This window comes from Aquirufa sp. ROCK2-A2 (genome assembly GCF_054558485.1).
In genome coordinates this window covers 115344-165278 of sequence record NZ_JBPXKA010000006.1, presented here as the reverse complement: position 1 = coordinate 165278, position 49935 = coordinate 115344, and the positions used below count along the sequence as shown (strand labels likewise).

At 35.6% G+C, this 49935-nt stretch carries 43 protein-coding genes (1 of these 43 cut by a window edge); 24 read left to right on the top strand and 19 right to left on the bottom strand.

Features of this window, described 5'->3' with window-relative positions; all coding sequences use genetic code 11:
- Positions 1–299: 299 nt before the first annotated feature.
- Together purL and truA are read left to right on the top strand one after the other, a co-directional pair.
- Positions 300–2528 carry a phosphoribosylformylglycinamidine synthase subunit PurL gene (purL, locus tag V7S76_RS09530; protein ID WP_459509867.1) on the top strand — a complete coding sequence of 743 codons (2229 nt, stop codon included), beginning with the start codon at positions 300–302 and terminating at the stop codon, positions 2526–2528.
- Between the two features lie 6 nt (positions 2529–2534).
- The gene (truA, locus tag V7S76_RS09525) at positions 2535–3290 is read left to right on the top strand and encodes a tRNA pseudouridine(38-40) synthase TruA (protein WP_459509866.1); all 756 of its coding nucleotides are present in this window, start codon (positions 2535–2537) and stop codon (positions 3288–3290) included.
- Here truA and radA read toward each other — a convergent pair.
- Positions 3265–4644: a DNA repair protein RadA gene (gene radA, locus V7S76_RS09520; RefSeq protein ID WP_459509865.1), complete on the bottom strand. Its 1380-nt coding sequence runs from the start codon at positions 4642–4644 to the stop codon at positions 3265–3267. The genes truA and radA overlap by 26 nt on opposite strands.
- Positions 4645–4750: 106 nt before the next feature.
- Here radA and V7S76_RS09515 point away from each other — a divergent pair, with 106 nt between their 5' ends.
- The 5 genes from V7S76_RS09515 (at position 4751) to V7S76_RS09495 (ending at position 11946) form a co-directional block, all read left to right on the top strand.
- The gene (locus V7S76_RS09515) at positions 4751–5428 is read left to right on the top strand and encodes an outer membrane beta-barrel protein (protein WP_459509863.1); all 678 of its coding nucleotides are present in this window, start codon (positions 4751–4753) and stop codon (positions 5426–5428) included.
- A gap of 22 nt (positions 5429–5450) precedes the next feature.
- Positions 5451–6476, top strand: a complete 1026-nt coding sequence (pheS, locus tag V7S76_RS09510; protein WP_459509862.1) for a phenylalanine--tRNA ligase subunit alpha — start codon at positions 5451–5453, stop codon at positions 6474–6476.
- 72 nt (positions 6477–6548) lie between these two features.
- Positions 6549–9521, top strand: a complete 2973-nt coding sequence (locus V7S76_RS09505; protein WP_459509860.1) for a glycosyltransferase family 117 protein — start codon at positions 6549–6551, stop codon at positions 9519–9521.
- Between the two features lie 14 nt (positions 9522–9535).
- Positions 9536–10648 carry a DUF6786 family protein gene (locus V7S76_RS09500; protein ID WP_459509859.1) on the top strand — a complete coding sequence of 371 codons (1113 nt, stop codon included), beginning with the start codon at positions 9536–9538 and terminating at the stop codon, positions 10646–10648.
- Positions 10648–11946, top strand: coding sequence for a gluconate:H+ symporter (locus V7S76_RS09495; RefSeq protein WP_459509858.1), 1299 nt, complete (start codon positions 10648–10650; stop codon positions 11944–11946). Before V7S76_RS09500 ends, V7S76_RS09495 begins: the two co-directional genes overlap by 1 nt.
- Before the next feature lie 41 nt (positions 11947–11987).
- Here V7S76_RS09495 and dnaJ read toward each other — a convergent pair whose 3' ends face one another.
- Positions 11988–13151, bottom strand: a complete 1164-nt coding sequence (gene dnaJ / locus V7S76_RS09490) for a molecular chaperone DnaJ (RefSeq protein WP_459509857.1) — start codon at positions 13149–13151, stop codon at positions 11988–11990.
- A 7-nt stretch (positions 13152–13158) separates the two neighbouring features.
- Positions 13159–13686, bottom strand: coding sequence for a nucleotide exchange factor GrpE (locus V7S76_RS09485; RefSeq protein ID WP_459509856.1), 528 nt, complete (start codon positions 13684–13686; stop codon positions 13159–13161).
- A gap of 118 nt (positions 13687–13804) precedes the next feature.
- Between V7S76_RS09485 and queG the strand changes: the two genes are divergently transcribed.
- Positions 13805–14728: a tRNA epoxyqueuosine(34) reductase QueG gene (queG, locus tag V7S76_RS09480; RefSeq protein WP_459509855.1), complete on the top strand. Its 924-nt coding sequence runs from the start codon at positions 13805–13807 to the stop codon at positions 14726–14728.
- Positions 14729–14777: 49 nt separating this feature from the next.
- On the opposite strand, the gene V7S76_RS09475 is transcribed toward queG, so the two are convergent.
- On the bottom strand, positions 14778–15806 hold the full coding sequence (locus tag V7S76_RS09475; RefSeq protein WP_459509854.1) for a GntR family transcriptional regulator: 1029 nt from the start codon (positions 15804–15806) through the stop codon (positions 14778–14780).
- Between the two features lie 176 nt (positions 15807–15982).
- Here V7S76_RS09475 and V7S76_RS09470 point away from each other — a divergent pair, with 176 nt between their 5' ends.
- The 3 genes from V7S76_RS09470 to V7S76_RS09460 are packed head-to-tail and all read left to right on the top strand — an operon-like array spanning position 15983 to position 21604.
- Positions 15983–20080 (top strand): hybrid sensor histidine kinase/response regulator transcription factor, encoded by a 4098-nt coding sequence (locus tag V7S76_RS09470; protein ID WP_459509853.1) that lies wholly within the window; start codon positions 15983–15985, stop codon positions 20078–20080.
- 5 nt (positions 20081–20085) lie between these two features.
- The gene (locus V7S76_RS09465; RefSeq protein ID WP_459509852.1) at positions 20086–21084 is read left to right on the top strand and encodes a zinc dependent phospholipase C family protein; all 999 of its coding nucleotides are present in this window, start codon (positions 20086–20088) and stop codon (positions 21082–21084) included.
- 4 nt (positions 21085–21088) lie between these two features.
- Positions 21089–21604, top strand: coding sequence for a metallophosphoesterase family protein (locus tag V7S76_RS09460; RefSeq protein WP_459509851.1), 516 nt, complete (start codon positions 21089–21091; stop codon positions 21602–21604).
- 503 nt (positions 21605–22107) lie between these two features.
- On the opposite strand, the gene mnmA is transcribed toward V7S76_RS09460, so the two are convergent.
- Positions 22108–23229, bottom strand: a complete 1122-nt coding sequence (mnmA, locus tag V7S76_RS09455; RefSeq protein ID WP_459509850.1) for a tRNA 2-thiouridine(34) synthase MnmA — start codon at positions 23227–23229, stop codon at positions 22108–22110.
- Between the two features lie 130 nt (positions 23230–23359).
- On the opposite strand from mnmA, the gene V7S76_RS09450 reads away from it, so the two are divergent.
- From V7S76_RS09450 to hemF, 3 genes are read left to right on the top strand one after another with little or no spacing between them, the layout of a single operon-like run.
- On the top strand, positions 23360–23950 hold the full coding sequence (locus V7S76_RS09450) for a beta/alpha barrel domain-containing protein (protein ID WP_459509849.1): 591 nt from the start codon (positions 23360–23362) through the stop codon (positions 23948–23950).
- A 22-nt stretch (positions 23951–23972) separates the two neighbouring features.
- Entirely contained in the window at positions 23973–26582 is a 2610-nt protein-coding gene (locus V7S76_RS09445; RefSeq protein ID WP_459509848.1) for a transglycosylase domain-containing protein, read from the top strand.
- An 8-nt stretch (positions 26583–26590) separates the two neighbouring features.
- Positions 26591–27490: an oxygen-dependent coproporphyrinogen oxidase gene (gene hemF, locus V7S76_RS09440; RefSeq protein WP_459509847.1), complete on the top strand. Its 900-nt coding sequence runs from the start codon at positions 26591–26593 to the stop codon at positions 27488–27490.
- A 36-nt stretch (positions 27491–27526) separates the two neighbouring features.
- Here the strand turns inward: hemF and V7S76_RS09435 are convergent, their stop codons facing one another.
- Complete coding sequence (locus V7S76_RS09435; RefSeq protein ID WP_459509846.1) at positions 27527–27928, bottom strand: hypothetical protein; 402 nt, start codon at positions 27926–27928, stop codon at positions 27527–27529.
- Between the two features lie 57 nt (positions 27929–27985).
- Positions 27986–29071, bottom strand: coding sequence for an o-succinylbenzoate synthase (locus tag V7S76_RS09430; RefSeq protein WP_459509845.1), 1086 nt, complete (start codon positions 29069–29071; stop codon positions 27986–27988).
- A 91-nt stretch (positions 29072–29162) separates the two neighbouring features.
- Here V7S76_RS09430 and lpxK point away from each other — a divergent pair, with 91 nt between their 5' ends.
- From lpxK to V7S76_RS09385, 9 genes are all read left to right on the top strand, one after another.
- Positions 29163–30197: a tetraacyldisaccharide 4'-kinase gene (lpxK, locus tag V7S76_RS09425; RefSeq protein WP_459509844.1), complete on the top strand. Its 1035-nt coding sequence runs from the start codon at positions 29163–29165 to the stop codon at positions 30195–30197.
- Between the two features lie 26 nt (positions 30198–30223).
- Positions 30224–32194, top strand: a complete 1971-nt coding sequence (locus V7S76_RS09420) for a putative porin (RefSeq protein WP_459509843.1) — start codon at positions 30224–30226, stop codon at positions 32192–32194.
- A gap of 25 nt (positions 32195–32219) precedes the next feature.
- Entirely contained in the window at positions 32220–32753 is a 534-nt protein-coding gene (locus tag V7S76_RS09415; RefSeq protein ID WP_459509842.1) for a gluconate 2-dehydrogenase subunit 3 family protein, read from the top strand.
- 11 nt (positions 32754–32764) lie between these two features.
- Positions 32765–34471 carry a GMC oxidoreductase gene (locus V7S76_RS09410; RefSeq protein ID WP_459509841.1) on the top strand — a complete coding sequence of 569 codons (1707 nt, stop codon included), beginning with the start codon at positions 32765–32767 and terminating at the stop codon, positions 34469–34471.
- 4 nt (positions 34472–34475) lie between these two features.
- Positions 34476–37397: a PD-(D/E)XK nuclease family protein gene (locus V7S76_RS09405; protein WP_459509840.1), complete on the top strand. Its 2922-nt coding sequence runs from the start codon at positions 34476–34478 to the stop codon at positions 37395–37397.
- 178 nt (positions 37398–37575) lie between these two features.
- Positions 37576–37860, top strand: coding sequence for an SCP2 sterol-binding domain-containing protein (locus V7S76_RS09400; RefSeq protein WP_459509839.1), 285 nt, complete (start codon positions 37576–37578; stop codon positions 37858–37860).
- Positions 37860–39224: a tRNA uridine-5-carboxymethylaminomethyl(34) synthesis GTPase MnmE gene (gene mnmE, locus V7S76_RS09395; RefSeq protein WP_459509838.1), complete on the top strand. Its 1365-nt coding sequence runs from the start codon at positions 37860–37862 to the stop codon at positions 39222–39224. Before V7S76_RS09400 ends, mnmE begins: the two co-directional genes overlap by 1 nt.
- Before the next feature lie 182 nt (positions 39225–39406).
- Positions 39407–40201, top strand: a complete 795-nt coding sequence (locus V7S76_RS09390; protein WP_459509837.1) for a class I SAM-dependent methyltransferase — start codon at positions 39407–39409, stop codon at positions 40199–40201.
- A 10-nt stretch (positions 40202–40211) separates the two neighbouring features.
- The gene (locus tag V7S76_RS09385) at positions 40212–40955 is read left to right on the top strand and encodes a glycosyltransferase family 8 protein (protein ID WP_459509836.1); all 744 of its coding nucleotides are present in this window, start codon (positions 40212–40214) and stop codon (positions 40953–40955) included.
- Positions 40956–41067: 112 nt separating this feature from the next.
- Here the strand turns inward: V7S76_RS09385 and V7S76_RS09380 are convergent, their stop codons facing one another.
- The 9 genes from V7S76_RS09380 to V7S76_RS09340 all read right to left on the bottom strand — a co-directional run bounded on the left by V7S76_RS09380 (position 41068) and on the right by V7S76_RS09340 (position 47581).
- Positions 41068–41520, bottom strand: coding sequence for a DUF1569 domain-containing protein (locus V7S76_RS09380; protein WP_459509835.1), 453 nt, complete (start codon positions 41518–41520; stop codon positions 41068–41070).
- A gap of 9 nt (positions 41521–41529) precedes the next feature.
- Complete coding sequence (locus V7S76_RS09375) at positions 41530–42201, bottom strand: potassium channel family protein (RefSeq protein WP_459509834.1); 672 nt, start codon at positions 42199–42201, stop codon at positions 41530–41532.
- Positions 42202–42206: 5 nt separating this feature from the next.
- A complete protein-coding gene (locus V7S76_RS09370) occupies positions 42207–42638 on the bottom strand; it encodes a VOC family protein (RefSeq protein ID WP_459509833.1) in 432 nt (143 codons plus the stop codon).
- Between the two features lie 143 nt (positions 42639–42781).
- On the bottom strand, positions 42782–43147 hold the full coding sequence (locus V7S76_RS09365; protein ID WP_459509832.1) for a DoxX family protein: 366 nt from the start codon (positions 43145–43147) through the stop codon (positions 42782–42784).
- An 83-nt stretch (positions 43148–43230) separates the two neighbouring features.
- Entirely contained in the window at positions 43231–43977 is a 747-nt protein-coding gene (locus V7S76_RS09360; RefSeq protein WP_459509831.1) for an N-formylglutamate amidohydrolase, read from the bottom strand.
- 29 nt (positions 43978–44006) lie between these two features.
- Positions 44007–45446, bottom strand: coding sequence for an AAA family ATPase (locus V7S76_RS09355; RefSeq protein ID WP_459509830.1), 1440 nt, complete (start codon positions 45444–45446; stop codon positions 44007–44009).
- A gap of 1 nt (position 45447) precedes the next feature.
- Positions 45448–46566: a vWA domain-containing protein gene (locus V7S76_RS09350; RefSeq protein WP_459509829.1), complete on the bottom strand. Its 1119-nt coding sequence runs from the start codon at positions 46564–46566 to the stop codon at positions 45448–45450.
- Between the two features lie 135 nt (positions 46567–46701).
- The gene (locus tag V7S76_RS09345; RefSeq protein WP_459509828.1) at positions 46702–47160 is read right to left on the bottom strand and encodes an RES family NAD+ phosphorylase; all 459 of its coding nucleotides are present in this window, start codon (positions 47158–47160) and stop codon (positions 46702–46704) included.
- The gene (locus V7S76_RS09340) at positions 47153–47581 is read right to left on the bottom strand and encodes an antitoxin Xre/MbcA/ParS toxin-binding domain-containing protein (protein WP_459509827.1); all 429 of its coding nucleotides are present in this window, start codon (positions 47579–47581) and stop codon (positions 47153–47155) included. Before V7S76_RS09340 ends, V7S76_RS09345 begins: the two co-directional genes overlap by 8 nt.
- 109 nt (positions 47582–47690) lie before the next feature.
- Here V7S76_RS09340 and V7S76_RS09335 point away from each other — a divergent pair, with 109 nt between their 5' ends.
- A complete protein-coding gene (locus V7S76_RS09335) occupies positions 47691–48365 on the top strand; it encodes a spheroidene monooxygenase (protein WP_459509826.1) in 675 nt (224 codons plus the stop codon).
- A 263-nt stretch (positions 48366–48628) separates the two neighbouring features.
- Here the strand turns inward: V7S76_RS09335 and V7S76_RS09330 are convergent, their stop codons facing one another.
- The 3 genes from V7S76_RS09330 to V7S76_RS09320 form a co-directional block, all read right to left on the bottom strand.
- Positions 48629–48760: a hypothetical protein gene (locus V7S76_RS09330; protein WP_459509825.1), complete on the bottom strand. Its 132-nt coding sequence runs from the start codon at positions 48758–48760 to the stop codon at positions 48629–48631.
- Between the two features lie 110 nt (positions 48761–48870).
- Entirely contained in the window at positions 48871–49212 is a 342-nt protein-coding gene (locus V7S76_RS09325; RefSeq protein ID WP_459509824.1) for a P-II family nitrogen regulator, read from the bottom strand.
- 18 nt (positions 49213–49230) lie between these two features.
- Positions 49231–49935, bottom strand: the 3' portion of a protein-coding gene (locus V7S76_RS09320) for an ammonium transporter (protein ID WP_459509823.1). The gene runs 549 nt beyond the window's last position; the window shows 705 of its 1254 coding nt (coding positions 550–1254); the start codon falls outside the window, past its right edge; it ends in the stop codon at positions 49231–49233.

Here is a 49935-nt window from a genome sequence, read left to right as displayed (position 1 = left end):
TGCGATTGACAACTTCTTTGCGAAGTTCTTCCGAAAAGATCAGCTGAACTCTAAATGATGTTTTTTTCATGTTTCTTCTTGTTTAAAAAGAAGAAAGATGTGTCAACTTTTTTCAGGCACCGTCAGTAAAAGGTAATAGGTAAAAGGTAAAAGGTAAAAGGCAATAGGTAATAGGTAATAGGATCTTCTTTTTTCTCTTTCCTCTTTTCTCTTAGCGTTCTTCTCTTTTCCCTCTTCTTTTATTACCTTTGTCCTTTCATGCTTTTTGCATTCATTGTCGTTCAAATAAATATTTTTTTGTGGAATCTATCGAAAGTTTACCAACCCTTGACACAGCCAAAAAATTAGGATTATTACCAGAAGAGTATGATAAAATTCAAGAAATTTTAGGTCGTAAGCCTAATTTTACTGAGTTATCTATTTTTTCTGTCATGTGGTCTGAGCATTGTAGTTATAAAAACTCTATAGTTTGGCTGAAAACTCTTCCTAAAGATTCTCCTAGAATGTTGGCGAAAGCCGGTGAGGAAAATGCTGGATTAGTTGATTTAGGGGATGGATTAGGTTGTGCTTTTAAAATTGAATCGCATAATCACCCATCTGCTTTGGAACCTTATCAGGGAGCGTCAACGGGTGTAGGTGGTATCAATCGAGATATTTTTACCATGGGTGCTCGTCCCATTGCACAATTAAATTCCCTTCGTTTTGGAAATATTGAATTGGCCAAAACAAAATGGTTGGTCAAAGGTGTCGTTAAAGGAATTGGCGATTATGGTAATGCTTTTGGTATTCCTACTGTTGGAGGTGAGGTTTTCTTTGACGATTGTTATAATACAAATCCTTTAGTTAACGCATTTTCTGCGGGTATTTTAAAAGTAGGAACACAAGCTTCTGCTATTTCATATGGAGTTGGAAATCCAGTATTTATCGTTGGATCCGCAACGGGCAAGGATGGTATCGGGGGTGCAAGTTTTGCCTCAGAAGATATTACATCCAAATCCTCTGAAAAATTACCGGCAGTTCAAGTAGGAGACCCTTTCCAAGAAAAATTATTGTTGGAAGCTACTTTGGAAATTATTGATACAGGTTGTGTCATTGGTATCCAAGATATGGGTGCTGCTGGAATTATTTGTTCCACTTCCGAAATGTCAGCAAAAGGTGAACACGGAATGATCATCGATCTTTCTAAAGTACCTACTCGTCAAGCCAATATGAAACCTTTTGAGATTTTATTATCCGAATCTCAAGAACGTATGTTAATAGTGGTTGAAAAAGGCAAAGAGGCTATCGCTAAGTCTATTTTTGATAAATGGGATTTGAATTGTGAGCAAATTGGGGTAGTAACGGATTCAAAACGTCTTGAATTTTATCAAGATGGTCAATTAGTGGCTGATGTTCCTGCAGATGATTTAGTGTTAGGTGGTGGTGCTCCAGTTTATCACCGTGAATACAAAGAGCCAGCATATTTTCAAGAGTTTAAGAAATTTGATATTCAATCGGTTACTGATGTTTCTAGTGCTGAATTACCTAAGGTAGTTGATTTCTTAATGCATCACCCTAATATTGTTTCTAAAAAATGGGTGGCAGAACAATATGATTCATCGATTGGTCGTGCCAATCGAAATACCAATGCACCTTCTGATGCCGCTGTGGTGAAGGTACATGGTTCCAATAAATCCATCGTGATTACGGTAGATTGTAATTCAAGATACGTAAATGCTGATCCTGAAGAAGGATGTGCTATGGCAGTGGCTGAGGCGGCTAGAAATATTGTTTGCTCTGGCGGTGTTCCTGTTGCCATTACCAATTGCCTGAATTTTGGAAATCCATATGTACCGGAAGTATATTGGCAGTTTGTAGGTGCGATCAAAGGGATGAAAAAAGCTTGTGAAGCATTTGAAACTCCAGTAACGGGTGGTAACGTAAGTTTTTATAACCAATCTTCCGATGAAGGTCCAGTTTTTCCAACACCAACCATTGGAATGTTAGGAATTTTGGAAAAAGCAGAAAATAAAATGACTCTTGATTTTAAAAACGAAGGTGATTTGATTTATCTAGTGGGTGAAAGTGTGCAAGATATCGCGTCTTCGGAATATTTGTATTCCTATCGTCAAGTGAAAGCATCACCAGCACCTCATTTCGATTTGCCAACTGAACAAAAAGTTCAAAAAGGAATTGCTAGTTTGATTGATCAACATTTAATTCAATCGGCTCATGATTTATCAGATGGGGGATTAATGGTAGCTTTGATCGAATCCGCCTTCCCTAAAAAATTAGGTTTTGATGTTCAGTCGGATTCAGATTTCCGTCAAGATGCGTTTTGGTTCGGTGAAGCACAAAGTAGAGTGCTTGTGTCGGTTAGTCCTTCCGACAAAACAGCATTTGAAGCATTGTTGAATAATCATTCAGTTGCTTATTCTTCTTTGGGTACGGTGAAAGGAACTGATTTTGTAGCGGATGGCCAAGTAATTTCAAGTGTTGATAAGGCATCTAGTTCGTATTTTACAGCTTTGGAAAAAGCTTTAGTATAAATTCTTATGAGCCGTTATCTGTTACAATTTGCATACGATGGCGGCTCATTTCACGGATTTCAAATCCAACCTAATGCGGTTACAGTTCAATCTGAACTGGAACGTTACCTAAGTCTTTTATTACGCCAAAAAATAGAGGTAGTGGGTAGCTCACGTACCGACGCCGGCGTTCATGCCCATGTTCAATTTGCACATTTTGATTTTGACGGTAAAGTGAAATCAGATTTGGTGTATCGCTTGAACCGGATGTTACCAGCTACATTGTCTGTACAAGGTGTTTTTTTGGTTGCGGATGATTTTTATGCCCGTTTTGCAGCACTTTCACGAACATATGAATACCGCATTTATACCAAGAAAAATCCATTTTTATCCCAATCAGCTTATTGGTTTGAAGTAGATTTGGATGTAGAAGCGATGAATGATGCCGCCAAATTATTGTTGAATCACACCGATTTTCAATGTTTCTCCAAGGTAAAAACAGAAGTTTATACGTTTGATTGTACTATTTATAAAGCCATTTGGGAACAAAGAGGGGAGGAATTGATTTTCACCATTCAAGGAAACCGTTTTTTACGTGGGATGGTTAGGGCCATCGTTGGGACTCTATTGGAAATTGGTTTGGGAAAATGGACCCAAGAAAATTTACAAGAAATTTTAAATTCAAAAGATCGTAAAATGGCGGGAAGAGCCGTACCTGCCCATGGATTACATTTGATGGAAGTAGAGTTTCCGGATTCTACTTTCTCCGCCAAATGTTCATAATCACATCCAATAAAGTGGCTGCTGATTGGACTTTAATCTCTTTTGGTTTATAATTCACCCCTTTTAGATTGTATTTACTGATCCATATTTCTTTAAAACCCAACTTTTCTGCTTCCGCTATTCGTTGATCTATTCGTGTAACAGATCGTAATTCACCTCCTAAGCCAACTTCGGCAGCAAAGCAAATGGAACTGTCAATCACTTTGTCTTCATAAGAGGATACAATGGATAGACAAGTAGCTAAATCCAATGCGGGATCATCCACTCGAATACCACCTGTGATATTGACAAAAACATCTTGTGTACCTAATTTATACCCACCCCGTTTTTCCAAAACCGCTAAAAGCATATTTAATCGCTTTGCATCGTAACCTGTTGCGGTTCGTTGCGATGTTCCATAAGTTGAATTGGTTACCAAAGATTGTATTTCAACCAATAAAGGTCTATTTCCTTCCAATAAAGTGCCGATGGCTATTCCCGATGATGCTTCATCTCTTTGAGAAAGTAAAATTTCGGATGGATTGGTTACAGGCCTTAATCCGGTTCCAAGCATTTCATAAATGCCTAATTCGGAAGTACTTCCAAATCTATTTTTGGTTGTACGTAAAATTCGATAAATCAAATGGCGGTCACCTTCAAATTGTAAAACCGTATCTACTAAATGTTCCAACACTTTAGGACCTGCAATGGATCCTTCTTTGGTGATATGTCCCACTAGGAATATGGGAGTTCCGCTTTCTTTGGCAAAACGCATCAATTCCACAGCACATTCTCTCACTTGTGATACACTTCCAGGTCCCGATTCAATTTTGTCTGAAAAAAGTGTTTGAATGGAATCAATGATGACCAAATCAGGTTCTAACTCAACTAAATGCTTGAAAATTTGTTGGGTATTTGTTTCCGTTAATAAATACAAAGATTCGGATTTGGTTCCTAATCGGTCGGCACGTAATTTGATTTGTTGTTCTGATTCTTCACCCGTTACATAAAGAATTTTTGAGCCTCTTAATGCCAATGCGACTTGGAGTAATAAGGTAGACTTTCCAATTCCCGGTTCTCCACCAATAAGTACCAAGCTTCCGGGTACAATTCCACCACCCAAAACACGATTAAATTCAGAATCTTGACAAAGAATTTTAGGATGATTTTCGAAATTGATTTCTTCCAATAATTTTGGTTTGGAACTTGACTTAACACCCGATTTTGTTTTCCAAATTTCAGCTGGATGCGTAGAAACTTCAATTAATTCTTCGACAAATGTATTCCATTCACCACATGAAGGGCATTTTCCTAACCACTTAGGGGCAGAATGTCCACAAGATTGACAAAAAAAGGAAGTTTTAGCTTTAGCCATTAGTAAAATTTAGAGCTCAAAATTACGCTTTGATTTGGTTTTTTCTTTTTTTTCGCTTGAAAAAGGATAATTTTACAAGCTAATTCATAAATGAACAAAAATTTAGATGAAAAATAAATTATTTCATTCCCTTTTCTTACTAATCTTCCTTGGATTTGGATTTAATTTGAAAGCACAATTCAAAGGCGTAAAAGCTGTTACAGATGAATTTTTTAGAGTCGGCATTAAAGGAGGGGTTAATTTATCCAGCTTAAATACTTCTTTATTAATTAATGGTCTAAATCAGTTTTATGTTGAGAATGCTAAAAATCAGATTGGCTACGTGGGAGGAGCCTATGCTCGAATAGGACGAGGATTTTTCATTGAACCTGAGGTTTTGATTTCTGCCAAAGGTGGAAATTTCAATGTGCTCAATTCTATTACGGGAGATAAGAAAATGGTAGATATCAGTTATACCAATATTGATGTACCCTTGTTATTAGGTATAAAAATGGGCCATTTGCATTTTTTAGGTGGCCCTGTAGCATCTTACCAATTATCAGCTGATGAATCGATTGATGCTGGTTTAAGTAATTACTTAGGTGGATCCATTGTTAATGGATTATCAAAATCCCAAATATCTTATCAGGTAGGAGCAGGTTTAGATTTATTGGGTTTGACTTTGGATGTCAAATACGAAGGAAGTTTGACTGATATCGCAAAAGATATTAAAGTGCCAACGGGTGTGACATTGTCGCAAAAACCTAGTTTGGTTCAAGTTACATTAGGAATTAAAATTTTATAATTGGGGATTTTCCCATGAGAGTATGAAGGAACAAATAGTAAACATTCAAGCGGAAGTTGAAGCTTTTGTCATTTCAAATGAAGCTGATTTAGAGTCATTTAGGATTCAATTTGTAGGTCGAAAAGGAAGCTTATCTAGTCTTTTTGATGGTTTAAAAAATGTAGCTGCCGAAGACAGGAGAGATGTAGGTCAGGCTTTAAATGCCTTGAAAAATTTGGCAGAAGCGAAGTTTACTTCTTTTCAAGAGCAGTTCGCTGCCAATCAGATTAATTACCATATTCCTTCTGATTTAACCATCTCAGGGCCTATTTCTCAAGGAACTCTTCATCCTTTAACCATTGTACGAGCGCGTATTTTAGAGATATTCAATCGCATGGGTTTTTCGGTTTCCGATGGACCTGAAATTGAAACGGATTTCTATAATTTTACGGCCTTGAACTTTCCACCCAATCACCCTGCTAGAGAAATGCAGGATACTTTTTTTATTGAAAAAGGACAAGGAGAAATTCAAGATGATGTTTTGTTACGTACACATACTTCCAATGTGCAAATCCGTTTAATGCAACATTCGAAACCCCCTATCCGAAGCATTATGCCAGGCCGTGTTTACCGAAATGAAGCCATTTCAGCGCGTGCGCACTGTTTGTTTCATCAAGTGGAAGGTTTGTATGTGGATAAGAAAGTCAGTTTTAAGGATTTAAAAGACTCTTTGTACCATTTTTCCAAAGAAATGTTTGGCAAAGATACCAAAGTGCGTTTCAGACCTTCTTATTTTCCTTTTACGGAGCCTAGTGCCGAAATGGATATCACTTGCTTGATTTGCAAAGGGGATGGATGTAACGTTTGTAAGCATACGGGTTGGGTAGAAATTGCAGGTTCAGGTATGGTGGATCCCAATGTGTTGGAAAATGTGGGCATTGATTCAAAAGAATACAATGGCTTTGCTTTTGGGATGGGAATTGAACGTATCACCATGCTGAAATACCAAATAAAAGATCTTCGTTTGTTTACGGAAAATGACGTTCGATTTTTAAAACAATTCAATTAACTTTTATTAACACAAAGAAGTCGGCTAATTTATAGCTAATAAATATCTTTGCATCTTATTAAAATAACCTATATGCAGAATTTCAAACAAATGAACAACCTCGTTGGTTGGATTGTTTTTCTTATTTCCTTAGTCACTTATACATTAACGGTTGAACCTACGGCTTCTTTTTGGGATTGTAGCGAATTCATCGCTTGTTCGTATAAATTACAAGTTCCACACCCTCCAGGGGCACCTTTGTTTCTTTTGCTAGGGCGTGTATTTTCACTTTTATCTTTGGGTGATGTGACTAAAGTGGCGTATTGGGTAAATATGCTTTCTGTTGTTACCAGTGCTTTCACCATCTTATTTTTACATTGGACAATTGTTATGATTGGTCGTAAAGTGATCAATAAGCCTTTTGATGAATTATCAAAAGAACAAAGTTTTACCTTGTTATTGTCAGGTGCGATTGGTGCATTGGTTTATGCTTTTTCGGATACTTTCTGGTTTTCTGCTGTTGAGGCAGAGGTATATGCCATGTCATCTTTTTTTACGGCAATTGTAGTTTGGGCTGCTTTCCGTTGGGAATTGGTTGAAAATAGGGCAGAAGCTAATCGTTGGATTTTATTTATTGCTTATTTGATTGGTTTATCGATTGGTGTCCATTTATTGAATTTGGTTACTTTACCAGCTTTGGCATTATTGTATTATTTCAAAAGAGAAAAAAAACCCACTTATAAAGGTGGATTTTTTGCCATGTTCATTGGCTTGGTCATCTTAGCGATTATTAACTCAGGTATTATTCCTGGTTTTCCTTCATTGGCATTTAAATTTGAATTGTTCTTTGTTAATTCAATGGGCTTTAGTTACGGAAGTGGTGCTATATTCTTTTTATTGGTATTAATTGGAGCCATTATTTTTGGAATTCGATATTCGATCAAAAAAGGAAATGAAATTCTTAATGTAGCCATGTTTTCATTGGTATTTTTGTTGATTGGATATTCTACTTATACCGTCGCTTTGGTGCGTTCAGGCTATAATCCACCTATCAATGAAAACGATCCAAGTAATATTTTGAATTTCTTGAAATATTTAAAAAGAGAGCAATATGGTGAGCGTTCATTGCTTTATGGTCCCGTTTATACAGCTGAAATCGAAGAATTCAAACAAGGCGAACCTGTCTATAAAATGAAGGATGGAAAATATGAGGTATATACTCATAAGCCAGAATACGTATATCAAAAGGATCAACAAATGTTGTTTCCTCGTGTTTACAGTAATTCCCCGCAGCACGTAGCTTTGTATCAAGAAATGTTAGGGATTCCTCCTGGACAAAAACCGAGTTTTGGAGATAATTTACGATTCTTGTTTACACATCAAATGGGACACATGTACATGCGCTATTTGTTGTGGAATTTTATCGGTAGAGAAAGTGATTTCCAAGATGCATGGGCCATAAATACTTTTGAAGATACCTCTAATTTACCGGATGCGATTGCCACCAATAAAGCGAGAAATAATTATTTCTTCTTACCTATTTTATTGGTATTGTTAGGCTTCTATTTGTTATACAACAAAAATGAAAAAGATTTCTTAGTAACCATTTTAATGTTTTTATTAACGGGTTTAGCTTTAGTGGTTTACTTGAATTCACCACCTGTTGAACCGCGTGAAAGGGATTATATTTATGTGGGTTCCTTTTACTTTATGGCAATTTGGGCAGGATTGGGAGTTTTCCAATTGGCAGAATGGTTAAGTAAATTTGTGAAAAACGGATCGGTGAAATGGGCTTTATTAGTCGTTTTAGGTTTTTCTGCCCCAGCTATTTTGGCTCAACAAAATTGGGATGATCATGATAGAAGTGGTCGTTATCACCAAATTGACTTCGCTAAAAACTTATTAAATAGTTGTGCTCCCAACGCTATTTTGTTTACTGGCGGAGACAATGATACTTTCCCTTTGTGGTATTTACAAGAAGTAGAAGGTTTTAGAACAGATGTTCGTGTATGTAATTTGTCACTTTTAGGGACCGATTGGTACATTGATCAAATGAAACGTAAAACCTATTTGTCTGAAGCACTTCCAATTAAATTGAATAAAGAGTTGTTTTTAGAAGGAGTGAATGATCAAATCATGTTTAACGGAAATGATGCGATCAAAGCCATGTCTTTACCTGATTATTTGGAATTGGTTCGTGCCAATGATTCTAGAATTCAAGCTCAAACTCAAGCGGGAGAAAGTATTAATACCTTTCCATCGGATTCCTTGGTATTGCCGATTAATCCTTCTCAAATTGCGAGCAGTAAATGGTTTCCACAGGAATTTGTACCTTTTTTATCGGATCGTTTAGGTTGGAAGTTACCAGCCAAAAATATCTTCAAAGGTGAATTGATACAACTGGAAATCATTTCAAACAATGCTTTGGACGGTTGGAAACGTCCGATCTATTTTGCATCTACTTTACCCAATGATCAATATTTGGGTATGAAAGAAAGTATGCAATTGGAAGGTTATGCTTATCGTTTAATGCCTTTCAAAATTGTTGGAGCCAAAGATGGTTTTGTGAATTCTAAAATCATGGCGGATAATTTCTTGAATAAAATGTATTGGAGAGGCTTAGATGATGAAAATATCTATTACCATGGCGATTTCTATTTAGGTATTCCAAGTGTCACCGCGCGTTTAAATACCTATCGTTTAGCAGATCAATTGATCAGAGAAGGAAATGTTCCATTGGCCAAAAAAGTAATGGATCGCATTGATAAAGTTATGCCAAATAAAGTAATTCCTTACGATCAATTCTCTGCAAGTATGGTGGGTCTGTATTTGGCGATTAATGACGAAAAGAAAGCCTTAGAGATGGCCAATATCATGGTCAAAAGGGATTCGAAAGCTTGCGACTATTATTTCTCTGCCGGTATTCGTTCGCATGAAAGAGATATTCAATTGGCTTTATATGAAATGAATGTGATTGTTTCAAGTTTAAAAGAATCGAAAGTTGATCCAAGTAAATACAAAGAATTAGAATCTTTATTTGAAAAGCAAATCAGTAAAACCAATTAGCAAAAGCTAAAAAGATGTTTTCAGAAGACTATCAATTATTGAAAAATAACCCGAGCACCGTTCTATTAGAGGATGGTGCTCGTTTGGTTTTACTTTCTGGCGATTATCAAGGAAGGGTAATGACCAGCTCATCTGATGGGATGAATGGGTTTAGTTATGGTTGGATCAACCATGATTTGATTAAATCGGGTGAAAAAACACCGCACATGAATGCCTATGGGGGAGAGGAACGTTTTTGGTTAGGTCCTGAAGGTGGACAATTCAGCGTGTATTTTGAACCCAATACGACCTTTGATTTTGAAAATTGGCAAACCCCGAGTATCATCGATTCTGAAAATTTCCCTTTAATTCATTCCAATTCAACAAGTGCCAATTTTACGAAAGAGTTTAAAATAACAAATTATTCTGGCACCGTATTTAAGGCTAAAATCGACCGGAAAATATCTTTATTGTCCACTTCAGAAGTTCATCAACATCTGAGTTTATTTTCTGCTAATCTTCAATGGGTAGCTTATCAAAGTGAAAATATATTAACGAACATAGGATTACAAGATTGGTCAAAAAAGTCGGGTTTATTGTCCATATGGTTATTAGGAATGCTCAATGCTTCCGATCAAAATACCATCATTATTCCTTATCAAAAAGGCAAAGAATCCTTTATCAATGATGCCTATTTTGGTAAAGTACCTGCGGACCGTTTAATTATGAAAGATGGATTACTGTATTTTAAAGCAGATGCGAAACATCGTGGAAAAATAGGAATTGCACCAGAAGCTGTGATACCTAGAGCGGCATCCTTTGATGCTGAAAACGGCATCTTTACCATTTTGGAATTTGACTATGCGGGTGATTTAGACTATGTTAATTCCATGTGGGAATTACAACAAGAGCCTTTCAAAGGGGACGTGTTGAATGCCTACAATGATGGCAAGAATGATTTGGGTACTCAGATGGGTAATTTTTACGAATTGGAAAGTTCTTCTCCAGCCAAAGAGTTAAAAGTTCAGGAATCGATTCATCATGTACAACGAACGTATCATTTCAAAGGCTCTTTTGAGGAATTGAATGTGTTAGCTATCCAATTGTTGGGAGCGGATTTGTCGATCATCGCTAATCTATTCAACTGATGTTAATTTTCATCACCATTCTAGCTATTCTCTTCTTGATTTTAGCTTTGAGTTATTTTAAAATACCGCCTTTTGCCGCGTTCATTGGAGTTAGTATTTTAGCAGGAGTCGCTTTCGGACTATCTTCTGTCGACTTATTTAAAGCGATCCAAGAAGGTATTTCGAGTACCATGGGTTCTATTGCAGCTATTTTAGCTTTTGGATCTATTTTAGGAAAGTGGATAGGACTTAGTGGTGCGGCCCAGAAAGTAACCCATAGTTTAGTGAATTTTTCAGGTCCTAAATATGCTAGAATAGCTTTTATGGTGGCTGGATTTTTAGTAGGATTACCTTTGTTCTATTCAGTGGCTTTTATGTTGTTGGCACCATTGGTTATTACAGCCTCCAATCGATTGAAACAGCCCGCGACATTTTTAGCCATTCCGATGTTGGCTTCCTTGACGGTTACACAAGGTTATTTACCGCCGCATCCCGCTCCTTTGGCCATTATGCAAGAGTTTGGGGCAGATTTTGGTACAACCTTGTTTTATGGAATCATTATTGCAATCCCAGCTATTTTACTTTCTGGTTTGCTTTTTGGATTAAGCACCAAAAATATTTTAACTGTTCCTAATCAAGCCTTTGTCTATACAGAGGACAGCCATGAGAAAAATCCATTATCAGTTGGCTTGAGTTATTTATTGATTTTAATGCCCATTCTTTTATTGAGTTTTGGGTCGTTTTTTGCTTTTATTTCACCCATTATGGCCTCTTATTTGGCTAATCCTGTATATTCTTTATTTCTATCGGTTGTTTTTACTTGGCTTGTTTTAAAGTTAAAAGGGTTCCATTCAGATGAATTATTATCGAGCGGTACGGTGGCAATCAAAGATGTTGCTGGTATTATGTTAATTTTCGCAGGGGCAGGAGCATTGAAGCAAATTTTAGTGATAGGTGGTGTAAGTCAATTTATTGCGAACTCCCTGAATGAATCATCCATGAATATTTATCTATTGGGTTGGAGCATGGCTGCCATTATACGGGTTTGTGTGGGATCTTCTACAGTAGCAGGGATTACTGCTGCAGGATTTATGAAAGTTCTTTTAGTGAATTCTCATGCTGACCCAAATTTATTGGTATTGGCGCTGGGTGCTGGTAGTATGATGTTTTCCCATGTTAATGATACGGGATTTTGGTTGTTTAGAGAGTATTTCCAATTAGGGCTGAAAGATACCCTAAAATCATGGTCAACCATGGATACCTTGGTTTCAATTACGGGATTAATCGGTGTATTGGTTTTAGAATTTTTTATATCCTAATAAAAAAGTCCTTCGAATTCGAAGGACTTTTTTAATTCAATTTAACTAAACATATCTCTTACTTTATGGAAGAAACCTTTCTCCGATTTTCCTGGTTGAGGAGCGAAATTGGCAGAATGTCTAAGTTTTTCTAGTAATTCAATTTCTTCTTTGTTGACCGATTTGGGTGTCCAAATATTCACATGAACCAATTGGTCTCCTGTATGGTAACCGTTTAGTTCCTTGATTCCTTTACCTTTTAGGCGCAATATTTTTCCACTTTGCGTACCAGCTTCAATGGTAATTTTCGCTTTTCCTCCAATGGTTGGCACTTCGACAGATGTACCTAAGGCAGCATCAACAAAGCTGATGTATAAATCAAAAATGACATTATTTCCATCTCGGTGCAATAACTCGTCATCTTCTTCTTCAATCACAATGAGCAAATCACCAGCAATACCGCCTCTAGGAGGTACATTACCTTTTCCAGACATGGATAATTGCATGTCGTTGGACACTCCAGCTGGAATTTTAATTGGAATGATTTCTTCCTCTAGCATTCGTCCTTCTCCGAAACAAACATCACATTTAGCTCCTACGCTTTTACCTTCACCACTACAAGTAGGACAGGTAGAGGAAGTAACCATTTGACCTAACATGGTTTGTTGGACGCGTCTTACTTGACCCGAACCTTGACAAGTTCCACATGTTTTCAGATCAGTTCCATTCTTAGAACCATTTCCTGAACAGGTTTTACATGCCACATGGCGTTTTACTTTGATTTTCTTTTCAACCCCGTTGGCGATTTCCTCCAGGTTTAATTTAAGTTTAATGCGCAAATCCGTCCCTTTTCTTTGTCTTCTTCCACCCCCAGAACGACCTCCACCACCAAACATATTACCAAAAGGACTATCATCACCAAAAATATCTCCAAAGTTTGAGAAGATATCCTCCATACTCATGTTTTGTCCACCAAATCCTCCACCACCTGCAGCGCCACCCATTCCTGCATGACCGAAACGGTCATATTGTGCTTTTTTCTGAGAATTGCTTAACACCTCGTAAGCTTCTGCTGCTTCCTTGAACTTGTCTTCAGCACCTTTATCATCTGGATTTTTATCTGGATGGTATTTAATGGCCATTTTTCGATAGGCCTTCTTGATTTCATCTTCAGATGCCGACTTTGATACTCCTAATACTTCGTAATAATCCCTTTTTTGAGCCATTTTAATATTAATTACCTACCACCACTTTTGCATAGCGGATTACTTTTTCATTTAGTTTATATCCTTTTTCGATTACTTCGATTACTCGACCTTTTTCTGCTTCTGTTGGTGCTTGGAATTGCGTAATGCAATCATGTAAATCTGCATCAAAAACTTCTCCCTTGGCTTGTAATTCTTTTAAACCTTTAGCTTGAAGAGTAGAAGCAATCTGCGAGAATATCAATTGAATTCCTTCTGAAATTTCACCTTCTGGAGCATTGGCTAATGCACGTTCGTAATTATCTAATGCTGGTAATAAATCTTTGATCAGACCTTCCGAAGCCGTTTGAATCAAATCGATTTTCTCTTTGGCCGTTCTTTTTCTAAAATTCTCAAAATCAGAATATAAACGAAGGTATTTTTCCTTCATTTCTGCTAATTCATCTACGGGTGTTTCAGTTTCAACTTCCGCTGTATTTTCAGTGGATTCTTCGGACTGGATGGATTCTTTTAGAACTTCTTCTTCACTATTATTCGAATTTTCTTTCTTTTTCATAAGGCAAAATTAATAAGGCTTTGTTGTAACACAAATTCAGAGCCAAAAACTATTTTCTGACAGTTTGACATAAACTATTAAATTTACATTTTATTAATTTGTCAGAATAGCCATAAAAATGACTCCCATCCAAATTTCACAGACTATTAAACAGCGAGCCATGGAAAATGGTTTTGCTTTTTGTGGAATTTCAAAAGCGGAATTTTTAGCCTCGGAAGCTCCTCGATTGGAAAAATGGTTAAATGCGAATATGCATGGTGAAATGGCATACATGGCTAATCACTTTGATAAACGTTTAGATCCACGACTATTGGTCGAGGGTTGTCAGACTGTCATTTCTTTGGTGTATAATTATTACCCAGATCCTTCTCATTTACCCTTATCAGATAGTTTTAAGGTTTCTAAATATGCATTTGGGGAAGATTATCACAGAGTAGTTAAGGATAAAATGCAAGTCTTATGGGATCAATTACAAGAAGAATTAGGCGAATTTACGGGAAGGATGTTTGTTGATTCGGCCCCCATTTTAGAAAAAGCTTGGGCACAGAAATCAGGATTGGGCTGGATTGGAAAAAATGCTAATTTAATAATACCCCAAAAGGGTAGTTTTTATTTTATATCTGAATTATTAATCGATTTGAATGTTGAACCAGACGGTCCGATTAAAGACTTTTGTGGAACTTGCACGCGGTGCATTGATGCTTGTCCAACAGATGCCATCACTCCATATCAAGTTGATGGATCCAAATGCATTAGTTATTTTACCATAGAGCTTAAGGAAAACATGCCCATAGATATTCAGTCGAATTTTAAGGATTGGATTTTTGGTTGTGATATTTGCCAAGATGTTTGTCCATGGAATCGTTTTTCAGTACCTCATGTAGAGAAAAGATTTGAACCTCATCAGCGTTTTTTGGATTTAAGCTCAGATGATTGGGAAAATTTATCGGAGGAATTATTTAAAGACTTATTTCAATATTCTGCTATTAAAAGAACAAAGTTGGCTGGCATTCGGCGGAATATTAAAAAAGTTAGGGGCTAGAAAAAAAAACGAGCCACGAAAATCGCGGCTCGTTTAGGCAAATTAAACCCTAAAGTGATTTTCTTATAATAAACTCTAAATTTATTTCTTGATGTGTTTTGGCATTATCTAAAATAATGGAAGCCACCATTTCACCTATTTTATTGGATTGATTGGATAAAACGCTTATTCCTCCATTCAAAATTTCTTTTAAAGGCGAGTCGTTGAAGGCGATTAATCCAACATCTTTTCCGATTTCAAACTGGTTTTTTTCCGCATATTTGATGGCTTGAACGAGATCTTCGTCTTGCAAGGTGAAATATAATTCACCGCATCGGAAGTCATCTTCATCCAAACCATCTAATACTTGGAATTCCATAGTTATGGATTCGCAGAATTCTCTGCAAGCAGTGATTAAATTCGCATCGAAGTAATCTACTTCGCTGAGAACTAAATTAAAACCACTGTACTTTTTAAACAGGTTTAGTTGAGGTAATAAAATTTTTTGTAATTCAGACTTATTTTTATAAACAATGCTGGAATGATTGTTTTGTAAATTTTTGAATGTTGAATCGATTAAGATTAAACGATCTCCTGCAATTTTTTTCAGGGCTTTGGTAGTTTCTTCATCTTCCTCAATCATATGAGGAGTAATCACATAATAATGATAATTACCTAACTGCTGATTGATGATTTCTTTGAAGTTTTTTGTTTTGTATTGATAAGCAAAAATATCTATTGTTGCATTTTTACCTATTATTTCAGTTAATGAATTGAAAATTTGAGTATTTGATTCGGTGATTTTCCCAACTAAAAATAAAATTTTTGATTTTACATGTAGGGTGGAATCGGAAATAAAGTAACCTTTTCTGAAAATAGAAGTGATAACCCCCATTTTGTGTAATTCTGTGTAAGCTCTTTCAACGGTGTCTCTCGACAAATAACATTCTTCCGATGCTTCATTGATCGAAGGTAGACGCTCGCCAGGTTTTAAATCTCCCATTTCAATGTCCTGCAACAAGGATTTAATTAATTGCTGATATTTTGGCAACTTGTTATCGGGAGATTTTACGTTAAGAGAATTAAATGACTTAATCATTATTTTCTACGGAGAATATTTAGTAAACTTTGAATATTGAGTCAAATTTACTATGCTACACTTTGCTAACCTTGGATAAATCTTTCATTTGTTTGGATATTTATTGCAATGCCATTGACTTGAAAAATATGTCCAATTAAATTTTTAAATTTAAGTTCTCATATTAGTCTAAACATATGCTGGAACATTTTCTTCGGAAATCTTTATTAATCTTTCTTTTATTAGGCAGTCGCGAATTTTTAGCACAAAATGGTATGCGTTTTGAAAGATTAAGCTCCGCGTCTGGTTTGTCACAAAACACCATCCACAAAATCATTCAGGATAAAAATGGCTTCCTTTGGTTTGCCACCTCGGATGGGTTAAATCGGTATGATGGTTATTCCTTTGAGGTCTATCGGAACAATCCAAGCGATATCACCTCACTAAGTGATAGCGATGTTTTTAGTGTAACAGAAGATGAAGTAGGGGATTTATGGGTTGGGACACGTTCTTCTGGACTTAACAAAATAGAAATAAAAACAGGGAAGGTCATTCGAATCTTAAAAGGAGCGAACAACGAAGATATTTCGAACATTACGATTCCATCTATTTTAAATTTAGGCAATCATCGTATCTGTGTGGCGGCTCAGGGTTATGGTTTATTGGTTTTTGATATTCGAACCAACAAAATGATTGAAGCAGAATCAGATACCAAAACTCCCCTAATCAAACAAGTTGTTCGTTTATTTAAACATTCCAAAGGCTCCATTTGGATTGGTACACAGAATGGTCAATTAATCTCAAAAACAGGTAATCGTTCCTATATTCCTTTTCATTTTGGTCAAAACAATATTGGTTTGAATTTTCGGGTTAGAGTTATATATGAAACCTCCAATGGCGATATTTTAGTGGGTACTGAAGGTCGAGGGTTGTTTCGTTTTGATATTCAAAATCAGTCATTTACCAGCGTTTTTTACAATACCCGGAAAGCAAGTTCCCGCGAAAATAATGTCACAAGTATCATCAAGGATGCTAATAATAATCTTTGGATTGGAACCGATAATGGTATTTACATTTTAGAAAAAGAGAATTTCAGTAAATACAAATATATACCCTCCAATCCTGATCCTGATTTAGGTATTAGTGCTTATGCTGTGACTAGCTTATTTATGGATTCTAATTCGAATGTTTGGATAGGTACGTGGGAGGCGGGTTTAAATATCAATTTTAGTCAAAAACCACGTTTTTCTTTGTTAAGGTATAAGCCCAATACCATTCAAGGACTGCTTAGTAATAAAGTGACTGCATTAAGTACCACTGATGATAGTGGCGTTTGGGTGGGTAGCAATGTGGGTTTATCCTATTTTACTTTCAAGACGGGTAAGATTGAGCACGTCATCAACAATTCAGACATCAATAAGTTAAATTCTATCAGTGATTTTGATGTGAAATTATTATATCCCGGTGAAAATGGTGGTGTTTGGGCAGCTATTTGGCAAAAGGGTTTAATTGAGTTTACTCGTTCTCATCAGTTAAAGACCTATCCCTACAAATTAGATTCCTACGCCGCTAATTTAACTGCTTTAGCCAAACAGGGCAATCGCTTTTTATTAGGTACCTCAGGCATGGGGGTGATCGGATTCGATTTATTGAGTAAAAAATACAATATGCCCTATAAGGCCTTAGGTCCAAAATTATTTCAAAACATTGGAATTGATCATATTTTGGTTACCAATGATGACAAAATTTGGATAGGGACGCAAATCTCTGGAATCTATATTTATGACATCCCCACAGGGAAAATTGAACATCTAGTCAAAAATAATTTATTCAATAGTTTACGATATAATCATGTTACCTCTATTTTTCAAGATAAGAAAAATCGCATTTGGGTATTAACCAACGGAGGAGGATTGCATTTGTATTTGGGTGAAGGTAAAGGATTCAAAATTTTTACGGTTTCAGATGGTTTGGCAAGTAATACACTTCGCGGAATCAGAGAAGATAAACGTGGATTTTTATGGATAACCACCAACGGAGGTATTTCTAAAATGGATCCGAATACATTTAAATTTATTAATTTTGATGAATCTGATGGTTTACAAGGGAAAGAATTTTTAGTCAATGCGTTTGCGGGCAATACGAAAGATTGGTTGTTTTTTGGGGGTGTTAATGGTTTGAATTTTATCAAAGCCGACAGTCTTCGAATGAAATTGGATGTTCCACCTGTTATTTTAACCTCTCTTAAAATATTTAACAAACCCGTAAAAGCAGGAGAAAATAATTCTCCTTTGGTGGAAGATATTTTGTTTACCAAACATCTTTATTTACAACCCGAGCATTCCGTTTTTTCCATCGATTTTGTCGCATTGGAATACCAAAGGCCTAAAAATAATCGATATGCCTATTATTTAGAGGGACTAGAGGATGATTGGAATAATGTGGGTACACAAAGAACAGCTTCCTATACCAATTTGAATCCAGGGAATTATACCTTCAAAGTAAAAGCGACTAATTCAGATGGGGTTTGGTCAGAAAAACCTTTTGAATTGTTAATTACCGTTTTACCTCCTTGGTATGCTACTTGGTGGGCCTATGGATTGTATATCATCACTTTTGTTCTATTGATTGCTGGATTTTTACGTGAATTTCAAATTCGAGAAAAATTTAAAACGGATATCCGTTTGAAGGAAATTGAAAAAGAAAGAATCAAAGAATTAGAACAAGTTAAAACCCATTTTTTTACCAATATTTCCCATGAACTCAGAACTCCATTAACCTTAATCATTAGTCCGATTGAGAAATATTTTTTATCGAGTTCTTCCATCAATAAGGATCAAAAATCCAAGTTGCAATCCGTTTATCAAAATGCTCAAAAATTATTGCATCTGATTAATCAATTATTGGATTTGTCAAAAATTGAATCAGGCCAACAGCATCCCATCATCGCTAAAAATGATATCGTTATTCAAATGAATTCAATCATTTCCAGTTTTGAAAACTATGCACATCAAAAGCAAATAAAAATAAAATGGCTTGCGCCAAAAGGATCTTTATTGGTTTATTACGACTCCGATATTCTAGAAAAATGCATCAATAATTTATTGTCCAATGCTTTTAAACATACTCCGGAAGATGGTAAAATTGGGGTGAAAATGACCTTGATAAAGGAATTTAGTCAAGGCAAAGAAGTTGTTAAGAATATTTCCATTACGGTTCATGATACAGGTAAAGGCATTGCAGCATCTCATTTAGCTCATATTTTCGATCGCTTTTATCAAATTCCTGATTCTGCTCGAGTTGTAGGTACAGGTGTTGGATTGGCTTTATGCAAGGAATTAATTGAATTACATCAAGGATCAATAGAGGTTCAAAGTAAATTGGGTGAAGGTAGTAGCTTTACCATTTCTTTTCCCGTGCAAGCTTCCGATTTCTCAAATGATTGGATCAAGGAGGAAATGGCAAATGAGCCATCGGTCATAAAAAAGGAAGTTCGAAAGTCTACGAAGTCGGAAAATGATCTTAACATTGAAAAACAAATTGTCCTTATTGTGGATGATCATGAAGAAATGCGACATTTTATTACGGATATTTTTTCTAATAAATTCCAAGTAATTCAAGCGGAGCGAGGTGAAGAAGGTTTGGAAATGGCTTTGACTTATTTGCCTGATGTAGTGATTACGGATTGGATGATGCCTGGCATGAGTGGTGTGAATTTATGTCAAGCTTTGAGACAAAATCCTAAAACCAATCATATTCCCATTTTAATTTTAACTTCAAAAAGCACTCAAGAAAGTCAAATAGAAGGAATGCAAGCTGGTGCGGATGATTTTATTAGTAAACCATTTAATGCCGATATTCTTGAAATTCGTGTTAATAAACTGCTGGAAACGAAAGAAAGAATGCGGAAGAATTTGCAAAAACAAATCATTCAAAAGGAATTGTCTACGGGTAGTGCTCAAGTTTTTGAAGATTCTTTTTTGCAAAAAGCGACTCAAATTGTCGTAGAAAATATGGCTAATGCTGAGTTTGATGTGGAGGATTTGGAGAAAAGTTTAGATATGAGCAAAATGCAATTGTATCGAAAACTGAAAAATTTAACATCTTTCGCAGGAAATGAATTTATTCGTTCCGTCCGATTGCGCGAATCAAAAGTCTTATTGGAAAATTCTTCATTAAATATATCTGAAATTGCCTATCAAGTGGGCTTTAATGATCCTGCTTATTTTACAAGAGCATTTAAGAAACAATATGGCAAGTCGCCTAAGGAATATCAATCATTCACCAACCAATAATTTACATGAAAAATAATAAGCTTATCATCATCATAGGACTTTGTGTTATTACATTTATAAGTGCTTCATGGGGTTTTTTAGCTCATAAGACCTTGCAGCAAATATCCATTTACCAACTTCCTGATGAATTGGGAACTTTCTTTTATGCCAACCAAGATTATTTGGTTCAAAATTCTATTCGTCCTGATGTGCGTAGAAAGGATGATAAAACGGAAGATTGTAAACATTACCTCGATATGGACGCCCATGTTTTTGGACCCAATTATTTGACAGATATTCCACATGATTTTCAAGCTGCGATCAAAAAATATTCCATCGATAGTTTACGAAAGGAAGGTTTAGTTCCTTGGGAAGTTAATCGAGTGTATGGTCGTTTGGTCAATGCTTTTAAACACAATATGAAAGATTCAGTCTTGTTTTATGCGGCTGATTTAGGTCATTATGTAGCAGATGCTCATGTTCCATTGCATACAACGAAAAACCACGATGGACAATTGACAGGTCAAAAAGGCATGCACGTTTTATGGGAAAGTTTAGTGCCCGAAGAAGAATTGGTTTCTTATCAATTATATGTTCCCACTCAAGTAAGCTATATTAAAAATCCACAAGATTTTATTTTCCAAATTCTTCATGAATCACATGCCATGTTACCAGAAATGTTTCGAGTGGAAAAAGAAGTGACTGCTGAAATAGGGGAGGAAAATAAACATGAAATGGTGGAGAAATATGGCCGAAAAATGAAATATTATACCAAAGGATTTATTCGTGCTTATGGTAAAAAATTGGGACCTTCCATCCAACAAAGGATGTTGATTTCTTCGAATCGAGTGGCTTCTTTTTGGTATTCTGCTTGGAAAGATGCCGGTTCGCCTGATTGGGTTAAAAAAGATGAATCGCTAAAAGCAGTTATGGGTAATTATTCTTCTGAAAAGGAAATGTGGAAATCCAATCAATTGATCAAACAACAAAAATTGATTTCTTTACAAACCAAATCTGCCGAATAAGTTCATGCAAAAGATTTTGTTGATTTCGGATACGCATAGTTTTTTAGATGATCGATTGTTAGAACCCATTCAAAATTGTGATCAAATTTGGCATGCAGGAGATTGGGGATCGATTCAGTTAGTTGATAAATTAGTGGCATTCAATAAGCCTATCAGGGGTGTTCATGGAAATATTGATGATGGCATCATCCGCCGAATGTATCCTAAAATCCTTCGTTTCCGTTGTGAACAAGTTAAAGTAGTTATGACACATATTGGAGGTGCGCCTTCTTCTTACAAACCCGATGGCTTGGAAGCGATGTCTTTGGGATTACCTAACATATTTATTTGTGGGCATTCACATATTTTGCAAGTAAAACGCGATGCTAAGCGTCAAAATATGCTTTTCTTAAATCCTGGTGCCGCTGGCCAACACGGTTTTCATCCCATTCAAACGGCATTGCAGTTTAAAATTGATGGAGAAAGGGTGTTTGATATGGAGGTGATTAATATGGAAAGGGTAAAGGTTAAAAGTGTTTAGTTTTTAATTACTAATGCGAATTAAGAGTTAACATATTCATTAATATTTCAACATTCGATATCGCATTGCTATTTATTGGCTAATTTTTTTTCCATGGCATTTCTTTTTTTTAGAAAAAAAGAAACAAAAAAACTTAATTTCTGCCAGTGAATCCAAGACGAATCCGCAAGCGGCACGATTTTCACTACGCTTTCGGCTATTTTCTTTGACCCTGTCGCACATCGCCCATGCGCATTGTCAAAGCTCCGCCTCCCGCTTCGCTCAAATCTTTCGTCGGATTAACCGTTAGTATCGAGATATAATTCGCTGTAAGAACAAAGGTTTTTGTGATTACGAACAGTGGCTGTACGTAGTTGCTGACCCTGTCAAAGTATGGTTAATGAGCTTGCCGAAGGATCGAAGCTATGTTTATAATGATTTTTACAACAAGCAGCACGAAAAAAAATAATTAGAAGTTTTAACCCTTATTTCACATTATTAACTAATAACTAATACCTTTTCTATCATCGATCAAAAAAACTTCCTTTTTGGAAAGATTTCAAAATCCAACCACCACCAATGACGTCGTCGCCATCATAAAAAACCGCCGCTTGTCCAGGGGCAATGCCAGATACTTTGGCATCAAATTCTACACGAATTTTTTGATCTATTTGTTCAATGTGAGCCATGGTTCCCGCATCTTTGTATCGAACTTTGGTTAAAGATTCTAAACCACTTTCTGGAATCGATGCATATTTTTGAAGATTCAATTGTCCCACCCACATACCTGTTCGATCTAAATCTTCCATGACTCCAATAACAACCTCATTGGTTTCTTTTCTGATTTCAGTAACATAAGCAGGAAATCCAAATGCTTTTCCAAGTCCTTTTCTTTGTCCAACTGTATAAAATGGATATCCTTCATGTTTTCCAATGATTTTCCCTTCTTGGTCCACAAAATTTCCTCCTTTTACTTCATCCTCTAATTCTGGTAATCGACGTTTTAAAAATCCACGGTAATCATTATCAGGCACAAAACAGATTTCGTAGCTTTCAGCTTTGTTGACTAATTCAACAAATCCTCTTTCCATAGCCATTTCACGGATTTTCTGTTTGGTCAAATGTCCCAAGGGTAACATAGTTCTAGCCAAACTTTCTTGAGATACTCCCCAAAGAACATAACTTTGATCTTTCAATACATCTACACCTTTGGAAATAATGTATCGATTATTTTCTTGTCGGATTTGAGCATAATGTCCGGTAGCAATAAAATCACATCCCAATTGGTCAGCACGTTTTAATAAAGCATCCCATTTGATATGCGTGTTGCACATTACACAAGGGTTAGGCGTTCGACCTTCTACATATTCATTGGTAAAATAATCGATAACGGAATCGCCAAATTCTTCTCGAATATCCAATATATAATGGGGGAATCCCAGGGTAACAGCAATGTTTCTTGCATCATTGATGGAATCCAAAGAACAACAACCTGTTTCTTTTTTGGTGCCACCTGAACTCGCATAATCCCAAGTTTTCATGGTCATGCCAATTACTTCATATCCTTGTTCGTGTAATAAAACGGCTGCGACTGAGCTGTCTATTCCGCCGCTCATAGCGACCAATACTCTTCCTTTTTTTTCCATGTTTTGGTTCAGGTTCAAGGCCTGACTAAAAATTTTGTGCAAGTTAGGATTTATTTCTTCAAATGTCGAACAATCTTGGTAATTCGGGTCCTAAATGGTATTTTTACTTTTTCGATTTAGAATAAAACATATGCTTAAGACTCTTGTGAAAGTATCTGGAATAGAAAACCTCTCAGATGCTCGATATTGTGCCGGAATGGGTGTGGAATTTTTGGGTTTTCCATTGGCACAAATACCTTTTGAAAAATTTCAAGAAATACGTAATTGGATCACAGGTGTTGAAATTGTAGGAGAGTTTAGTGGTTCAAATACCGCAGAAATGATTGATTTGATTCGTCAATACCAACCTGATCGGATTGAAGTAGATTCCAAAGCCAATTTGATTGAATTGAAAAAATTAGACTTGCCCATTATTTTACGGGTAAATATTGACACGGATAATTTGCCTGCCTTATTTGCAGCAGCTGCTCCGTTTGTTAATTATTTTTTATTGGTTGGAAACGATAAAGATTCATTACTTGGTGCTGAATCACAAGTTGAAATTTGGGCAGCACAATATTCCATGTTAATTGGCCTAGATATTCCAGAAGAAGATTTAGATGAATGGGTCGATCAAAGTTCGATCAAAGGAATTGGTTTAAATTCAGGAAAAGAGGATAGACCTGGATTTAGAGATTTTACGGATTTAATGACTATCTTAGAAAAATTAGAAATCGATTAATTCGAACTACTCAAATTACCTTATGCTTGATTTGATCAAAAGAACTTATTCCAATGGCAAAACTCTACTTCAGAGACTTAACATGGTTGTTAGTAATTTCCTTTTACGTCTTTTATTAAAAATTTTAGGCGAAAGAAATTACACACGTTTGTTGGGTTATTGGGCCATGGGGGATTTTTATATCAAAACTCAATTCAAAAAAATTGAGCTTTTTTATGATGCCCATGTAGATAAAGATTCCGCGTATTATCTACCCATTTTACGAATTTGGAAGATTACAGGTAAAACAGCCATTTTTGTTTTGGTCTATTTGTTTGTTATAGAGACCAATTTTCTGTGGTTAACAGGTGAAATGCCTGGCGTAGATGATTTACAAAATCCTAAATTATCGCAAGCATCTGAAATTTATTCAGCCGACGGAGTGCTTTTGGGTAAGTTTTTTGCTGAAAATAGAACACCAATTCGCGATTTCAATAATCTTTCACCGCATTTGGTTCATGCCTTAGTGGCCACCGAGGACTCTCGTTTTTATGAACATACTGGTATTGATTTTCAAGCTTGGTTAGGAGTAGCGGTAGGAATTGTAAAAGGTGGTGATCGTGGGGGAGGAAGTACCATTTCTCAACAATTGGCAAAGAATTTATTTAAAACCAGAACCAAAAAAAGTTTTGGGAAAACAGGTTTTCTGGGTTATTTACCTTTGGTGAATAAATTGATTTATAAGTCGAAAGAATGGGTGACCGCCATCAAATTAGAACGTTTTTATACAAAGGATGAAATTGTTTTATGGTATTTAAATACGGTTGATTATGGCAATAATGCTTACGGAATTAAAGTAGCAGCTAAAACGTATTTTAATACTTCTCCGGATAGCTTATCGATTCAAGAAGCTGCCATTTTGGTTGGTTTACAAAAAGCGACCACTACTTACAATCCAAAACGCTATGTGGGTAAACCTTTGGAACAAAATAAGGCATGGAAACGAAGAAATGTGGTGTTAAGCCAAATGGTAAAGGCAGGTTATTTGAAAAAATCAGCTTATGATTCACTCGCTCCTTTACCCATTGTTTTACATTCCAATGAGGAGTCGCCTTATGATGGAACAGGTAATTATTTCAAGGTAGCCGTTGCAAAATACATCAATGAATGGGCGAAAGCGAACGACTTGGAAATTGATTTATACCGTGATGGATTGAAGATTCACACCACGATTGATTCTAGAATGCAAATTCACGCCGAGGAGTCGGTTGAATTAGGCATGCGTTCTATTCAAAGATCTTTTGATAACCACTGGGCAAATCAAAATCCTTGGGTAGATGAACATGGAATGGAAATTCCTGGTTTCATAGACACAGTGGCAAAACGCACCGATTATTATAAATCCCTAGTCAATCGTTTCCCTAATCAAGCTGATTCGGTCAATCATTACATGAAAAATGTTAAACGCAAGATGTGGGTGTATTCTCGAAATACTTTGGGCGAGGAAGAACAAACCATGAGTGCCTACGATTCGATTCAATATTACAAGAAATTTTTACAATCGGGTATGATGACATTGGATCCATACACCGGTCATATCAAAGCCTGGGTAGGAGGATTGGATTTTAAATACTTTAAATATGATCATGTAAAACAAGGCAAACGTCAGCCAGGATCAACTTTCAAGCCTTTTGTGTACACTGCTGCCATTGACGGCCCCAAGGATTTGTCGCCTTGTTACATGATGAAAGATGAACCTTTTGAATTAGAAATTGAGGAAAAGGGAGAAAAGAAAATATGGCGACCAGGAAATGCAGATGGCACATTCTCTTATAGCATGATGCCCATCAGAAGAGCCTTGGCCAAAAGTATCAACTCAATTACCGCTAAATTGACCAATGAGGTTGGGCCAGATACGGTCATGTATTATGCTCAAAAAATGGGAATTAAGAGCCCATTAAAACCTGTCGCTTCCATTGGATTAGGCTCTTTTGATGTTTCTTTATACGAAATGATAGGAGCCTATTCGGCATTTGTGAATGAAGGAATTCATGTCGAACCCATGTTGGTGACAGAAATTGAAGATCAAAATGGTAAAACTTTACAAACTTTTGAACCCGTATCATTTCGAGTTATTCGAAAAGAATCAGCTCAATTAGTCCGTTCCATGCTGGAAGGGGTTGTGTATGAAGGTGGAACAGGAAGTTCATTGCTTTGGAATGAGGGAGAGGTTTTATTACCAAGCAGTAATCGATATGCACCTGCATTTGCTGCGAAAACAGGTACTACTTCCAATCACTCAGATGGTTGGTTCATTGGAATGTCACATAATTTAATTTCTGGAGTTTGGGTGGGTGGAGATGATCGTTCGATTCACTTTCGGACAGGTGCCTTAGGAGAAGGATCAAAAACAGCCCTGCCGATTTACAAACGTTTCATGATTAAAGTTGTCAATGATCCCGCTTTGGCCATGTATAAACCTGTTCCGTTTGATAAATTAGATAAACGAGTGGTGAAGAAAGATTTTAATTGTCAAAGTGCTTATAGTACTTTGCCGGATTCCTTGCAAGTTTCTGACGCGGAATTAGATTCCATGAATGCCCTTTTAGGAAATCAAGCGGAAGGTGTAATTGATTCTACTCAAAATCCATAAGAGCAATCATGAGAAAAGAATTTATTGCTGAATATTTCAAAGGATTACAAGATCAAATTTGCAAAGGCATTGAAGAAGTAGATGGATCAGCGCGTTTCAAAGAAGATAATTGGAAAAGGCCAGAAGGAGGAGGTGGACGTTCACGTGTTTTAGTGAATGGAAATATTTTGGAAAAGGCAGGAGTGAACTTTTCGGCAGTTCATGGACCCTTACATCCCAAAATGGTTACCAGCATGAATATGAAAGAAGAAGTTGATTTCTTCGCCACTGGTGTTTCGATTGTCATGCATCCGGAAAATCCTTGGGTACCCATTATACACATGAATGTTCGGTATTTCGAATTAAGCAATGGGGAACATTGGTTTGGTGGAGGTATTGATTTAACACCTCATATCATCATTCCTGAACAAGCTAAATGGTTTCATCAACAATTAAAGAACGTTTGTGATCGATCGGATAATAATTATTATCCCAAATTTAAAACATGGGCAGATGATTATTTCTTTAGTCCCCATCGAAATGAAACACGAGGAGTAGGAGGAATTTTCTTTGATTATCTAAAAAGTGAATCCATTGATGAAAAGGTAGCCAATTTTGATTTTGTCAAATCTGTAGGAGAATCATTTGTTCCAATTTACAGTCATTTAATGCGTGAAAATGCGATTCGTCCTTTTGGTAAATCTGAAAAAGATTTCCAATTATTACGGAGAGGTAGATATGTAGAATTTAATTTAGTCCACGATAGAGGTACAAAATTTGGTTTGGAAACCAATGGCCGCACAGAATCAATTTTGATGAGCCTTCCGCCATTAGCTTCCTGGGAATACATGTACGATGAAAATGCCTATCCAGAAGGTAAAAAGACTTTGGCATTATTGAGAAAAGGAGTGGATTGGATAGGTAATTGATTATGTAATATTTAATTCATACCTCATAATTCATAATCATACTTCTTCCTCCCACACCACTTTAACTCCCTTGGGAGTCATTAATAAAATACGGGTAGGGGAAGGTAATAAGACTAAACGTGCACCAACAGCAGGATTTTCGATCCATTCTACTTCAACTCCTTCTTTTTTGCCAATCTCTACTTCACCATCTTCTGTTTCTACAAATTTCTTGGCTAAATAAGCAGTAGGTAATAATACGTCTGATTCTGGGCAATGTTTCAAATGAACTTTCTCTAAAATATCTTCCAATTTATCGCCATATTTTTCGTTGAAATCATCTTCTAAATCATGTAACAGTTCTTCTACATCATCATAAGAATCGTCTGAATAACTTAATTTACTTAATTCTAATCTTTTCTCTAAAATGGCAATCATGGCCGAATCAATCGTATTCATTTTTCTATTGTGCTTGTTGCTTAATAATATGATGCAAATATAATGTAAAACCTGAATTTATTCTGCAAATGGACTTTTTCTATCCACATTGGAATTAAATTTAATTTGACCTTTGTCAATACTTAAACCGCTTTCGAAATTATTGGTATAAAGTTGACCCGTTCCCAATCCTTGGGGCATTGGATTGTCATAATTCGCAGTAAACTGCGCAATAGCTTGAAGTCCAATGTTGGATTCAAGTGCAGAAGTGATCCACCACTTAATTGGACTATTTTTTGTCAATTGAATCCATTGATCTGTATCATGGAATCCACCTAATAAACTAGGTTTAAGGATGATATATTCTGGTTGGATGCTATTTAACAATTCTTTTTGCTCTTCGATATTTCGGATTCCTATGAGTTCTTCATCCAATGCAATTGGGATGATTTTCTGACTCACCAATTTGGCCATTTCCTTCCACTGCCCTGCTTTTATGGGTTGTTCAATGGAATGTAAATCGAAACAAGCTAGTTTTTTTAATTTTTCTTCAGCATTTGCTGGTTCAAATGCACCGTTGGCATCAACTCGTATAGTTAATTCATCTTTTGAAAATCTTTCTCTTAAATGTTTTAATAAAGATAATTCTGTTTCAAAATCAATGGCGCCAATTTTTAATTTCAAACAAGAATATCCTAAAGCCAATTTATCCTCGATCTGTTTCTGCATAAATTCCGCAGAGCCCATCCAAATTAATCCGTTAATGGGTAAGGATGATTCCCCTGTAGAGAATGTATTATCAAAATAAATGCCATTTTTCTGCATCAAAAAATCTCTAATAGCCATTTCGATGGCCATTTTGAAGGAGGCTTGTTCAATGGGATGGCCGTTTAACCAATCTGGGATTTCTTCTAATTTATGGGGTAATTCGACAACTGAAATTTGATTTACTACCTGCTTAAATGCATCGATGCAATTATCTTCAAATTCAGGACTAAGTCCTTTTAAAGGTCCAGCCTCACCAATTCCACTAATTGTTGGATAATCTGCATGACTGATTTTGATAAAATAGGAATTTTTATGAGTTAAGATTCCCCTTGAAGTTCCAGCTTCAAAATGAAAGTCCAAACAATGTTTCTTTATTTCAAATTTCAGTTTCGTCATTTTTCTTGAATTCTTTTCAAAGTTACAGTAAAAGCAAGATGAATTTCAATCTAAATTGATTTATCCATTTTCAATGTGTAATTTAGTAAACATGTCAATTGTCAAAAATCTCTTTTTGTTGATACCGAGTCTGCTCTATTTCGTCATAACAACGATACGAAATAGACTATATGATCATCGATGGCTGAAATCTCATTCATTTAATCAACCTAAAACGATAGTTATTGGGAATCTTGCGGTAGGTGGAACCGGCAAAAGTCCTACAGTTGCTTTTTTATTGAAAAATTGGTTTTGGGATGATAAATTGGCAGTTTTGAGTAGAGGATACGGTCGTAAAACCACGGGTTTTCTTTGGGCAGGACCTTCTTCTACGGCATTGGATTTAGGAGATGAATCAATGGCTTATCATGTTCAATTTCCTGCAATTCCTGTTGCAGTAGGAGAAGATCGAGTAAAGGCGATTCGTCAAATGAAAAAGGATCAGTCGGATTTAGCGTATGTTGTTTTAGATGATGCATTTCAGCATCGGAAATTAAAAGCTTCTTTATCAATAGTTTGCACGACTTTTCAAGAACCATTTTTTAATGACCATTTATTACCCATAGGTCGATTAAGGGAATCAAGACATGGCATTCAACGAGCAAAAGCTTTGATTGTTACTCGTTGTCCCAATGACCTAAGTATTGAAACAAGAACGTCATTTATACAGGCTGTCAGACAATATGCTAAAAAGGATTTACCTGTTTTTTTTGCGGGTATTCATTATGGAAAACCGGAAGGAATAGATTCAGCATCCATTCTTCAATGGCATCTTATCGCCGGAATTGCCAATCCTACTCTGTTTTTCCAAGAGGCTGAAAGTTTAGGGAATATTTTGTCAAAACATTCGTTTGCAGATCATCACAATTTCTCTCCAACGGAATTAATACAATTGAATGAAAAAGCTTTAGGGATGCAAACGGATGAATCATTTTTAACTACGCACAAAGACTACGTTCGTTTACAATGTTATTTTGAACAATATCCGGCTTTGGCCCGTAAGCTTCACTACCTTCCTATGGAAATGTATTTTTTAGATGGAGATAAAGGATTTTGGGCATGGTTAGGGACAAAATTAGGGAGATAATCCACTTAAATAATTACCTTTGCACGGTGAAAAATATACTTCTTTGTATCTTCTTTTTGGTTTCTTCCACTGTGCTTTACGGACAGTTTCCTTTGGATGGGAATTCTCCAACGAATTCGACTACCAATAATACTGGCTTCCCAGATCCGAATGCACCTAAAAAGCCTTTGACCGGTAAAGGTTCTAAAACAGGTCGCGCTGCCATTGATGACTCTACCCGACAAATTTATGGTCCGAATACCATGTATTACTTCATGGAATCGGATATGCTCAATTCCGTTGAGGCCAAAAGAAGAGTAGACACCACCTTGCATTTGTTTCAACGCTATTTATACACGGATAAATCGGGTTTTTTGACCCAAAATTTAGGAAACCAAGGAACGGCTGTTCGCCAAGTATTTATACAGCCAAATCCAGATTTGGGCACTTCTTTAGGTTATAATGCCTACATGCCTTATGCCTTCTCCGCTGAAAATATTCGATATTTTAATACCAAATCCCCTTATTCAGAAGTGGATTATAATTTAGGTGCTGGTGGACAAACGAATTTAAATTTTTCGTTTGCTCGAAATGTTGATTCTCTTTGGAATTTTGGATTCGAGTTACAACGATTAGTGGCTGATAAAGTTCTAACTGATTTAGCCTACAAACAAGGGGATCAAAGTTTATTGGGTCAATGGGGGATTGTTTTTCATAGTAATTATCGAACAAAAAATAATAAATACAGACTTCTAGCCCATATCAACTATTTTGATCAAGGTACAAAAGATCAAGGTGGCTTGAAATTAGTAAATAATCAATCGGAATTAGATGCCTTAAAGTACATTGATAATGCGGCATTATTAGCTAATTCAGGCTCAGAATCAAATGATCAATTTCTGAAATTCCATTTATATCATGAATTTATTGGATTTAAAGGTTTGCAGTTTTTTCAAAAAATAGATCTGGGAAATAGAACTGTCAAGTTTAGAGATAAGGATTTTACGAATAACCTAAGCAATCATTTTTATCCCAAAACCTATATTAATTACATCCAAGCCCCTGCTAGTGATTCCCTTTACAATGAAAATAATTGGTCGGAATATAGCCATCAAACAGGTATAAAAGGTGTATATAGGGAATTCACCTATCGTACCTATTTGCGCCAACGTTTTTGGAATGTTACAAATCCTTTGACGAGCGATTCGAAAAATCGATTAGAAAATTATGTTGGACTTTGGTTGCATCAAAACTTTTCAAAAAACATTGATTTCACAGCAGACGGTGAATATTTAGTAGGTTCCGATTATCGATTAAGAGCTAATTTCGAGTCGCCTTGGTTTCAAGCTTCCATTCAACGAACCTCCACTAGTCCTAGCATTGCGAATAATTGGGTCTACAATACTTCTTACCGTTGGAACAATGATTTTAACAATGTTTTGTTTGATCAATTGAATGGAAGTCTTCGTTTGAATTATAAAAATGTGTTTCTGAATCCATTTGTGACCATTCAGCGCATTAGTAATTATACCTATTTTGACACACTTTCAACAGCGAAACAAAGCTCAGAGGCAATTGGAGTTTTTCGTACAGGGGTAGACGTAGGAGGAAAGTGGGGTAAATTATCTTGGTTTGCGAAGCTTTATGCCAATACACAAACTGGACCTGATGTGATTCGTATGCCTAATTTACTTGCGGATGTTAATTTAGCGCTAAATGTCCAATACAAGAAACTTTTGTACATGCAATTGGGTATTGATTTACATCATCAATCTTCTTATTATGCAGATGCTTACCAACCGGCTATACAGCAATATCATTTGCAAGACCAGTTTAAATTGCCCGGATTTGTACAAGCTGATGTGTATGTAACCATGCGTATCAATCGAGTTCGTTTGTTCTTTAAATTTGCGAATGTCAACCAAGGACTTTTGACAGATAATTATTATACCAGCTACTTACATCCTGCTATGGGTAGATCTTTTGGCTACGGGGTACGTTGGTTGTTATTTGATTAATTTTTGACCTATTTTTATTTAAACTATGAATGATTTTTCAAGAAGAAAATGGCTAAAAGGGATGGCTTTGGCCACTTTGGGTTCTGTTGTATTTTACGATTTACAAGCTAGCAATCAGCAAGTTTTTCAACTTAAATCATCTTTTGAACTAAGCAAGGATGAAGAAAGCATGTTAAATTTTTGCATGGATATTATTCTGCCTGAATCTAAGATTCCAGGTGCTATTAGTTTGGGTGTTCCGGTTTTCGTCAAAACAATGGTTCAGGATTGTTACGATCTCAAAGCTCAATCGTCTATCAAGAAATTTTTGGGAGCCTATGCAATGGATTTCAAAAGTATATACGCCAAATCCATCGAGCAAGCAAGCGTTGCGGAAAAAGAGCAATTTTTGTTTCAAGTGGCTAAAGGTCAATTGGGTGAAACAAATCAGAAGGCCTTAGATACGATAAAAGGATTAACTATTCAAGGATTTATGAGTAGTGAAAAGATTATGACAGAACAATTAAATTATGTCATGGCTCCTGGATTCTTCAACGGATGTGCAACAATTAAAAAATAAACCTATCATTTATGAATATTTTAACAAATGCTGAAAAACGCACTTATGGTGCCATAGTGATAGGTTCTGGAATGGCGGGTGGTTGGGCTGCCAAAGAATTTAGTGAAAAAGGAATCAAAACATTGGTCCTGGAAAGAGGTAGGAAAGTGATTCATAATGAGGATTATCCAACCACATTAATGAATCCTTGGGAATTTCCTCATCGCGGCAGATTAACTGCCGAAGAAATCGCCGAAAATCCAATCATTAGCAAATGTTATGCATTTCGAGAAGATGCTAAACATTTTTTTGTGAAGGATAAGGAACAGCCCTATGTGCAAGATAAACCATTCGATTGGATTAGAGGATATCAAGTGGGAGGCAAATCCTTGATGTGGGCTCGTCAAACGCAACGTTGGTCTCAATTAGATTTTGATGGTCCGGAAAGAGATGGATTTGCCGTAGCATGGCCTATTTCTTACAAAGATATTGATCCTTGGTATTCTTATGTGGAAAAATTTGCAGGTATTTCAGGTAATAAAGATGGCTTAGCGGCCTTGCCAGATGGCGAGTTTCTTCCACCCATGGAGTTGACATGCGTCGAAAAGCATTTTCAGCAAGAAATCAAAAAGTTATATCAAGATCGACATGTCATCATTGGTCGATGTGCTCATTTAACTCAACCTCAAGACATTCATTACCAACAAGGTCGTGCACAATGTTTGGGCAGAAATTTATGCCAAAGAGGATGTCCTTATGGCGGATATTTTAGTGCCAATGCAAGTACATTGCCTTGGGCAGCGAAAACAGGAAATATGACTTTACGTCCAGATTCCATCGTTCATTCCATTATTTATGATGAAAAAAAGTCCAAGGCCGTAGGCGTTCGTGTCATTGATGCTCACACCAAAGAAATGGTTGAATACTATGCCAAGGTTATTTTTGTGACGGCTGCAGCGATGAATACCAATGCAATTTTATTGAACTCAATCTCCGACAGATTCCCGAATGGTTTAGGAAATGATTCAGGAGTTTTGGGGAAATATGTGGCATTTCATAATTATCGTGCCTCTATCTCAGCAGAATATGATGGGTACTTGGATTTTAAATCGGAAGGAGGAAGACCGAATTCTGGCTATATTCCAAGATTTAGAAATTTACACCAACAAGAAACTAACTTTCTTCGTGGTTATGCAGCAGGAATGAATGCTGGTCGTTCTAGCTCTACCAATCGGGAAGGTTTAGGAGAGTCGCTTAAAAATTCCTTATTGAATCCGAAATATACCAATTGGCATGCAGGCTCCCATATGATGGGTGAAACCATTCCAAAAGAGTCGAATCAAATTACTTTGGATAAAATTAAGAAGGATGAAAACGGCTTGCCAATCATTCATTTTGATGTCAGTTATGATGAAAATGATGAAAAAATGATCAAGGACTTTTTTGAGCAATTTACGGAGATGTATGCCAAAGCTGGCTTTACCAATATTAGAACATGGGATTCCCATCAAGCTCCCGGTTTAGATATTCATGAAATGGGTGGTGCAAGAATGGGAAAAGATCCCAAAACTTCTATCCTGAACAAATGGAACCAAATGCACTTGGTGAAAAATGTTTTTGTTTCAGATGGCGCATCCATGACCTCCACTTCTACTCAAAATCCATCTTTGACTTATATGGCATTGACGGCTCGTGCAGTCGATTATGCAGTCAAAGAAATGAAGAAAGGAAATATCTAGAACCATGAAATCTTTTTTGAGAAAAACTGCTGAGTATCTATTCGAACAATATGAATTGGAAAATATGCACAAATTGTGTATTGTTTTACCTTCTCAGCGGGGAGTTTTATATCTAAAAAAAGAACTGGCTAAATTAGGAGAAAAGCCTTTTTTATCTCCTAAAATATTGACTATTGAGGAGTTTTCGTTAGAAATGACTCAAATGGAATTGATAGATCCCACTCAACTTTTATTGCAAGCATTTGATGTTTTCAAAGAAGTAGATGCCCAAATTGATTTTGATCGATTTATCTCTTGGGGTGCTATGATGTTGAAGGATTTTGATACCATTGATATGTATTTGGTGGATCCTGCACAATTGTTTTCTTTTTTGTCTGAAGCAAAAGCTATTGAACGTTGGGGGAAAGAATACGGTATTGAAGATTCAAGTACCTTGATAACTCCCCATACCAAGGCCTATTTTCAACTATATGATCATTTGCTAGAGGTTTATGCCCGACTTCAAACCAAACTCAAGGATTCCAATTTGGCTTATCGTGGGATGGTTTATCGACAATTGATACAGCAATTGGAAGCAGAGCAAGAGTTACTTATTCACTTTGATCAACTATTTTTTGTCGGATTCAATGCTTTATCCAAGGCAGAAGAAGAAATGATTCGTTTATTGATACAACAAGGAAAAACACAAACGCTTTGGGATGTGGATGATTTGTATATCAAAAATAAATACCATCGAGCGGGAAATTGGCTAAGGGATTATTCCAATCCTGCTTCTAAAAATCATTTATCCAAAGGTCCTTTTCAATGGATGGGTAATGATTTGAGTAATGAACCTAAAAAACTTGAAATTATAGGTTTAGCCAATCCAAGTGCCCAAATTTATGCGGCGCTTGATATGATAGAAAAATGGCAAAATGAGCATGGAGATCAAGAACAAATTGCCTTGGTTTTAGGTGACGAATCTTTGTTGGATCAAGTGTTACAATATATTGGAAAATACAAGGATCGATTAAATATAACTATGGGTTATTCCATTAAGAAAACAGCTGTTTTTTCTTTGTTGGAGTTATTTTGGGATTTATGGAAATATTCCTCTGATGGAAAGTTTGCGACAGTCAAAGTAGATAAATGGATGCAGCATCCTTTGATTTTGACTTACTTTCAACATTTGAAAAAAAAATCAGGGAACAAATCGAGCCAATTATTGACCGATACCATCAAAAAACAATCTATACGAATTTCATTAGCCGAATTAGAAGCATTATTCACTCAAATACCTGTATTAGAATCTTTCTTTTTTCCGCATGATATCGCTTTTCCAAGCCTTTTAGAAAAGATTCAAAAATTCAGTGATACCCTAGTTCGAACCATTCCTGAAGATAATTGGGATGAACAAGCTGAGGCATTATTGATTGTTCATGAATTGGCAAGAGTCGTGTTGGATTTAGTGAAAAATCGTTCTGATATTTCTGTTAAGAGTGGAAAATTGCTTTTTACCCAATTGTTGCAACAAAAGAAAATCAGTTTTGAAGGAGCAGACGTTAGAACATTGAACGTCATGGGTTTATTGGAAACGCGAACCTTGGATTTTGATCGTGTCATTGTAATGTCTTTAAATGAAGGAAGTTTACCAGGGAGTAGAAAACGAGAAAGTTTGATTCCTTTGGATATTGCCAGCATGAATGCCTTTGCTCTGCCAACATTTACCCAAGCGGACGCCGTTACATCTTACCATTTTTATCGCCTTTTACAAAGACCCAAGGAAATAGTTTTCACCTATGTTTTGCCCTCTGAAAAGTCGAACATCAAGGAAATGAGTCGATTTATCAAACAAATCAAAAACGATTGGCCCAAGGCAAATCCGCAATTGGAATTGATTGAATCTCAAGTTGAATTTGAAAAATCGAATAATAAACCTGTTTTAGATAAACCGACTGGAATAGTAAAAACCAATGAAATGTTGGCTAAAATCCTTCGAAAATTAAGTGAAAGAGGTCTTTCTCCTTCTGCGGTTAGTACTTTTTCCACTTGTAGTTTAAAGTATTACTATACTCAGGTCGTCGGAATAAAAGTAGAGAAAAATCGAGACGAGGAGATGGGAGCAGATGTTTTTGGAACATGGGTTCACAAAGTGTTGGAAATCGTGGATAAAGAAATTTTAGAAACGAAATCGGGAATCTATGCAGATGATGATGTCGACCAACGAATAGCTAGCTTAGATGGTACTTTGGAAGATGCCATACAAACTATTCAAGCTACTGAAGGTCATTTTGAGATGGAAAAAGGATTTAATTTTATCCTTAAATCGGTAGCTAAAACGCTTTTAAGTCTCTATTTTAAACAATCTAGGCATTGGGAAGAGCAGTCGGTGAAAATCTTGGCTTTGGAACAAGAATTAACAAGTTCTTTAAGCATTCATATGGATGATCAAGATGTCTTAATTAAAGTTCAAGGTCGAGTGGATCGCATGGATTTATTAGGAAAAAATACATTACGCATCATTGATTATAAAACAGGGAAAGTCGAAACGAAAGATTTGAAAGTAGCCGGAACCTTGATGGATGAACTAATTAATCCCGAATTAAAAGGAAAGTTATTTCAACTTTGGTATTATAAATATTTGATTATTAAGGAGTTAATGTTAGAGGTTTCGGATCGAAAAACCTTTTTAAAGGATTTTATGATTCAGGATGTTGATTTCCAACCCGGAATTATTTCTTTCCGAAATTTCAAGGAAAAGGTATTGACAGCCAATTTGAATTTTGAGGCAGGAGAAAGTATTGAGCAATTTATCCAACAATCCAACGAAGTAATCAAGCACTGGGTATTACGTATTTTAGATAAAAATGAGCCTTTTGAAAAAACCAGTATCATTGAAAATTGCCAGTATTGCGATTTTAAAGTGATTTGTGGGAGGGAGGTTTGATAAATTATCAGTTATAAGTTTTTAGTGATTTATAATCTAGAATATCATAAAAAATTAAGAAAATCTGTAAAGGTTTCCCTCAACTTAAACTAATAACAACTTACTTATTACTAAAAACTAATAACTAATCACTAATACCTAAAAGCTATTTACTATTTTTGCACAAAACAAATATCAAATGACTTTCGAAGAAATCAACGAACGAATCAAAACGCAAGCTGCACAAAGAGGTGGTTTGGGTGTATCTTTTAAATTTGCCTTTCCAACGGGTATCATTGTTGTAAAAGCAGATGGTGAAGTAGTGAATGAAAATATTGATGCAGATTGTACTATTGCAACAACTGAGGAAAATTTTTCAGCTATTTTATCAGGCGATTTAAATCCAATGATGGCAGTTATGTCAGGGAAATTGAAAATTTCAGGTGATATGACGGTTGCCATGAAGTTACAAAACCTTTTGTAATGGATTTTCAGGATACCATTGTTGCCCTTGCTACTCCTCAGGGTGTAGGTGCTATTGGTGTGATTCGTTTATCGGGTCCGCGAGCCATTGCATTGGTCAACTCGGTATTCAAAGGTAAAAATTTGGATAATCAAGAAGGAAATACCATCCATTTTGGACGTATAGTAAAGGGAGAAGAGATTTTAGATGAAGTATTGATTTCTCTTTTCAAAGCTCCCAAATCTTATACAAAGGAAGATGTGGTGGAAATTTCTTGTCATGGATCTCACTATATTCAAGAGAATATCCTACAATTGTTAGTGGAAAAAGGTGCTCGATTAGCTCGTGCGGGAGAATATACCCAACGAGCTTTTTTAAACGGTGCATTCGATTTGGCTCAGGCAGAAGCGGTGGCTGATTTGATTGCCTCGGATTCCAAAGCTGCTCAGCAAGCTGCAATGCATCAATTGAGAGGTGGCTTCTCTAAAGAATTAGCTTTATTGCGTGAACAATTGATTCATTTCGCCTCTTTAATTGAGTTAGAATTGGATTTTGGTGAAGAGGACGTTGAATTTGCGGACAGAGATGATTTGAAATTATTAGTCAATCAATTAATTGCTCAATTAACACCTTTAATAAGTTCTTTTAAAACAGGTAATGCTATCAAAAATGGTGTTTCAACTGTCATTATTGGAAAGCCAAATGCAGGTAAATCAACCTTATTAAATGCCCTTTTAAACGAGGAAAAAGCCATTGTGTCGGATATTGCGGGAACTACTCGAGATAGCTTAGAAGATGAATGGATTTTGGGTGGAGTTCGATTCCGATTGGTGGATACCGCTGGATTAAGACAAACAAGCGATGTTATAGAAGCCATAGGAGTGGAGCGCACACAAGCTTGGGTAAAGAAGGCACAATTGGTTCTGTACATGGCGGATGCAAGTGTAGAAACTCCATCTAGTATCCAATTGATACTTACTGAATACCATGATTTAGAAGTGCCATTGATTTTGATCATCAATAAAATGGATTTAGCCAATGATGCAGAAAAACAATGGCAAGGTATTCATGAAAATCAAGTTGTAATTTCCGCCAAAGAAAAAATCAATTTACCTGCATTGGAGCAAATATTGTTAGATGCTGTAGGTATTCATAACTTGAATCATCAAGGTACCTTAGTGACCAATATTCGTCATTACCAAAAGCTATTGGAAACGAAAGATACACTCGAACAAGTTCTAAATGCTTTACAATCTGGACTTACGGGAGATTTGGTCGCACAAGACTTACGCCATGCTCTTTATCATTTAGGAGAGATCACTGGGCAGATATCTAACGATGATTTATTGAAGAATATCTTTGGGAAGTTTTGTATTGGAAAGTAAAATTCTATTTGAAGCTTATAGATTGTGATTAGAATAATCTAATTATTTGAATAATTTTCTATATTCTTTGTACTGTTTTTTTTATTTCAATTGATGATTACCTAGTGGCTAAATTTTTAATTAATTCTAATTATTTTTGTCAACCTTAGTAAAGTTCCTCAGTTCTAAAAAAATCATTTAAAATGTTAGTTTCATTTTATCTTAAAATAAAGCGTCTACTCAAAAAAAATATTAAAGAATCCAAAGTTTATATACCCATCAGGTATGTTCTGACGAAGTATTTTTTAGAAATTGATAATAGAAATATAGTTAAATTAATTTTTGGAAATTCTACACCGAAAGTTTTAAATGGCCCATTTAAAGATCTAAATTATTTAAGAGTAAGTGCTGGTAGTGTATTGCTTGCTAAACTAACGGGTTCCTACGAAGAGCCAATTTTGGATATTATCGAGAAAATTGTTTCTGAAAATAAACATAAGAAAATAATTGATATTGGCTCTGCAGAAGGGTATTATGCGGTAGGGTTAGCAAAACTACTTCCTGATTGTCAGATTACCGCAATAGATACGGATGGGTATGCTCGATATTTGTGCAAGAAATTGTCTAAATTGAATAATACAAATAACGTCCTTGTTCTGAAGGAATTCACTGAAAATATAATCTTAGAATCCAATAAAGTAGAAACTTTAATTATATGTGATATTGAAGGAGATGAGTTATTTCTGATGAATCCTAATTTATATAAGTCTCTTTTAAATTGTGATTTATTAATAGAGTGTCATGATTTTATTAAGGATGGTACCACCAAAACTTTAATAGAATTTTATGAGAACACTCATAGCGTCGAGTCAATAGTAGATTATAAAGGTAGAGTTAGACAATATGAAATCCCTAATCTTGAATATGCCGCAAAATTAAATTTATTTAATGAGAAAAGACCCGATGGAATGAATTGGCTTTATTTAAAGAAAAAATAAATATATTAAAATGAATATTATTTACGGCGCAGATAGGGATTATAGACATCATTTATTTTCTTCAATTTTATCATTTTTGAATTACCATCATTCTAGTGAAGTTAAATTTTATATCATTAATTCAGATTTTAATTCATCGGATTTTGATTTTATTAATAAAAAAATTAAAAATCAAAATGCTCAAGTCTTAGACTTTAAAATTAATGACAGTAGTTTGAAAAAATTAAAGTTAAGTCACCATTTTAAAATAGCGAATTATTACAGGCTTTTTATTCCATTCTTGCCTATTGATTTTGGATTATACTTAGATGCTGATACAATTATCAATGGAAGTTTAGAGGAGCTGTATAAAACCGACTTGAAAAATAATGTTATTGGGGCTGTCCAAGACCCGGGTTACAATGATTTTTCCTTATTAAATCTGCCATCAAACCCCGGATGTTTTAACAGTGGAGTCATACTTTGTAATATTGATTACTGGCGCCAAAACGATGTTTCTAATCTAGTAATTGAATTTGTAAAAACAAATCCAGATAAAATTATGTATGTAGACCAATGCGGCTTAAACTACATACTTAAAAATAAATGGCTACCGTTAGAGGCAAAATTTAATTATCAATTAAATGTTAAACATGAACCTGGCTTATCCCCAGTGATCATTCACTACAATGGACATAGAAAGCCATGGCACTTAATTTATTTAAATGGTTTTAGATTAAATTATTGGTTTTACCGACTTCGATTGAATTTGTAATTTTTAATTAGTTGTCTGATTATCAGGGATTTAATAAGGATTTGTTTCTTAAATTAAATGATCAGCATAATTTGATTGCTTGGTGAAACAAACAGGTTTAAAAGATCCGGCTTTAAACACCAAACTGCGTCAAATGGTGATCTAAGTGTTTGTAAAGCATATTATTCCATTCCTTTTTGTTTAAAATACCAAATGAATGAGATTCTTTACCATCAAAATGATGTACCCCTAATTGTTGTGTTTGTTGGATGTAGTTGATCAAACGCTGTTTTTCCAATTCAAATTTCCGGATATCTTTGATGATAAATGCAGGTGCTGTTTGTCCGTTTTTGGGATAGGGGACTTCATTGACTACCATTTTTTTTATAAACATTTTAAGAACAAATCTGATTAAAAAATTCGGTTTAGGATGAATGTTTTCGTAGATCATTTCATAAGTTACGTTGCAATGCGCTAACATTTGTTCCACATTCATTTTTCCCCATTTTGCTTGCGTAGTAGGACTTAGTTGTTCAATTCGCTGAATAATTTCTGCAGAAATTTCTGGATCAAATACATTTTTCATGCTTAGGATTTAATTGTTAGAAGTGAATTTTGAAATAACGATTCCTACCACTGCGACCATATAAAACTGACCAAGCATTCCAAAAAATGCGGTCACTAATCTGCTCATATCGGTAATGGGATACATATCACCAAAACCAATGCTCGTTAGGGTAATAAAACTAAAATAAGATAATTCATTATAAATTTTTGGTGTATTTCCTACGCTGATACCATGAAAGGAGTGAGGGAAATTGTATTCTATAAATAGATAAGTAAATAGAGCAATCATACTCAATACCATATAACCACAAAATGAACCAATGATTACATTGAGCCGAACTTCTTTGGTATAGGTTATTTGGTACATAACTTCAGCAAATATGAAGCAGTAGTAAACAATATAGAAAAGAGTAAGAAATTGTACGAACCAAAATTGCTGACCCAAAAACATAAATGCGAAGGGCATACAAACACTGATGAACGATAGGATATTTCGAACGGTTTTAACATTTTTATTATGCTCGGTAAAAATGCCAAAACTGGCGATGGAAATGACCACCATGTTCAATGGCCATACATATTTCAAATAAATATCATTGTTGGGAAAGAATATTTTATCGAATATCAACAGCACAAATGCAATTAATAAAAATTCAAATCGATAATGACTTAGTTGGTTATGTACTGTTTTCTTGCTCATTCGATTTATTTGTGGTTTGTTGAATCAAATTCTACCATCCATTCAATGCCGTACTGATCTCTTAACATCCCAAAATACGTGCTCCAAGGACTATGTTCCAAAGGCATTTCAACTTCTCCTTCGATGGATAGTTCATTGAAAATTTGATTAGCCTCTTCTATACTTTGAGTTTGGACAACTATTTTACTTCTGTTTTCACGTTCATTGGTAGGGCCCATGAATTCCGGAACATCATTGGCCATTAATTTACTTTGACCAATGGGAAGTTCAATGTGCATGATTTTCTCTGCTTCATTTTCAGGTACTTGGAATTCCGCACTAGCAAGATCCTTAAAGCGAATTACCTTGGTAAATTCTCCTCCAAATATAGATTGGTAAAAAAGAAATGCCTTTTCCGCATTTCCATTGAAATTAATATGTGGGTGTATTTGTGCCATATGAGTGAATTGGAAATTTGGGAGATAGAAAAGAGAAAAGAGATATTACCTAATACCTATTACCTTTTACCTATTACCTATTACCTATTACCTATTACCTATTACCTATTACCTATTACCTATTACCTATTACCTTTTACCTATTACCTCTCATCTAATTTTTGATAATACACATACGAAACCATCAAAATGCCTAAAATAATCAGAGGAAAGAATGTTTGAAAATGGATGCCATCTACAGCAGCATGGCTAATACTAGCAAAAAGAAAGTCGAAGATAAAACCTGCATAAGCCCATTCTTTAAAACGTTTTGGAATGGCGGGGATGATTAAAGCCAACACACCCAATACTTTAAATACGACCAATGCATTCCCAAAATACTCCGGATAGCCTAAGTGACGAATGCCTTCTTTAGCTAATTCTGTTTGCGATGTTAATGCCGGCATAAGGCCTTCAAATAATGCAATGATGGTCGTAGTGGTCCAATAGATGATTTTGTTTGATTTCATGGTCTTTTTGTATGTTGAGTAATTTGATTTTTTTTCAAATTAATGGATAAATTCCTCAATATGCAATTAATCCCCTTTAAGCTTTAAAAATGGCCTTTTATAGTTTTTATAAATTCGCTAGTTAGTTTTTTAATTTCTGAATACCTTTCCAACTTTTCATTGCTCTGCTCCTTAAGATATAATTTTCTATTTATTTCGAGCATTAAAGTTTGGACGTTTTTTGTTTTTTGGTAATGTTCCAATGGAACGATGGAACCTTTATAGGGCCAATCAATTCCTAAGGTATAACCAGTCTTTTCAAAAAAGGATTTAGATACTTCAACTAAATGTTTGGGTGTGTGAAACGGGTCTGTTCCTATATTGAAATCCGGTCTATTGATGTTTTTGTCTAGATCTCTACATAATGGAGTATTGGGATATGAATGACAATCAATAATCAGTGCTTTCCCAAATTGGTTTAATTGTTTATCTACTGCTGTACTGAGTTTCTCATGATGCTTCCAGTAGTATTCCTTCAAAACGTTTTCTTTAAGTGAAGGCGTTACTTTTCTGATAGCAACCCCTTCATCACTTTTTTCATATAAAACACCCATGCCAAATTGAGCCATAATTTCTTGTTCATCATCGGAGAATCTTTCAGGGTCACAAAAGATTCTTGAAAAGTCTGCGCGTATCATAACATCCTCTTCGGAAAAAAATAGGTCGTCAGTATACCAATCTGTCAATTTTAGAATCTCTTTCCTTAACTCGATCTCATCAACAATATATCCTTCCTTTAGTGGAATATTGGTGGAAGAATGTGGAACATGAAGGATAATTTGATTTGGCAAGATTTCTTATTTTAAAATGAAAACGCTTTTTACAATACATTCAACAAATCCTTGAACTGAAACCCGTCCGTCAGTCGTTCTTTACCCAGTTTTTGATGTTCTACCAAAGCCCAAAGGACAAATTCTTTTAGGAAATAACGGTCTTTGCTTGACACTTGACCCTGATATTTTTTAATCAAGTCATTTAAAGCGGGAATTGAATCCAAAGTATTTTGATATTCTTTTTCAGAACTTTCATCGTATAAAACCAAACCTCCCTCAGCATAAATGGCTTCCATGAGTTCCGTGTAAGGTGTATTTTCTATTTTCTTACTGAGCTTTTCTATTTTAGGAAATAAGCCCGGTAAGAAGGTTTTGATAGCAGAATGGATTAATTCCGTTGCCACAAAGGCTGCACCTTCTTGTTCGCCTTCATAAACCAATTCCACTTTTCCTGTAATAGCAGGAATGATTCCCATGAAATCTGATAATCGTACCGTTGTTTTGCTTTCTCCCGAGATGAAGGCTCTTCGTTCCGCTGTACTTACCAAACTTTCCAACATGCTAATGCTCATTCTTGCACTCACGCCACTTTTACTGTCTATGTAATCGCTTTCTCTAGCTTCAAAGACAATTTGTTCCAATAAATCCAATGCTAATTCCGGTACATAGACTACATCACTTTGCTGTGCATTGATTTTGGCTTCCTGACTCGAAATTTTTCTTGCTACCGCTATGCTTTCAGGATAGTGAGTCAAGATTTGGGAGCCTATACGGTCTTTTAATGGAGTAACAATGCTACCTCTATTGGTATAATCTTCTGGATTAGCCGTAAAAATAAACTGCATGTCCAATGGTAACCTTAATTTGAATCCACGGATTTGTATGTCGCCTTCCTGCAAAATATTGAACAATGCCACTTGAATTCGAGCTTGTAAATCAGGTATTTCATTGATGACAAAAATACAACGATTCGCCCTTGGAATCATTCCATAATGAATTACTCGGTCATCTGCATAGGATAACTTCAAATTCGCAGCTTTGATAGGATCTATGTCACCTATCAAATCCGCTACCGTCACATCTGGAGTGGCCAATTTCTCAGCAAATCTTTCATCTCGGTGTAACCATGCAATGGGTGTATCATCCCCTTTTTCAATAATCAATTCTTTCGCATATCTTGAGATGGGGTGGAAAGGGTCGTCATTGATTTCCGAACCTGCCACAAAAGGAATATATTCGTCCAACAACAAAACCATTAAACGCGCTAAACGTGTTTTGGCTTGTCCTCGCAATCCCAATAAATTGATGTTATGTCGGGATAATATGGCTCTTTCCAATTCAGGAATAACCGAATTTTCAAAACCATGTACGCCTTCAAATACATTTTTTCCCTCTTTTAAGTGTTGAATTAAATTATCTCTTAATTCGTCTTTGATGGATTTACTTTGGTAAGCTGCTTTTTTTAATTCGCCTAAGGTTGATATCATGTTATTTAAGTCGTTTCTTTCTGTTGTTTTCGTAATCTTGAAAAATCATTTCTCCTAATCCTCTCAAGCCTGTATAAAATGCTTTTCCTTGATTGGCTTCTGTGAATTTATCTACAAATTGTTGCAGATACGAATCTCTTGCAATCATAAATGTAGTAATTGGTATATGCAATTTTCTTGCTTGAGCTGCTTGTGTGTAGCATTTTTCAGTGACATAAGGGTCCAAGCCGTTGCTATTCATGTAATAAGTGCCATCTTTTTCACGCACGCAACTCGGCTTGCCATCTGTAATCATGAAAATTTGTTTATTCGTATTACGTTTTCTACGAAGGATGTCCATCGCCAATTGCAAACCCGCCACAGTATTGGTGTGGTAAGGGCCTACCTTTAGATAAGGGATATCTTTGATAGAAATGGCCCAAGCGTCATTACCAAATACCAAAATGTCTAAAGTGTCTTTGGGATATCGAGTGGTAATCAGTTCTGCCAAAGCCATGGCCACTTTTTTGGCAGGTGTAATTCGATCTTCGCCATAAAGAATCATGGAATGCGAAATGTCAATCATCAATACTGTACTCATTTGCGATTTATTGTGCGTGTCTTCCACGATCAAATCGTCTTCATTGAGTTCAAATGACCCAATTCCATGATTCAACTGAGCATTTTTTAAACTTTCTGTTAAAGAAATTCGATCCAATCCGTCTCCAAATTGGTATTCTCTAAATTCGCCAGTTTGTTCATCGCCATTTCCTGTGGATTTAGTTTTATGACTTCCTGAACCACTTTTTTGTAAATTACCAAAGATATTTTCCAAGGCTTGTTGGCGGATGGCTCTTTCTGTTTTGGCCGTGATGACATTTCCTGAATTGCCACCTTCATCAATTTCTTCTCTGATATAACCTTTGGCCTTTAAATCTTCTATGAAATTATCGATGGTGTAGTTTTCATCGGTTAACTCATATTCTTTATCCAACTCACGAAGCCAATCAATGGCTTCGTCAAAATCACCAGAAGTGTGAGTGATGAGTTCTTTAAAGATGCCAAACAATTTATCAAAAGGTGAGGTGCTTGTTTCCTCGTATTCCTTAAAATAAAAGCCTTTTTTGTTGGTTTGATGCATACGTAAAGAAACAACATTTTTGAATTTTTTGTTTCAATTAATGTGAAATAATCCAATAATTAATACTCTTATTCTTGATTGATTTATTACCTGCTTTAAATCTTAAGAAATTCTATTGAATTAATTTTTTATCATTTAGAATAATTGATTATCCCATAAATAAGGTTCCTTTTTTAAGATTCGAACAGTTGAAATGAAATTTGGATGTTCCGTATTGATTAAGTAATTGTATTCATCGGGAACTATTACTGATGGAACTTTTAGAATCAAGTTCTTTTTTTCTTGGTACCATGATTGACCTAATTGTTGACACCTATACATTCCATTGAGTGTTTGCCAATCCGGATGAAGATGTTCGATCTCTAACATTTGTATAGAAGTGTTCGATAGGTCTATTTCAATTTCCATACAGATATAGTCCTTGATAGGGAAGCCTGATAATCGACACAAATTCTCTAGCGTAGCCAATGACTTACTTTGAGCCGTGTATAACACATAATTTTTTTCAAAATTCCAACGATTGGTTTTTCCCGAAGCTTGTAAATGAGCAAACACACTTTCAACAATCCGGTAAACTAGGATAGAATTAGGCATTTTCACCGTATTGAATGGCCGTTAATTGATCATCAATGAAACTAATTCCTGATTTACTGACCAAAAATTCCAATGGTTTTTTTTGATCCAAATAAAAATTTGGACGATCCAACCATTGTTGAAAATGCACCTCACCGGAAAATACATGAATGCCATGTTTGTATAAATTCAATAGTAAGAGAATTTGTTCCTGTATAGATTCTTTAAAATGGCTTGTTCCTTTTATGTATGTTTTTAGTGTTTTAGGAGTTACATCCAATAAAGTTGACAAAGTTGAGTCAGGTAAATTGGAAATATTTTTAATTGCTTGCATATAGGTATAATCAACAGTTCCAGCAATCATTTGCTGAATAATATATTGATTGGACATGGGAGTTGGTAACTTTTGCATTAGTTGGTAGGATATTTCTTTCGTTTGCATGACAAATTTATAATTTTTTGAACGTAAAGTAAAATTACATATTTAAATAGGTAAAATTATCAACTTGTTGGTATTTTTTTCCTAGATCAAAACACTATATCTTTGAAACATGCAAATCGTTTCCATCCGCTTTCTAACTTTTAAAGGTTTTGCCAATAAGCGATTGGCATTGGCGGAAATGGGTAGATCCAGGTTTAATCCTTGGAAAGCTGAAGGTTTGATTTTGGCTAAGCATTTAGGAGTGGGAAAAGGTAATGGTTTTTCAATTTTTCCAGATTTTTCTACTTACGCATTTTTGGGAGTATTTGAAACCGCAGAATTAGCGAATGAATTTTTTACACAAGATCATCGTTGGTTAGAATTGAAAGCAAAAACGGATCATATTTCAGGTTGGGATGGTTTCGCTATTAAGGCACATGGAACTTGGAATCAGCAGCAACCTTTTCAATTATATGATTTACCTCAAGATTATACTGGACAAATAGCTGTCATAACACGCGCAAGTATTCGTTGGTCACAAGCTTGGCGCTTTTGGATGAATGTACCTGCAAGTTCAAAGAACATTGAATTACAAAATGGTTTATTATTGGCCAAAGGAGTAGGAGAGTTACCATTGGTAGAACAAGCAACTTTTAGTCTTTGGAATTCCCAAAAAGAATTAGACCAATTTGCCTACAAAAGTCGGCAACATGCCCCCATGATTAAAAAAACGCGACAATACAATTGGTATAAAGAGGAGATGTTTGTGAGGATGGTGGTAATTAAGGTAATAGGTAAAAGGTAAAAGGTAAAAGGTAATAGTTAATAGTTAATAGGTATTGGTGCCAATTAAGAGTTAAATTATTCCTTAATACCTCAACATTCCATATAGCATTGCCATTTATTGGTTAATTCTTATTCCATGGTATTTCTTTTTTTAGCAAAAAAGAAACGAAAAAACTTAAATTCTGCCAGTTAATCCAAGACGAATCAATTTAATTATAAGGTATCAATTATGAATTATGAGCGTTTTTAAAAATTCATAACTCATAATTCATAACTCATAATTTATTTCGTTTCTTTCGTCGGATTAACCGTAAATTCATTCATAAGATCCAAAAATAAATAACGTTCGCTGATCTCAATTACTGAGCTTTCCGAAGTATCAAAGCCAAAAGCAGTAATTAAGAGATTAATCATTGGAAATTTCAAGCCTTAATTCGCATTATTACCTTTTACCTATTACCTATTACCTATTACCTATTACCTATTACCTATTACCTATTACCTATTACCTATTACCTATTACCTTATTTAATCGCCTCTCCGCCACGTACTTTATTTCGGATACGAATGGCATCAATCACATCATAGATGAAGATTTTACCATCACCCGTGTTTCCTTCAGAGGCATTGTTTAATATCACATCTAGGCATTTTTCAACATTCTCGTCACTAACAACGCAAATGATCATGACTTTGGGTAGCAAAATCATGGATTTTTCTGTTCCACGATAAATTTCAGAATAACCTTGTTGTAAACCAGCTCCACGAACAGGAACAACCGTCATACAAGGAATATTTGCATCTATTAAGCCTTTTTGAATGGCTTTTAATTTAGATGGTTTTACAATAGCTTCTATTTTTTTCATGATTTCCTTGTCTAAAAATTATTCAAAAGTCGTGTAAGCTTCTACTCCAAATTCAACCGCATCTATACCTGCTGATTCAGCTTTATGGCTTATTCTAATGCCAATGGTACGTTTTAATATATGAAATATGCCGAATGTTATGGCAAAAGAAAAAATACTGATGACACTTACGCCCAATAATTGGGTAATAAACTGTTCTGATTGTCCGGTGGTAAATAAACCATTTTTCTCTGAAAATAAACCCACTGCGACGGTTCCGAAAAATCCATTAACTCCGTGAACTGCTATTGCACCCACCGGATCATCAATTTTCATATTATCGACTATTACTACCGCCATATCAACAATGGTTCCTGCTACCAATCCGATCAACAAAGCACTGTTAGCACTAACTACATTACAACCCGCCGTTACAGCTACTAAACCAGCTAAAATACCATTAATTACCATGGTAATATCAACTTTTTTGTAACGTAAAAATGTATAACAAATAGTGGCGATACCACCCATCGCTGATGCTAAAAAGGTGTTGGTCGCTACTTTACCAATCAAATCCCATTTACCAACAGCTGCCAAAGTAGAACCAGGATTAAATCCAAACCAACCAAACCAAAGAATAAAGGCACCAACTGCCGAAAGAGTTAAGTTATGTCCAGGAATGGCATTAATAGAACCATCTTCATTGTATTTTCCTAGTCTTGGCCCTAATACAATTGCACCCGC

What these genes read in the sequence shown, in the direction of transcription:
- truA (WP_459509866.1), top strand. Translation starts at nt 2,535, where the DNA reads ATGAGCCGTTATCTGTTACAATTTGCATACGATGGCGGCTCATTTCAC.
- radA (WP_459509865.1), bottom strand. Translation starts at nt 4,644, where the DNA reads ATGGCTAAAGCTAAAACTTCCTTTTTTTGTCAATCTTGTGGACATTCT.
- V7S76_RS09515 (WP_459509863.1), top strand. Translation starts at nt 4,751, where the DNA reads ATGAAAAATAAATTATTTCATTCCCTTTTCTTACTAATCTTCCTTGGA.
- pheS (WP_459509862.1), top strand. Translation starts at nt 5,451, where the DNA reads ATGAAGGAACAAATAGTAAACATTCAAGCGGAAGTTGAAGCTTTTGTC.
- V7S76_RS09505 (WP_459509860.1), top strand. Translation starts at nt 6,549, where the DNA reads ATGCAGAATTTCAAACAAATGAACAACCTCGTTGGTTGGATTGTTTTT.
- V7S76_RS09500 (WP_459509859.1), top strand. Translation starts at nt 9,536, where the DNA reads ATGTTTTCAGAAGACTATCAATTATTGAAAAATAACCCGAGCACCGTT.
- V7S76_RS09495 (WP_459509858.1), top strand. Translation starts at nt 10,648, where the DNA reads ATGTTAATTTTCATCACCATTCTAGCTATTCTCTTCTTGATTTTAGCT.
- dnaJ (WP_459509857.1), bottom strand. Translation starts at nt 13,151, where the DNA reads ATGGCTCAAAAAAGGGATTATTACGAAGTATTAGGAGTATCAAAGTCG.
- V7S76_RS09485 (WP_459509856.1), bottom strand. Translation starts at nt 13,686, where the DNA reads ATGAAAAAGAAAGAAAATTCGAATAATAGTGAAGAAGAAGTTCTAAAA.
- queG (WP_459509855.1), top strand. Translation starts at nt 13,805, where the DNA reads ATGACTCCCATCCAAATTTCACAGACTATTAAACAGCGAGCCATGGAA.
- V7S76_RS09475 (WP_459509854.1), bottom strand. Translation starts at nt 15,806, where the DNA reads ATGATTAAGTCATTTAATTCTCTTAACGTAAAATCTCCCGATAACAAG.
- V7S76_RS09470 (WP_459509853.1), top strand. Translation starts at nt 15,983, where the DNA reads ATGCTGGAACATTTTCTTCGGAAATCTTTATTAATCTTTCTTTTATTA.
- V7S76_RS09465 (WP_459509852.1), top strand. Translation starts at nt 20,086, where the DNA reads ATGAAAAATAATAAGCTTATCATCATCATAGGACTTTGTGTTATTACA.
- V7S76_RS09460 (WP_459509851.1), top strand. Translation starts at nt 21,089, where the DNA reads ATGCAAAAGATTTTGTTGATTTCGGATACGCATAGTTTTTTAGATGAT.
- mnmA (WP_459509850.1), bottom strand. Translation starts at nt 23,229, where the DNA reads ATGGAAAAAAAAGGAAGAGTATTGGTCGCTATGAGCGGCGGAATAGAC.
- V7S76_RS09450 (WP_459509849.1), top strand. Translation starts at nt 23,360, where the DNA reads ATGCTTAAGACTCTTGTGAAAGTATCTGGAATAGAAAACCTCTCAGAT.
- V7S76_RS09445 (WP_459509848.1), top strand. Translation starts at nt 23,973, where the DNA reads ATGCTTGATTTGATCAAAAGAACTTATTCCAATGGCAAAACTCTACTT.
- hemF (WP_459509847.1), top strand. Translation starts at nt 26,591, where the DNA reads ATGAGAAAAGAATTTATTGCTGAATATTTCAAAGGATTACAAGATCAA.
- V7S76_RS09435 (WP_459509846.1), bottom strand. Translation starts at nt 27,928, where the DNA reads ATGAATACGATTGATTCGGCCATGATTGCCATTTTAGAGAAAAGATTA.
- V7S76_RS09430 (WP_459509845.1), bottom strand. Translation starts at nt 29,071, where the DNA reads ATGACGAAACTGAAATTTGAAATAAAGAAACATTGTTTGGACTTTCAT.
- lpxK (WP_459509844.1), top strand. Translation starts at nt 29,163, where the DNA reads ATGTCAATTGTCAAAAATCTCTTTTTGTTGATACCGAGTCTGCTCTAT.
- V7S76_RS09415 (WP_459509842.1), top strand. Translation starts at nt 32,220, where the DNA reads ATGAATGATTTTTCAAGAAGAAAATGGCTAAAAGGGATGGCTTTGGCC.
- V7S76_RS09410 (WP_459509841.1), top strand. Translation starts at nt 32,765, where the DNA reads ATGAATATTTTAACAAATGCTGAAAAACGCACTTATGGTGCCATAGTG.
- V7S76_RS09405 (WP_459509840.1), top strand. Translation starts at nt 34,476, where the DNA reads ATGAAATCTTTTTTGAGAAAAACTGCTGAGTATCTATTCGAACAATAT.
- V7S76_RS09400 (WP_459509839.1), top strand. Translation starts at nt 37,576, where the DNA reads ATGACTTTCGAAGAAATCAACGAACGAATCAAAACGCAAGCTGCACAA.
- mnmE (WP_459509838.1), top strand. Translation starts at nt 37,860, where the DNA reads ATGGATTTTCAGGATACCATTGTTGCCCTTGCTACTCCTCAGGGTGTA.
- V7S76_RS09390 (WP_459509837.1), top strand. Translation starts at nt 39,407, where the DNA reads ATGTTAGTTTCATTTTATCTTAAAATAAAGCGTCTACTCAAAAAAAAT.
- V7S76_RS09385 (WP_459509836.1), top strand. Translation starts at nt 40,212, where the DNA reads ATGAATATTATTTACGGCGCAGATAGGGATTATAGACATCATTTATTT.
- V7S76_RS09380 (WP_459509835.1), bottom strand. Translation starts at nt 41,520, where the DNA reads ATGAAAAATGTATTTGATCCAGAAATTTCTGCAGAAATTATTCAGCGA.
- V7S76_RS09375 (WP_459509834.1), bottom strand. Translation starts at nt 42,201, where the DNA reads ATGAGCAAGAAAACAGTACATAACCAACTAAGTCATTATCGATTTGAA.
- V7S76_RS09370 (WP_459509833.1), bottom strand. Translation starts at nt 42,638, where the DNA reads ATGGCACAAATACACCCACATATTAATTTCAATGGAAATGCGGAAAAG.
- V7S76_RS09365 (WP_459509832.1), bottom strand. Translation starts at nt 43,147, where the DNA reads ATGAAATCAAACAAAATCATCTATTGGACCACTACGACCATCATTGCA.
- V7S76_RS09355 (WP_459509830.1), bottom strand. Translation starts at nt 45,446, where the DNA reads ATGATATCAACCTTAGGCGAATTAAAAAAAGCAGCTTACCAAAGTAAA.
- V7S76_RS09350 (WP_459509829.1), bottom strand. Translation starts at nt 46,566, where the DNA reads ATGCATCAAACCAACAAAAAAGGCTTTTATTTTAAGGAATACGAGGAA.
- V7S76_RS09345 (WP_459509828.1), bottom strand. Translation starts at nt 47,160, where the DNA reads ATGCCTAATTCTATCCTAGTTTACCGGATTGTTGAAAGTGTGTTTGCT.
- V7S76_RS09340 (WP_459509827.1), bottom strand. Translation starts at nt 47,581, where the DNA reads ATGCAAACGAAAGAAATATCCTACCAACTAATGCAAAAGTTACCAACT.
- V7S76_RS09335 (WP_459509826.1), top strand. Translation starts at nt 47,691, where the DNA reads ATGCAAATCGTTTCCATCCGCTTTCTAACTTTTAAAGGTTTTGCCAAT.
- V7S76_RS09330 (WP_459509825.1), bottom strand. Translation starts at nt 48,760, where the DNA reads ATGATTAATCTCTTAATTACTGCTTTTGGCTTTGATACTTCGGAAAGC.
- V7S76_RS09325 (WP_459509824.1), bottom strand. Translation starts at nt 49,212, where the DNA reads ATGAAAAAAATAGAAGCTATTGTAAAACCATCTAAATTAAAAGCCATT.